The sequence below is a fragment of the Leclercia sp. M50 genome, from assembly GCF_037150775.1.
GTDB lineage: Bacteria > Pseudomonadota > Gammaproteobacteria > Enterobacterales > Enterobacteriaceae > Enterobacter.
This window is the reverse complement of the sequence record NZ_JBBCPK010000036.1, coordinates 1-42,742: the sequence shown is the minus strand read 5'-3', so window position 1 is coordinate 42,742 and position 42,742 is coordinate 1. Positions and strand designations below refer to the sequence as shown.

The 42,742-nt window shown below is 55.7% G+C and carries 48 protein-coding genes, 2 tRNA genes, 1 other RNA gene and 2 pseudogenes; 28 read left to right on the top strand and 25 right to left on the bottom strand.

Going from position 1 to position 42,742, the window contains the following annotated elements; all coding sequences use genetic code 11:
* Positions 1 to 92: 92 nt before the first annotated feature.
* From WFM46_RS11040 to WFM46_RS11025, 4 genes are all read right to left on the bottom strand, one after another.
* Positions 93 to 229, bottom strand: a non-coding RNA gene (locus WFM46_RS11040) — RtT sRNA.
* A gap of 43 nt (positions 230 to 272) precedes the next feature.
* Positions 273 to 360: transfer RNA gene (locus tag WFM46_RS11035), tRNA-Ser, on the bottom strand.
* A gap of 146 nt (positions 361 to 506) precedes the next feature.
* A complete protein-coding gene (locus tag WFM46_RS11030; protein WP_336997625.1) occupies positions 507 to 1,184 on the bottom strand; it encodes an isochorismatase family protein in 678 nt (225 codons plus the stop codon).
* A 20-nt stretch (positions 1,185 to 1,204) separates the two neighbouring features.
* Positions 1,205 to 2,065, bottom strand: a complete 861-nt coding sequence (locus WFM46_RS11025) for a pirin family protein (protein ID WP_336997624.1) — start codon at positions 2,063 to 2,065, stop codon at positions 1,205 to 1,207.
* A gap of 110 nt (positions 2,066 to 2,175) precedes the next feature.
* On the opposite strand from WFM46_RS11025, the gene WFM46_RS11020 reads away from it, so the two are divergent.
* On the top strand, positions 2,176 to 3,081 hold the full coding sequence (locus tag WFM46_RS11020) for a LysR family transcriptional regulator (RefSeq protein WP_336997623.1): 906 nt from the start codon (positions 2,176 to 2,178) through the stop codon (positions 3,079 to 3,081).
* 534 nt (positions 3,082 to 3,615) lie between these two features.
* Here the strand turns inward: WFM46_RS11020 and WFM46_RS11015 are convergent.
* Positions 3,616 to 3,703: transfer RNA gene (locus WFM46_RS11015), tRNA-Ser, on the bottom strand.
* A gap of 228 nt (positions 3,704 to 3,931) precedes the next feature.
* Here WFM46_RS11015 and ghrA point away from each other — a divergent pair.
* From ghrA to WFM46_RS10995, 4 genes are all read left to right on the top strand, one after another.
* Entirely contained in the window at positions 3,932 to 4,870 is a 939-nt protein-coding gene (gene ghrA / locus WFM46_RS11010; protein WP_336997622.1) for a glyoxylate/hydroxypyruvate reductase GhrA, read from the top strand.
* A gap of 83 nt (positions 4,871 to 4,953) precedes the next feature.
* Entirely contained in the window at positions 4,954 to 5,691 is a 738-nt protein-coding gene (locus WFM46_RS11005; protein ID WP_103823676.1) for a phosphatase, read from the top strand.
* A 20-nt stretch (positions 5,692 to 5,711) separates the two neighbouring features.
* Positions 5,712 to 6,266, top strand: coding sequence for a TorD/DmsD family molecular chaperone (locus WFM46_RS11000; protein WP_336997621.1), 555 nt, complete (start codon positions 5,712 to 5,714; stop codon positions 6,264 to 6,266).
* A gap of 96 nt (positions 6,267 to 6,362) precedes the next feature.
* On the top strand, positions 6,363 to 6,845 hold the full coding sequence (locus WFM46_RS10995) for a DUF1097 domain-containing protein (RefSeq protein WP_201304715.1): 483 nt from the start codon (positions 6,363 to 6,365) through the stop codon (positions 6,843 to 6,845).
* 42 nt (positions 6,846 to 6,887) lie between these two features.
* Here the strand turns inward: WFM46_RS10995 and csgG are convergent, their stop codons facing one another.
* The 4 genes and pseudogenes from csgG to csgD form a co-directional block, all read right to left on the bottom strand.
* The gene (csgG, locus tag WFM46_RS10990) at positions 6,888 to 7,721 is read right to left on the bottom strand and encodes a curli production assembly/transport protein CsgG (protein ID WP_039032323.1); all 834 of its coding nucleotides are present in this window, start codon (positions 7,719 to 7,721) and stop codon (positions 6,888 to 6,890) included.
* Between the two features lie 26 nt (positions 7,722 to 7,747).
* On the bottom strand, positions 7,748 to 8,161 hold the full coding sequence (gene csgF, locus WFM46_RS10985) for a curli production assembly/transport protein CsgF (RefSeq protein ID WP_103179044.1): 414 nt from the start codon (positions 8,159 to 8,161) through the stop codon (positions 7,748 to 7,750).
* Positions 8,162 to 8,174: 13 nt separating this feature from the next.
* On the bottom strand, positions 8,175 to 8,564 hold the full coding sequence (csgE, locus tag WFM46_RS10980) for a curli production assembly/transport protein CsgE (RefSeq protein ID WP_103179045.1): 390 nt from the start codon (positions 8,562 to 8,564) through the stop codon (positions 8,175 to 8,177).
* A 4-nt stretch (positions 8,565 to 8,568) separates the two neighbouring features.
* Positions 8,569 to 9,219 (bottom strand): annotated as a pseudogene (gene csgD / locus WFM46_RS10975) (biofilm master transcriptional regulator CsgD).
* A 746-nt stretch (positions 9,220 to 9,965) separates the two neighbouring features.
* Between csgD and csgB the strand changes: the two are divergent.
* From csgB to WFM46_RS10945, 6 genes are all read left to right on the top strand, one after another.
* Positions 9,966 to 10,415 carry a curli minor subunit CsgB gene (csgB, locus tag WFM46_RS10970; RefSeq protein ID WP_103179047.1) on the top strand — a complete coding sequence of 150 codons (450 nt, stop codon included), beginning with the start codon at positions 9,966 to 9,968 and terminating at the stop codon, positions 10,413 to 10,415.
* A gap of 40 nt (positions 10,416 to 10,455) precedes the next feature.
* Positions 10,456 to 10,905: a curli major subunit CsgA gene (gene csgA, locus WFM46_RS10965; RefSeq protein WP_103179048.1), complete on the top strand. Its 450-nt coding sequence runs from the start codon at positions 10,456 to 10,458 to the stop codon at positions 10,903 to 10,905.
* 61 nt (positions 10,906 to 10,966) lie between these two features.
* Positions 10,967 to 11,293, top strand: a complete 327-nt coding sequence (gene csgC / locus WFM46_RS10960; protein ID WP_103179049.1) for a curli assembly chaperone CsgC — start codon at positions 10,967 to 10,969, stop codon at positions 11,291 to 11,293.
* Between the two features lie 154 nt (positions 11,294 to 11,447).
* Positions 11,448 to 11,750: a type 1 fimbrial protein gene (locus WFM46_RS10955; RefSeq protein WP_336997620.1), complete on the top strand. Its 303-nt coding sequence runs from the start codon at positions 11,448 to 11,450 to the stop codon at positions 11,748 to 11,750.
* 83 nt (positions 11,751 to 11,833) lie between these two features.
* Complete coding sequence (ymdB, locus tag WFM46_RS10950; RefSeq protein WP_103823683.1) at positions 11,834 to 12,376, top strand: O-acetyl-ADP-ribose deacetylase; 543 nt, start codon at positions 11,834 to 11,836, stop codon at positions 12,374 to 12,376.
* On the top strand, positions 12,312 to 13,796 hold the full coding sequence (locus WFM46_RS10945) for a phospholipase D family protein (RefSeq protein WP_336997626.1): 1,485 nt from the start codon (positions 12,312 to 12,314) through the stop codon (positions 13,794 to 13,796). The genes ymdB and WFM46_RS10945 overlap by 65 nt, the downstream gene beginning before the upstream one ends.
* Positions 13,797 to 13,830: 34 nt before the next feature.
* Here WFM46_RS10945 and mdoC read toward each other — a convergent pair whose 3' ends face one another.
* Entirely contained in the window at positions 13,831 to 14,991 is a 1,161-nt protein-coding gene (gene mdoC / locus WFM46_RS10940) for a glucans biosynthesis protein MdoC (protein ID WP_336997619.1), read from the bottom strand.
* Positions 14,992 to 15,264: 273 nt separating this feature from the next.
* Here mdoC and mdoG point away from each other — a divergent pair, with 273 nt between their 5' ends.
* The 3 genes from mdoG (at position 15,265) to WFM46_RS10925 (ending at position 19,669) form a co-directional block, all read left to right on the top strand.
* The gene (gene mdoG, locus WFM46_RS10935; RefSeq protein ID WP_336997618.1) at positions 15,265 to 16,800 is read left to right on the top strand and encodes a glucans biosynthesis protein MdoG; all 1,536 of its coding nucleotides are present in this window, start codon (positions 15,265 to 15,267) and stop codon (positions 16,798 to 16,800) included.
* Positions 16,793 to 19,321, top strand: coding sequence for a glucans biosynthesis glucosyltransferase MdoH (mdoH, locus tag WFM46_RS10930; protein WP_103179055.1), 2,529 nt, complete (start codon positions 16,793 to 16,795; stop codon positions 19,319 to 19,321). Before mdoG ends, mdoH begins: the two co-directional genes overlap by 8 nt.
* Before the next feature lie 120 nt (positions 19,322 to 19,441).
* Positions 19,442 to 19,669 carry a YceK/YidQ family lipoprotein gene (locus tag WFM46_RS10925; RefSeq protein WP_103179056.1) on the top strand — a complete coding sequence of 76 codons (228 nt, stop codon included), beginning with the start codon at positions 19,442 to 19,444 and terminating at the stop codon, positions 19,667 to 19,669.
* Here the strand turns inward: WFM46_RS10925 and WFM46_RS10920 are convergent, their stop codons facing one another.
* The 3 genes from WFM46_RS10920 to WFM46_RS10910 form a co-directional block, all read right to left on the bottom strand.
* On the bottom strand, positions 19,670 to 20,044 hold the full coding sequence (locus tag WFM46_RS10920; protein ID WP_103179057.1) for a MysB family protein: 375 nt from the start codon (positions 20,042 to 20,044) through the stop codon (positions 19,670 to 19,672). It abuts the gene before it with no gap.
* A gap of 98 nt (positions 20,045 to 20,142) precedes the next feature.
* Entirely contained in the window at positions 20,143 to 21,393 is a 1,251-nt protein-coding gene (mdtG, locus tag WFM46_RS10915; RefSeq protein WP_103179058.1) for a multidrug efflux MFS transporter MdtG, read from the bottom strand.
* A gap of 146 nt (positions 21,394 to 21,539) precedes the next feature.
* Entirely contained in the window at positions 21,540 to 22,466 is a 927-nt protein-coding gene (locus WFM46_RS10910) for a Kdo(2)-lipid IV(A) acyltransferase (protein WP_336997617.1), read from the bottom strand.
* A 220-nt stretch (positions 22,467 to 22,686) separates the two neighbouring features.
* On the opposite strand from WFM46_RS10910, the gene trhO reads away from it, so the two are divergent.
* The gene (gene trhO, locus WFM46_RS10905; RefSeq protein ID WP_325940132.1) at positions 22,687 to 23,736 is read left to right on the top strand and encodes an oxygen-dependent tRNA uridine(34) hydroxylase TrhO; all 1,050 of its coding nucleotides are present in this window, start codon (positions 22,687 to 22,689) and stop codon (positions 23,734 to 23,736) included.
* Positions 23,737 to 23,775: 39 nt separating this feature from the next.
* Here trhO and WFM46_RS10900 read toward each other — a convergent pair whose 3' ends face one another.
* From WFM46_RS10900 to mdtH, 9 genes are all read right to left on the bottom strand, one after another.
* A complete protein-coding gene (locus WFM46_RS10900) occupies positions 23,776 to 24,351 on the bottom strand; it encodes a YceI family protein (RefSeq protein WP_103179061.1) in 576 nt (191 codons plus the stop codon).
* A gap of 1 nt (position 24,352) precedes the next feature.
* Positions 24,353 to 24,919 (bottom strand): cytochrome b/b6 domain-containing protein, encoded by a 567-nt coding sequence (locus WFM46_RS10895; RefSeq protein WP_180209139.1) that lies wholly within the window; start codon positions 24,917 to 24,919, stop codon positions 24,353 to 24,355.
* A 261-nt stretch (positions 24,920 to 25,180) separates the two neighbouring features.
* Positions 25,181 to 25,294, bottom strand: a complete 114-nt coding sequence (locus WFM46_RS10890) for a DUF2770 family protein (RefSeq protein WP_180209140.1) — start codon at positions 25,292 to 25,294, stop codon at positions 25,181 to 25,183.
* Positions 25,295 to 25,350: 56 nt separating this feature from the next.
* On the bottom strand, positions 25,351 to 26,469 hold the full coding sequence (gene solA / locus WFM46_RS10885) for an N-methyl-L-tryptophan oxidase (protein WP_336997616.1): 1,119 nt from the start codon (positions 26,467 to 26,469) through the stop codon (positions 25,351 to 25,353).
* A 116-nt stretch (positions 26,470 to 26,585) separates the two neighbouring features.
* Positions 26,586 to 26,840: a biofilm formation regulator BssS gene (gene bssS, locus WFM46_RS10880; RefSeq protein WP_103179063.1), complete on the bottom strand. Its 255-nt coding sequence runs from the start codon at positions 26,838 to 26,840 to the stop codon at positions 26,586 to 26,588.
* A 315-nt stretch (positions 26,841 to 27,155) separates the two neighbouring features.
* Positions 27,156 to 27,359: a DNA damage-inducible protein I gene (gene dinI, locus WFM46_RS10875; RefSeq protein ID WP_336997615.1), complete on the bottom strand. Its 204-nt coding sequence runs from the start codon at positions 27,357 to 27,359 to the stop codon at positions 27,156 to 27,158.
* A 74-nt stretch (positions 27,360 to 27,433) separates the two neighbouring features.
* Positions 27,434 to 28,480, bottom strand: a complete 1,047-nt coding sequence (gene pyrC / locus WFM46_RS10870; protein WP_180209142.1) for a dihydroorotase — start codon at positions 28,478 to 28,480, stop codon at positions 27,434 to 27,436.
* A 109-nt stretch (positions 28,481 to 28,589) separates the two neighbouring features.
* A complete protein-coding gene (locus WFM46_RS10865; RefSeq protein WP_103179066.1) occupies positions 28,590 to 29,150 on the bottom strand; it encodes a lipoprotein in 561 nt (186 codons plus the stop codon).
* A 119-nt stretch (positions 29,151 to 29,269) separates the two neighbouring features.
* The gene (gene mdtH / locus WFM46_RS10860) at positions 29,270 to 30,478 is read right to left on the bottom strand and encodes a multidrug efflux MFS transporter MdtH (protein ID WP_103179067.1); all 1,209 of its coding nucleotides are present in this window, start codon (positions 30,476 to 30,478) and stop codon (positions 29,270 to 29,272) included.
* A gap of 358 nt (positions 30,479 to 30,836) precedes the next feature.
* Between mdtH and rimJ the strand changes: the two genes are divergently transcribed.
* The 4 genes from rimJ to murJ all read left to right on the top strand — a co-directional run bounded on the left by rimJ (position 30,837) and on the right by murJ (position 34,690).
* Positions 30,837 to 31,421: a ribosomal protein S5-alanine N-acetyltransferase gene (gene rimJ / locus WFM46_RS10855; RefSeq protein ID WP_103179068.1), complete on the top strand. Its 585-nt coding sequence runs from the start codon at positions 30,837 to 30,839 to the stop codon at positions 31,419 to 31,421.
* 9 nt (positions 31,422 to 31,430) lie between these two features.
* The gene (locus WFM46_RS10850) at positions 31,431 to 32,078 is read left to right on the top strand and encodes a YceH family protein (protein ID WP_336997614.1); all 648 of its coding nucleotides are present in this window, start codon (positions 31,431 to 31,433) and stop codon (positions 32,076 to 32,078) included.
* A gap of 2 nt (positions 32,079 to 32,080) precedes the next feature.
* Positions 32,081 to 33,004 (top strand): Gfo/Idh/MocA family oxidoreductase, encoded by a 924-nt coding sequence (locus tag WFM46_RS10845; protein ID WP_180209144.1) that lies wholly within the window; start codon positions 32,081 to 32,083, stop codon positions 33,002 to 33,004.
* A gap of 150 nt (positions 33,005 to 33,154) precedes the next feature.
* On the top strand, positions 33,155 to 34,690 hold the full coding sequence (murJ, locus tag WFM46_RS10840; protein WP_336997613.1) for a murein biosynthesis integral membrane protein MurJ: 1,536 nt from the start codon (positions 33,155 to 33,157) through the stop codon (positions 34,688 to 34,690).
* A gap of 56 nt (positions 34,691 to 34,746) precedes the next feature.
* On the opposite strand, the gene flgN is transcribed toward murJ, so the two are convergent.
* The 3 genes from flgN to flgA form a co-directional block, all read right to left on the bottom strand.
* The gene (gene flgN / locus WFM46_RS10835; RefSeq protein ID WP_103179072.1) at positions 34,747 to 35,169 is read right to left on the bottom strand and encodes a flagella biosynthesis chaperone FlgN; all 423 of its coding nucleotides are present in this window, start codon (positions 35,167 to 35,169) and stop codon (positions 34,747 to 34,749) included.
* Positions 35,170 to 35,176: 7 nt separating this feature from the next.
* On the bottom strand, positions 35,177 to 35,464 hold the full coding sequence (gene flgM / locus WFM46_RS10830; RefSeq protein ID WP_103179073.1) for a flagellar biosynthesis anti-sigma factor FlgM: 288 nt from the start codon (positions 35,462 to 35,464) through the stop codon (positions 35,177 to 35,179).
* 94 nt (positions 35,465 to 35,558) lie between these two features.
* Positions 35,559 to 36,215, bottom strand: a complete 657-nt coding sequence (gene flgA, locus WFM46_RS10825; RefSeq protein WP_214421832.1) for a flagellar basal body P-ring formation chaperone FlgA — start codon at positions 36,213 to 36,215, stop codon at positions 35,559 to 35,561.
* 160 nt (positions 36,216 to 36,375) lie between these two features.
* Between flgA and flgB the strand changes: the two genes are divergently transcribed.
* The 9 genes and pseudogenes from flgB to flgJ all read left to right on the top strand — a co-directional run.
* Positions 36,376 to 36,795 (top strand): flagellar basal body rod protein FlgB, encoded by a 420-nt coding sequence (gene flgB, locus WFM46_RS10820; protein WP_103179075.1) that lies wholly within the window; start codon positions 36,376 to 36,378, stop codon positions 36,793 to 36,795.
* On the top strand, positions 36,795 to 37,199 hold the full coding sequence (flgC, locus tag WFM46_RS10815) for a flagellar basal body rod protein FlgC (protein WP_103179076.1): 405 nt from the start codon (positions 36,795 to 36,797) through the stop codon (positions 37,197 to 37,199). The genes flgB and flgC overlap by 1 nt, the downstream gene beginning before the upstream one ends.
* A gap of 11 nt (positions 37,200 to 37,210) precedes the next feature.
* Positions 37,211 to 37,915: a flagellar hook assembly protein FlgD gene (flgD, locus tag WFM46_RS10810; RefSeq protein ID WP_103179077.1), complete on the top strand. Its 705-nt coding sequence runs from the start codon at positions 37,211 to 37,213 to the stop codon at positions 37,913 to 37,915.
* Between the two features lie 26 nt (positions 37,916 to 37,941).
* A complete protein-coding gene (flgE, locus tag WFM46_RS10805; protein ID WP_156654275.1) occupies positions 37,942 to 39,204 on the top strand; it encodes a flagellar hook protein FlgE in 1,263 nt (420 codons plus the stop codon).
* Positions 39,205 to 39,224: 20 nt separating this feature from the next.
* Positions 39,225 to 39,980: a flagellar basal body rod protein FlgF gene (locus WFM46_RS10800; RefSeq protein ID WP_336997612.1), complete on the top strand. Its 756-nt coding sequence runs from the start codon at positions 39,225 to 39,227 to the stop codon at positions 39,978 to 39,980.
* An 11-nt stretch (positions 39,981 to 39,991) separates the two neighbouring features.
* Entirely contained in the window at positions 39,992 to 40,774 is a 783-nt protein-coding gene (gene flgG / locus WFM46_RS10795; RefSeq protein ID WP_032617536.1) for a flagellar basal-body rod protein FlgG, read from the top strand.
* A 57-nt stretch (positions 40,775 to 40,831) separates the two neighbouring features.
* Complete coding sequence (gene flgH / locus WFM46_RS10790) at positions 40,832 to 41,530, top strand: flagellar basal body L-ring protein FlgH (RefSeq protein WP_039028917.1); 699 nt, start codon at positions 40,832 to 40,834, stop codon at positions 41,528 to 41,530.
* Positions 41,531 to 41,542: 12 nt separating this feature from the next.
* Positions 41,543 to 42,640, top strand: coding sequence for a flagellar basal body P-ring protein FlgI (locus WFM46_RS10785; RefSeq protein WP_103179080.1), 1,098 nt, complete (start codon positions 41,543 to 41,545; stop codon positions 42,638 to 42,640).
* A pseudogene (gene flgJ / locus WFM46_RS10780) lies at positions 42,640 to 42,742 on the top strand (flagellar assembly peptidoglycan hydrolase FlgJ); the annotation flags it as partial. The gene WFM46_RS10785 and the pseudogene flgJ, both read left to right, overlap by 1 nt.

Sequence of the window (42,742 nt, the reverse complement as noted above, 5' to 3'; positions counted from 1 at the left end):
TGTCGAACCCCGGTCGGGGGTTCTCATCCCCCCACAGGCGAGCAACATGCGAAAAAAAAGCCCGCATTTGCATGCGAGCTCTTCTTTAAATATGGCGGTGAGGGGGGGATTGACTCGCTGCGCTCGCCCTACGGGCAGCCCACTCACTGCGTTCGCGGTCTGTCCAACTGGCTGCGCCAGTTGTCGAACCCCGGTCGGGGGTTCTCATCCCCCCCAGCGGAGAATATAAAAGAAAAAAGCCCGTACTTTCGTACGAGCTCTTATCTCGAATATGGCGGTGAGGGGGGGATTCGAACCCCCGATACGTTGCCGTATACACACTTTCCAGGCGTGCTCCTTCAGCCACTCGGACACCTCACCATATTGTTTTGCTGCCTTTCCTCTCGGGGGCAACGGGGCGCTACTATAGGGAGTCAGGCTAAAACGGTCAAGCAGATTTTCTGCTTTACTGCGCGTTCGGTTAAGCAATAAGCAGCTCCACGGTTTTCAGGCCGTGGAGCGGGCGATTAACGTTGTGAATCGAGCGCTTCCCCGTTCTTCACGACCTCTTGCGCTTTACCGTAGCTTTCAATCAGCAGCTGATAAGCCGGGAAGATATGGGTATAGACTTCTGCCCACTGCGATGCATCTTCACGATTCCAGGTGCGCTGGATCTCCGAGGCGACGGCGGCGGTATCCATCGGTACGACGCCAGCCTGGACGATACGCGCCAGGGTAATCTCCTGCGCCATTTTGCTGTAAGTGCCTGACGCATCGATCACCGCAAACACCTTATAGCCGTCGGCCACCGCGCTGATCGTCGGGAAGGCCATGCAGACGCTGGTAATGGTACCGGCGATAATCAGCGTCTTGCGCCCGGTCGCCTTCACAGCAGCGACGAAGTCCGGATTATCCCAGGCGTTAATCTCACCCTTACGCGCCACGTACTGCGCATGGGGTGCATTGGCGTGGATCTCCGGGATCAGCGGCCCGTTTGGCCCTTGCGGTACGGAGGCAGTGGTGATCACCGGGATATTCGCAAGAGTAGCGATTTTTGCCAGCGCCGCGGCGCGGGCACGCAGTTCCGGCATCGGCATATCACCCACGGTCTGGAACAGGCCGCTCTGGTGATCGATAAGCAACATCACCGCATCATCGACATCAATGGCCGGACGGGCGCCGTTAAAGTTAGCAGGGGTAGACATGATTCTCTCCTTTATTACCTTCAGATCTGGCCGAAGCGGCCGGAATTGAAATCGCGAACGGCTTCGGCGATTTCGCTTTTACTGTTCATCACAAACGGGCCGTAGCCGACGATCGGTTCATTCAGCGGCTCCCCGGCCATCAGCAGCACTTTGGCATCGCTGCTGGCTTCCAGATGCAGCTTCTCCCCTTGCTGGCTCAGCACCACCAGTTGGGCTTCACCTGCCTGTGCAGCGCCGTTCACCGTCACGCTGCCCTCCAGCACCACCAGCGCGGTGCTCCAGCCCTCAGGTTGGCTGAGCGTAAGATGGCTACCCTGATGCAGGGCGATGTCCCAGACGTTCAGCGGGGAGTAACTGTGCGCCGGACCGGTGGTCTCCTCGTAGCGTCCGGCGATCACCCGTAGCGATCCGCCGTCGTCAGGTAGCGTCACCACCGGGATCTGACGTTTTGTGATGCTCTGATAGCCCGGCGCCGTCATCTTGTCCTTCGCGGGCAGGTTGACCCACAGCTGCAACATTTTTAGTTCTCCTCCGTTTTGCGCAAAGGCCCTGGAGTGGAACTCCTCATGCAAAATGCCGGAGCCTGCGGTCATCCACTGCACGTCACCCGGGCCAATCACGCCGCCTTTACCGGTGGAATCGCGGTGTTCAACTTCGCCGGAATAGACGATGGTCACCGTTTCAAAACCGCGGTGGGGATGCTGGCCCACGCCGCGTTTCGCCCCATCCGCCGGGAAGGAGTAAGGCCCGGCGTAATCCAGCAGTAAAAATGGGCTCAGTGGCTCACCATGGGTCTGGTATGAAAACATCGAACGCACCGGGAAACCGTCGCCAACCCAGTGCGGCCGTGGTGCGGTATAAATGCCTGTTACGTTTTTCATCGTTTTCTCCTGATGTTCTGTTGATGTAATTAGCTTATATTCAGGGTTAATATCCCGGTAGATAGTGAAAATGACATGGACTGTTCCATTTATGGAACGATGAGGACGTTATGCAGGATCTCAATGATTTCGCGTGGTTTGTCAAAGTGGTCGAGTACGGCGGTTTCGCGGCAGCCGGGCGGGCGCTCGATCTGCCAAAATCCCGGCTCAGCCGACGGATTGCCCAACTGGAGGCACGGCTTGGGGTACGTCTGATCCAGCGGACAACGCGGCAGTTTACGGTTACTGAAGTGGGGCAGACCTTCTATCAACACTGCAAGGCGATGCTGATAGAAGCCGAGGCAGCGGAGGAGGCGGTCGCGGCCTTGCAGGCGGAACCGCGTGGCCTGGTGCGGATCACCTGTCCGGTCACGCTGCTGCACGTCCACGTCGGGCCGATGCTGGCTAAGTTTATGGCGCATTACCCCGGTATTAATCTGCAGCTTGAGGCGACCAACCGGCGGGTGGATCTGGTGGCGGAGGGTGTTGATATCGCCATCCGTGTGCGTCCTCGCCCATTTGATGACAGCGATCTGGTGTTGCGGGTGCTTGCCGACAGAGGGCACTGCCTGGTGGCGAGTCCGCAGTTGATCCAGCGTCTGGGTGTGCCGGCCACGCCATCGGAGCTCAGCGCCTGGCCGGGCCTGAGTCTGGGGGAGGGGAGACAGGTTCATAAGTGGGCGCTAAGCGGGCCGGAGGGGGCAAAAGCGGAGATCCATTTTCAGCCGCGCCTGATGACCACCGATATGCTGGCGCTGCGGGAGGCGGCGATAGCGGGCGTGGGGCTGGTGCAGTTACCTATTTTGATGGTCAAAGAGCAACTGGCGTCCGGGGCATTAATAAAAGTGCTGGAAGAGTGGGAGCCACGCCGGGAAGTGATCCATGCGGTCTATCCCTCCCGGCGCGGGCTGTTGCCGTCAGTCAGGACGCTGGTGGATTTTTTGACCGAGGAGTATGCGCGGATGGTGGAGGAGTGAGGCCGGGTTTGGGTTTCGTAGGTCGGGTAAGCCTGGTGCCACCCGACGCTTCCAGAACGCGCGGTATTGCATTAAGGCAAAATGCCTGATGGCGCTGCGCTTATCAGGCCTACGGAATCGAGGCTGGATTTGGGTTTCGTAGGTCGGGTAAGCGTAGCGCCACCCGACATGTACTGGCTGCGCCAGTTGTCGAACCCCGGTCGGGGGTTCTCATCCCCCCAGCGGAGAATCTAAAAGAAAAAAGCCCGTACTTGCGTACGAGCTCTTATCTCGAATATGGCGGTGAGGGGGGGATAGACTCGCTGCGCTCGCCGTTACTCGGCCCATCCATGGGCCTCGCCCCTTCGGGGCCAACGCAAGCGTTGTTCAAAAACGCTCCCGGCGTTTTTGTGCGGGCAGCCTGTTCGCTGCGCTCTCAGTCTGTCCAACTGGCTGCGCCAGTTGTCGAACCCCGGTCGGGGGTTCTCATCCCCCCACAGGCGAGCAACATGCGAAAAAAAAGCCCGCATTTGCATGCGAGCTCTTCTTTAAATATGGCGGTGAGGGGGGGATTCGAACCCCCGATACGTTGCCGTATACACACTTTCCAGGCGTGCTCCTTCAGCCACTCGGACACCTCACCATATTGTCATCCCGTTGTTGCTGGGACGGGCGCTAATGTAAGGAAAAGCCTGACTTACGTCAATCAACTTTTTCAGTAAATTAGCGCGTTCAGACAAACTTCAGCCAACATGATTTTTAATTGCGCTGAAAGTGCCTTTTTTATCAGCAACGACCGCACTCGCAAAATTTGTTATGCTGCAATCCAGTTGATAATGAACATAAAACAGCGCAACAGAAGGCAATCGCAATGGATATTATTTTTTATCACCCAACATTTGATAACGCTTACTGGATAAAAACACTTTCGGCGGCGCTGCCAGGCGCCCGGGTTCGGGAGTGGAAGCGCGGCGATAACGAACCCGCAGATTATGCGCTGGTGTGGCACCCTCCGGTTGAGATGCTGCAGGGGCGAAACCTGAAAGCGGTGTTTGCCCTTGGGGCAGGGGTGGACTCGATCCTCAGCAAGCTCAAGGCGCACCCGGAAATGCTGGCGGAGTCGATCCCCCTGTTTCGCCTGGAAGATACCGGCATGGGCCAGCAGATGCAGGAGTATGCGGTCAGCCAGGTGCTGCACTGGTTCCGCCGCTTTGACGATTATCAGGCGCTGAAACAGCAGGCCCGCTGGGAGCCGCTGGCCGACTATCAGCGCGAAGATTTTACTATCGGGATCCTCGGGGCCGGGGTGTTGGGATCGAAAGTGGCCGAAGCGCTGGCACCGTGGGGCTTCCCGCTGCGCTGCTGGAGCCGCACCCGCAAGCACTACCCTGGCGTCACCAGCTTTGCCGGGAAGGAAGAGTTACCGCAGTTTTTAGACGGCACGCGAGTGCTGATTAACCTGCTGCCGAATACGGCTGAGACGGTTGGGATCATTAATAAGGCGCTCATCAACCAGCTGGCGGACAACAGCTACCTGATGAACCTGGCGCGTGGCGTACACGTGGTGGAAGCCGATCTGCTGGCGGCGCTGGAGAGCGGCAAGCTGAAAGGCGCGATGCTGGATGTCTACAGCAAAGAACCGTTACCGGCGGACAATCCCCTGTGGGCGCACCCGCGCGTGGCCATGACGCCGCACATTGCGGCGGTGACGCTTCCGACAGAAGCCATCGACTATATCGCCCGCACCATCTCGCAGCTGGAGAAGGGCGAACAGGTTACCGGGCAGGTCGACAGACAGCGCGGTTACTGAGTTATACCCGGCGATTGCCGGGTTTTTGCTGATAAACGCCCGTGATAACTGCTATCCTTTGGGAAACACGAGAGGAGAGAACGATGTACCCCGTTGACCTGCATATGCACACCGTCGCCAGTACCCACGCCTACAGCAACCTTCATGACTACATCGCCCAGGCAAAACAAAAAAACATTAAGCTCTTTGCGATCACCGATCATGGTCCGGATATGGCGGATGCGCCGCACTACTGGCACTTTGTGAACATGCGCATCTGGCCGCGGGTGGTGGATGGCGTCGGGATCCTGCGCGGCATTGAGGCCAACATCAAAAATACCCAGGGCGACATTGACTGTACCGGCCCGATGCTCACCTCTCTGGATCTGATCCTCGCCGGTTTCCATGAGCCGGTTTTCGCACCTCAGGATCAAGCCACCCATACCGAGGCGATGATCGCCACTATCGCCAGCGGTAACGTACATATCATCAGCCATCCGGGGAACCCGAAATACCCGATTGATATCCAGGCGGTCGCGCAGGCGGCGGCGGAGCATCGCGTGGCGCTGGAGATCAACAACTCCTCCTTTATTCACTCCCGTAAAGGGAGTGAAGCAAACTGCCGGGCAGTGGCGGCTGCGGTGAAGGAGGCGGGTGGCTATGTGGCGCTGGGCTCCGATTCCCATACCGCCTTCACGCTGGGCGATTTTAGCGAATGCCGCAAAATCCTCGACGCGGTGGACTTCCCGGAAGATCGCATCCTGAACGTCTCCCCGCGCCGGCTACTCGATTTCCTGGAGTCGCGTGGCATGGCGCCAATCAATGAATTTGCTGATTTTTAACTGTGTAATGGACTAAATAAATGAATGAGTTTTCCATCCTCTGTCGCGTACTGGGTTCTCTCTATTATCGCCAGCCGCAGGATCCGCTGCTGGTGCCGCTGTTTACCTTGATCCGCGAAGGCAAGCTGGCCCAGAATTGGCCGCTTGAGCAGGATGAATTGTTGCTGCGTCTGCAAAACAGCTGCGACATGCAGCAGGTCGCCGCCGACTACAATGCGCTGTTTGTTGGCGAGGAGTGCCGCGTGTCGCCGTATCGCTCTGCCTGGGAAGAGGGCGCTACCGAAGCCGAAGTACGCGCATTTCTCACTGAACGCGGGATGCCGTTGACCGATACCCCAGCCGACCATCTCGGCACGCTGCTGCTGGCGGCGTCGTGGATTGAAGATCATGCGGCGGAAGATGAAAACGAGGCGCTGGAAACCCTCTTCGGGGAGTATATCCTGCCCTGGTGCGGGACGTTCCTCGGGAAGGTTGAAGCGCACGCCACCTCGTCCTTCTGGCGTACCATGGCCCCACTGACTCGCGATGCCATTGCCGCGATGTGGGATGAGCTACAGGAAGAGAATGAAGAGTGATTTAGATCACTATCTGTATGTAACAGCAAATCTCAATTTGCATATTATGTGTTCCTGATCTCATTTCATGGCCGCGTATCTGTTAAGATGCGCGCCATGAACATTCTACTTTCTATCGCAATCACGACAGGCATCCTCTCCGGTTTATGGGGCTGGGTTGCCGTCTCTCTCGGACTCCTCAGTTGGGCGGGCTTCCTTGGCTGCACGGCCTATTTCGCCTGCCCGCAGGGGGGCGTGAAGGGGCTGTTTATCTCGGCCTGTACGCTGATGAGCGGCGTGGCGTGGGCGATGATTATCATCCACGGCAGCGCGCTGGCACCCCATCTGGAAATCGTTGGCTACGTTATGACCGGCGTGGTGGCGTTTTTGATGTGTATCCAGGCGAAACATCTGCTGCTCTCGTTTGTGCCCGGCACCTTTATGGGCGCCTGCGCCACTTTTGCAGGGCAGGGGGAGTGGCGGCTGGTGGTGCCTTCGCTGGCGCTGGGACTGGTGTTTGGCTACGCCATGAAAAACAGCGGCCTTTGGCTGGCGGCGCGCAGGGAGAAAACGCGAAACGTCACGGCGTTGAGCGAATAAAAAAGGCGAGACCAGGGTCTCGCCTTTTTAATGCGCTTTCTGTCAGGATTCTGGCGGCGTCGACATCTCGCGGTATTTCACCAGAATATCGTTTTTCACTTCATTTTTGTTTTGCAGGTCCCACAATCCGCGATCGATACCGTCGTTAATCAGGAAGATCACCCCGGTTTCGATAGCAGACATCAGGCAGAGCATGACCGGCTCGTTAGAGGTATAACCGATTTCTCCCTCCAGCAGACGCTGGTAGTCGATGAAACGGAACACCCCGGCCTGCACTTCATACGAGAGAATGGTTTTGCTGGTGGTCACGGACGACAAAATTTCGCCGGTACTGACGTTGACCACACGCAGGTTCACCGCAATCTGGTCAAGCTGGTACTGCGTATCGCCGCCAATACCGAAATACCGGGCCCCCACACCGCCCGATTTCACGTTACTTTCGTAGCCGATAATCGAACCTTCAACCATCACGTTCGCCGCCGTGAGCGAATGCAACGGAATACGGTTGTTCATTGCCACGGTACCGTTATCCTGCGCAGCACGAATGATCTTACGTTCGTTGAGCAGGTTTTGCAGCCCCTGACGTTCCAGAGGAATAAACCAGCGAGAATCTTTTAACGCAGTGACCAGCATGGCGGTGGCGCTTTGCGGTACAGCCGTTGAGAAGTTACTTGCCGGATACGGTTTAAACTGCCCGGTTTCATCCTGAATATTATAAACCGACACGTAGATCTTACCCGTTGGCAATGGCAATTTGGTTAAATCACGATAGCTCTGGGCGCGAGGCATTAATGTCGGTTTCGCTGCTTCTTTCGGAGGAGCAGTTAAACAGCCGCTCAATAAGCACACTGCAACAAGGAGGAGAAAGCGCTGCATGATTATTATCCTTATCTCGACATTATTTAAAAGTCGGTAGAACCGCTTTGCAAGCCAGCAACCTGAATGGTGGACGTTTTCCCCGTTTTGCGGTCTGTCACGTTCAGCTGCATTTGTCCGTCCGCATTAGCGATGTCGACTATAAAGTCGCTGGTCACCATACGGCCGGGTTTGCCGGTGTTAATATTGGTCAGCAGCCCGCCCAGAACCTGGGCCTGGATTGCCTGGGTAAAGTTATCCAGCGCGCTCGGGGTTTCAAACCCGAAGTCGTCAGAATTTGGATCCGTATAAGAGTTTTGTGCCTGGGCCGAGTTTAAAAGAAAAGAACCGTTATTAGGGTTTCCACCAAAGTTCGGGTTGCGGAACTGGAAGGTCATATTTCCGGCCCAACTCAGAGATGGAATAAGCATTAAAGCTACAACTGCATGGACAACACGCATGGATGCCTCCGAATTAAAATTCGTCTGGTGCTAAATCGCCCGTACCCAGCAGAGCTTTATCGATCTGCAGGCGATTTAATGCCTCTTCGGTTTGAGCCAGAGCAAAGACCACATTTTTATCCAGGTCAGTTTTCGTGGGGTATAAAAAGGTCTGGAAAATAACGTCCTGATTAACCGTTATGGTGATCCAGCTTCCCCAACGTGCGCTGGGCCGTTCACTGATAGTTAAGTTACCGGGATAATCACTTTCCCATTTGTCGCTGAAGCCGCGATAAAAAGCATGGCCGACTGCGGAGACGGTGTGGTCAGTTAACAATCCCGGGATCTCTACTTCAACCGCATGAAGATTCCCGGCAGCAAGCCATAAGCCTGCTGCGGCAATCCAACTCACTGTGCGTTTCATAGGGTTAACGCCTGAGGTTATCATTTGCCCATGAAACCGCCTGAGTCCGGTTTTTGACAGCTATCTTCTTGAAAAGATTGTAAAGATGAGTCTTAACCGTATTTTCGCTGATAAATAACGAACGGGCGATTTCATTATTTGAAGCACCGATACGTAATTTATTCAGAATCTCTTTTTCGCGGTGGGTCAGCAAAGCGGACTCTGAACTGTTATAGCGATAATTTCCGGAGTGCGTTATGAGGTAGCTGGCAAGTTTCTGTGAAAAGTAACATTCACCACGCAGAACCCCCTGCAAGCCTTCAACCACGCGGGTTTCATCCTCATTGACGTGAAAGACGCCATTGATATGTGGCCAACTTTCAATATCCCTGAAGGGGTATTCTTCGGGCGTATTTAACAACTACACACGGATATTGTTGTTTTTCCTGCTTAAAATATCTTGCCAGTATTGGATAAGTTTTTTATCCGCTTCCATCATATCGAAAAGAATAATGCTGCCAGGCGCAATGTCATCGAAAGAGCGTTGAATGCTATGCAATTTTCCGCTCAACGTTAAACTATGCTTTAAATGCTGTAGTAAAGCTGTCGCTTGTAAAGAAGGTTTGGTCACTAACAATAAACTCTGACCATGCAAGCTATGGACTTCATTAAACATGATGAAACCCCTTTTTATGAAACACCTGGCAGTTGCCCCCAATATATTATTGGGGGCACCAGAAGTACTGACAGATGTTGCACTGCTGTGTGTAGAAGAAAGACCATATCCCTTAGAGAGAAGGGAAAATTAATTCGCAATGCCGAACTTCTGTTTTCAATCTAGCTTTAACGTTTTTTAAAGCAAGTGTTAAACGTGTAACAGGATGTAAAAATCAATATTACTTTGTAAAAAATGAGTTCATGAATTGATTAGAAATCATCAAAAAGTTGTACATTAAGATATTGGTGCACACATTTTAAAAGTCATACAAATTGGATTAAGTTATTGATTTTTATAGGTCATATAAATTTTTGGCTATTAGCGATAAGGTATGAGCCAGGGCAAAACGCTAAGCCTATTTTTACAATGTGTAAACGCCTTAAGAAATCACGGACTTTGTCACGCAATCATGGATATATTCCGTTTTCTCTCTTCTGGACCAGCGAAACGGCAAATCCACGCATTTGCGGTTTTCCATTTCTGCAAAGTGAAAATGGTCCTTGCTGACCCTCTGTAAAATCGTTGTATCGCCACGGTATTTAATTTTAATTAATACTTTGGGGTGAACGAAAGAATAAAAATACAACTGGCGGGTGAGATATTAAAATTGTTTCGGCAGACATACTCTTCATCGTAACGCCGGGTTAACAAAATATTTGCTCTTGTTAACGCAGTTATTATACCACCAGGTCCAGGGTGATAACATGAAGAACAAGTTGTTATTGATGTTGACATTACTGGGTGCACCTGGATTTGTTTTCGCAGCGACTGATTTAGCTTCGGCAGAATACAATTTCGCGGTTAATGAGCTGAGTAAATCCTCATATAACCAGGCTGCAATCATTGGACAAGCTGGCGTAAATAATAACGCTAACGTTCAACAACACGGCCAGAAATTGTTGTCTGTCGTTTCTCAGGAGGGCGGAAATAATCGGGCGAACATTGATCAATCAGGGAGTTATAACCTTGCCTATATTGATCAAAAAGGGAACTCGAACAATGCGAGTATTAATCAAGGTGCATATGGTAATACCGCAGTGATTATTCAGAAAGGTTCTGGTAATAAAGCGAATATTACGCAGTACGGTACGCAAAAAACGGCAGTTGTAGTACAGAGACAGTCGCAAATGGCAATTCGCGTAATCCAACGCTAGCTATTGAGCGATAATTAATCAATCCGATGGGGGCTTTACAATGAAACTTTTAAAAGTGGCAGTAATTGCAGCAATCGTGGTTTCTGGCAGTGCTATGGCTGGTTCTGTTCCACAGTGGGGTAATAACCATGGTGGTAATGGAAATAACAACGTCAGCCCAGAATCGCTGACCGTTTATCAATATGGTGGCCGTAACAATGTGGACGCTTTGCAAAGCGATGCCCGTGGCTCTGAAATCACCGTTCGTCAGAATGGCTTCGGTAACGATGCCGATCTGTCTCAGGGTGCTGACAGCAGCGAAATCAGCCTGACCCAGCGTGGCCAGGGTAACGACGCAACCATCAGCCAGTGGAGTGGCCGTAACCTCTCTGCAACTGTAAGCCAGTCTGGTGGTCGTAACGAAGTCGATCTTCGTCAAACTATGAACGGCGCGTCTGCTAACATCACTCAGGTTGGCTTCGGCAACACCGTGACTGCTGGTCAGCACTAATACTGCCGCTGTACGTCGAAAAAACAGGGCTGAGGCCCTGTTTTTTTTTGGGGAGAAGATGATGAATACACTTTTATTACTTGCCGCGCTGACCAGTCAGATTACCTTTCAGACCACCACCGAAGGTGAGAACGTGACCATTATTCCTCAGGTGACCGTCACAGAACCGTGTTTATGCCAGGTGCAAATCCTCACCTCGCGCAGTGGCCCAGGCGGTCAGAGCACCTCGCGTCAACAAAACACCGTCTCATTACCGGCAAATAAAACGGTCAACCTTTCCCGTATGACCCTGAACTCCGGACCCAATGACAAGATAAACGTCATTGTGACGGTCTCGGATGGTAAGTCGTTGCATCTGTCGCAACAATGGCCTCCGTCGAAAGCCTGATGTTCAAAACATTCATGAAATCAATACATTGATTAAAGTAGCGCGGATGTTATTCCATTGTTATTCTCATGTTGCTGGTGTCGCCGATGCCAGTCGACAGCCCTCCATGAGGGGCGTTGTTTAAGCGTCAGGGACGATATCAATGAGGATTACAATGATGGTTTCGTCCCATATCACCCTGGCCGCAGCCTTTGTTGCTGCGGTTACGCTTACGCCAGTCTGCACGGCCAATGTTATCCATTTTATCGGCCGGATTGTCGAAGATCCTTGTAACATCACGCCTGATGCGCGCGCCTTAACCGTCTCCTGTCCGCAAAATAATAGAATGTCTGTTCAACAGGTCAGTTATAAAGAGGCGCTCGACGGCAGGGTGAATGCCGCAGATCTCGCCACTGTCAGCATGAAGTACATCAACCCGGAAAAATCGCTCGCCATCGTGCAGGTTGATTACCGCTGAGGCAGGGCCGTTTTCTGTCAACCGGACTTCCACAACCCAACCTCTGCGATACACTTAAGAAAAACGGTATGCAGAGGTTGATTATGTACTCCCGAATTGAAGTCTTTCATGGTGATATCACCACGCTGCATGTGGATGTGGTCGTTAACGCAGCCAATCCTTCATTAATGGGCGGTGGTGGCGTGGACGGGGCTATTCATCGGGCGGCAGGACCCGCCCTGCTGGAGGCGTGTAAGCTGGTTCGCCAGCAGCAGGGCGAGTGCGCCCCGGGGCAGGCGGTGATTACGCTTGCCGGAAACCTGCCCGCCAAAGCGGTGATCCACACCGTTGGCCCCGTCTGGCATGGGGGCGAGCATCATGAAGCGCGGATCCTGGAAGAGGCCTACCGCAACAGCCTGAACCTGGCGGCGGCCAACGGTTATCAGACTCTCGCCTTCCCGGCAATCAGTACTGGCGTTTATGGCTATCCCCGCGCGGCGGCGGCTGAAATCGCCGTTAACACGGTTTCGGATTATCTCACCCTCAAGCCTCTGCCGGAGCGGGTATACTTTGTCTGCTATGATGAAGAAAATGCCCGACTATACAAGCGACTGCTTACCCAACGAGGACAGGAAACCGACGCATAACACGCGACTGGGACGCGCGATTGCACCGGTCAGCTCTTCACATCCTGGCCTTTGTGGGCTTCTCCCTCTTGATAACAGTCTTGACGCCTTCGCCTGCCGCTACCGGCTGGCGGAGATGGCGGAAAAGACGCTGGATGTGCAGTACTACATCTGGGAAGACGACATGTCTGGACGCCTATTGTTTTCCGTCTTATTGTCCGCCGCCATGCGCGGCGTCCGCGTGCGCCTGTTGCTCGACGACAACAATACCCAGGGGCTGGACAGCATCCTGCGCCTGCTGGACGCGCATCCCAACTTTGATGTCCGGCTGTTCAATCCCTTTTCGTTCCGCTCCCTGCGCGCGCTGGGCTATCTCACCGATTTCGCCCGTCTCAATCGCCGGATGCACAACAAGAGTTTCACCGTGGACGGCGAGGTCACCATTATCGGTGGGCGAAACGTCGGTGATGCCTATTTTGGCGCAGGTGAAGAGCCGCTCTTTTCCGATCTGGACGTGATGGCGACTGGCCCGGTGGTGCAGGATGTGGCCAACGATTTTGAGCGCTACTGGAACTGCGCCTCGGTCTCCACGCTCCAGCAGGTGCTGGAGCTTTCCGAGGCGGAAATTGAAGATAAAATTCATCCCCCCGAAGAGTGGTATCGCGACGACATTACCCGCCGATATCTGGATAAATTACAGTCCAGCGACTTTATTACCAATCTGGAAGCGGGCAGTCTGCCGCTGATTTGGGCCAAAACCCGGCTACTCAGTGACGATCCGCGTAAAGGGCAGGGGCGGGCAAAACGGCACTCGCTGCTGCCGCAGCGCCTGATGGGGGTGATGGGCTCACCAGTGCAGCAAATCGATATCATCTCCGCTTATTTTGTTCCGACCCGTGCGGGGGTGGCGCTACTGCTACAGATGGTGCGCAAAGGGGTGAAAGTCGCCATCCTCACCAATTCGCTGGCAGCAAACGACGTCTCCGTTGTGCATGCCGGTTATGCCCGCTGGCGAAAAAAGCTGTTGCGCCACGGCATCGAGCTTTATGAACTAAAGCCCATTCAGGATGGCGTACCGCCGGCGCACGATCGCGGGATCACCGGGAACTCCGGCTCCAGCCTGCATGCCAAGACGTTCAGCGTCGACGGCGAGAAAGTGTTTATCGGTTCACTTAATTTTGATCCCCGTTCAACCATGCTCAATACCGAGATGGGCTTTGTCATTGAAAGCGAGAAGCTGGCAAGGATGATCCATACCCGGTTCGTGCGCAGCCAGCGCCATGAAGCCTGGCAACTCCGGCTGGATAAAATGGGCCGTCTGAACTGGATTGAGCGTAAGGACGGGCAGGAGATCGTGCATAAAAAGGAGCCCAAAACCCGCTTCTGGCAGCGGATGCTGGTGCGTCTGGCCTACTGGCTGCCGGTAGAGTGGCTGCTGTAATGACGCGCCGGTTCAGCGACCGGCGCGCAACGGCTTAGCTGGTAACCTGCGGTGCTTTTTCCGCCTTGGCGGCCGGTTTGCCGGAAAAGAGAAAGCGCAGCAGCGGAATACGCAGATGAATTTCGTATAGCGCAATGGCAATGCCTACCACAAACACCAGCCCACAGATAAAGCCAAGCAGATTTGAGCTGATATGCGGCGTAATGTAGGCGCCAAAGAAGAGCGTTAACGGATGGTGCACCAGATAAATGAACAGCGAGGCGTTGACGAAATAGGTGACGCGCGCCGATTTAAAGTTCAGCAGGCGGTGTCCCAGCGCAAAGACCACATTCACCATCCACAGCCCCAGCAGCATGGTGATCACGCTTTCGGTTTCATACATCCAGGCATCGCCGCTGCCATAACGCTGGTTGAGCAGATACGCGATAAATGCCAACAACGCCCCGAGGGCGCAGCCGCGTGACGGCGTGGTAAACAGCGCTTTCAGCTTCGGATGCACAAACGCCAGGGCGCCAATCAGGAAGAAGGGCAGGTAGAAGAGCGTCTGCATTACCACAAAATTAAACAGGCCGTCGCTGAGGATCGGTGACCAGACGAGTAAAAGCGTGCGGCGCAGCGCGGCATAGACGATACCCAGGATAAAAAACAGCACCGACAGCTTGCCCCAGGTGATATCGCCAAAAAAGGCGTCCGACCGGGCGCTGAGATGCTGGCGCATGCGGCTGAAGAGCCACAGGCTGACCGTGGTCATCACCACCAGCACCAGCAGGAACCACAGATGAGAGACCAGTTCCCAGGCGAGGGTGTTGTATTTATCGTACAGCGACAGGGTGTGCCAGCTCTCCGCTTTGCCTTTGACATGTTGCAGCATGATGAATTGCGGCAGCGTCAGCAGGGGGATGGCGGTAAGCATCGGAATACCGACGCGCTCCACGCGCACTTTCCACCAGCGTTTAAGCGGGTAGCGCAAAAAAAGCATGTAAGAGAAGTAGCCCGAAATAACGAAAAAGACCTGCATCCGGAAGGAGTGGATAAAATCGTTAAACAGCGTCAGCCACCACGACGACTCCGCACTATTGACGTGCCAGACGTGGCTCGAATAAATCAAGGAAATGTGAAAAGGGATCCCCAGCAGCATGAGCCATGCCCGGATGGAATCAAGGAAATATTCGCGTTGTGCGGGTACGGTACTCATATAACGTTGCGCATTCTCAGACTTTTCGTCTTATCCCTAAGACCAATAGTGTTTACATTCGGTGCCAACCCTACACGAAGTCTGACACACTGTCTCCAGGATAAGCACGCAAAGTGAAAACGGGTTACTTTCACTTGCTTAAACCATGAGCCAGCGCGCTGAACAAAGCGGTGATTATGTTGTCGGAATGCCTGATTTTCCATTAAAATGGATCGGATCGATATAAGCACACAAAGGGGGAAGTGCTTACTTATTATGAAACATAAACCACAAATGATGAAAATGCGTTGGTTAGGAGCGGCAGTCCTGTTGTCTCTGTATACCTCATCGGCCCTGGCCTTTACCATCGACGATGTCGCAAAACAGGCAAAATCGATGGCCAGTAAAGGGTACGAAGCGCCAAAAGGTAACTTACCCTCCGTTTTCCGCGACATGAAATATGCGGACTATCAGCAGATCCAGTTTAATCACGATAAAGCTTACTGGAATAAAATTAAAACCCCGTTCAAGCTCGAGTTTTATCATCAGGGGATGTACTTCGACACGCCTGTCACCATTAATGAAGTGACCGCTAACGCGGTACGCAAAATCAAGTACAGCCCGGACTACTTTAATTTCGGCAATGTGCAACACGATAAAGACACCGTGAAAGATTTAGGCTTCGCGGGCTTCAAAGTGCTTTATCCCATCAACAGTAAAGATAAAAACGACGAAATTGTCAGCATGTTGGGGGCAAGCTATTTCCGTGTGATTGGCGGCGGCCAGGTTTATGGCCTCTCTGCACGCGGTCTGGCGATTGATACCGCGCTGCCTTCCGGGGAGGAGTTCCCACGCTTTCGCGAGTTCTGGATCGAACGTCCAAAACCAACCGACAAACGCCTGACCATCTATGCGCTGCTGGATTCCCCGCGCGCAACGGGCGCCTATCGCTTTGTCATTATTCCTGGCCGCGATACGGTGGTCGACGTGCAGTCTAAAGTCTATCTGCGCGATAAAGTCGGCAAACTGGGCGTTGCTCCGCTGACCAGTATGTTCCTGTTCGGGCCAAACCAGCCTTCTCCTGCCACCAACTTCCGCCCGGAACTACACGACTCTAACGGTCTGTCGATTCTTGCTGGCAACGGGGAGTGGATCTGGCGTCCGCTGAACAACCCGAAACACCTGGCGGTAAGCAGCTTCAGCATGGAGAACCCACAGGGGTTTGGCTTGCTCCAGCGTGGCCGTCAGTTCTCCCGCTTTGAAGATCTGGACGATCGTTACGATCTGCGCCCAAGCGCCTGGATCACTCCGAAAGGCGAGTGGGGCAAAGGCAAAGTGGAGCTGGTAGAGATCCCAACCAACGACGAAACCAACGACAACATCGTCGCGTACTGGACGCCGGACCAGCTGCCGGAAGCCGGTAAAGAGATGAACTTCAACTACAGCATCACCATGAGCCGCGATGAAGACAAGCTGCATGCGCCGGACAACGCGTATGTTCTGCAAACCCGCCGCTCAACAGGGGATGTGAAACAGTCCAATCTGATTCGCCAGCCTGATGGCACCATCGCGTTTGTCGTTGATTTCACCGGCCAGGATATGAAGAGCCTGGCACCGGAAACCCCGGTCACCGCTCAGGCGAGCATTGGTGACAATGGTGAGATCGTTGAGAATAGCGTGCGGTATAACCCGGTCACCAAAGGCTGGCGTTTAACCCTCCGCATTAAAGTGAAAGACGCGAAACAGCCGACTGAGATGCGTGCCGCCCTGGTCAACGCCGATCAGCCGTTGAGTGAAACCTGGAGCTATCAGCTACCTGCCAATGAATAAGATAACTGAGTATATCGATGCCATGCCGCTGACCGATATCGAGAAGGCGGCACTGCCGAAGGGTGACATCAGCGCGGTTCACACCGCGCTGGATGCCGATCATCATCCGTTCACGCGTGAAGATGATACCCCGCTGGGCTCGGTTAAAAGCCGTCTCGAACAGGCCTGGCCCGATTCACTGGCTGAAGGCCAGCTGATCCGCGATGACGAAGGGCGCACCCAGCTTGAGGCGATGCCGAAAGCGACGCGCTCCTCCATGTTCCCGGATCCCTGGCGCACCAACCCGGTGGGCCGTTTCTGGGATCGCCTGCGCGGCCGCGACACCAATCCGCGCTATCTCTCTCGCCTCTCTAAAGAGCAGCAGGCCAGCGAGGAAAAATGGCGTACCGTTGGCAGTATTCGCCGCTACATCCTGCTGCTGTTAACCATTGCGCAGACCGTCGTCGCTACCTGGTATATGAAGACGATTCTTCCTTACCAGGGCTGGGCGCTGATCAATCCGGCCGATATGTTCGACCAGGATCTGCTGGTCTCGTTTATGCAGCTGCTGCCTTATATTCTGCAAAGCGGCATCCTGCTGCTGTTCGCCATCCTATTCTGCTGGGTATCGGCCGGTTTCTGGACCGCGCTGATGGGCTTCCTGCAGCTGCTGATAGGCCGGGATAAGTACAGCATTTCGCACTCTACGGTGGGGGATGAACCCCTCAATCCTGAACACCGTACCGCGCTTATCATGCCTATCTGTAACGAAGATGTGGATCGCGTTTTTGCCGGCCTGCGCGCCACCTGGGAGTCGGTGAAAGCTACCGGTAACGCCGAACACTTCGACGTTTACATCCTGAGTGACAGCTACAACCCGGACATCTGCGTGGCAGAACAGAAAGCGTGGATGGAGCTTATTGCCGAAGTGCAGGGCGAAGGGCAGATCTTCTACCGCCGTCGTCGTCGTCGCGTGAAGCGTAAAAGCGGTAACATCGATGACTTCTGCCGTCGCTGGGGCAGTCAGTACAGCTATATGGTGGTGCTGGATGCCGACTCGGTGATGACCGGTGAGTGTCTGACGGGCCTTGTGCGCCTGATGGAAGCGAACCCGAATGCCGGGATCATTCAGTCTTCGCCGAAAGCGTCGGGCATGGATACGCTCTACGCACGTTGCCAGCAGTTTGCGACCCGCGTCTACGGGCCGCTGTTTACTGCCGGACTGCACTTCTGGCAGCTGGGTGAGTCGCACTACTGGGGGCATAACGCCATCATCCGCGTGAAGCCGTTCATTGAGCACTGTGCGCTGGCGCCGCTGCCGGGTGAAGGCTCGTTCGCGGGCTCGATCCTGTCCCATGACTTCGTGGAAGCTGCGCTGATGCGCCGTGCCGGTTGGGGGGTATGGATCGCCTATGACCTGCCGGGCTCCTATGAAGAGCTGCCGCCAAACCTGCTGGATGAACTGAAGCGTGACCGCCGCTGGTGTCACGGGAACCTGATGAACTTCCGTCTGTTCCTCGTGAAAGGGATGCACCCGGTACACCGCGCCGTCTTCCTGACCGGCGTAATGTCCTACCTCTCCGCGCCGCTGTGGTTTATGTTCCTGGCCCTGTCGACTGCCCTGCAGGTGGTACACGCCCTGACCGAGCCGCAGTACTTCCTGCAGCCGCGCCAGCTGTTCCCGGTCTGGCCGCAGTGGCGCCCTGAGCTGGCGATAGCGCTCTTTGCCTCGACGATGGTGCTGCTCTTCCTGCCGAAGCTGCTGAGTATTGTGCTCATCTGGTGCAAGGGCTCGAAGGAGTACGGTGGTTTCTTCCGCGTGACGCTCTCCCTGCTGCTGGAGGTCTTATTCTCCGTGCTGCTGGCGCCGGTGCGTATGTTGTTCCACACCGTCTTCGTGGTCAGCGCCTTCCTCGGCTGGGAAGTGGTCTGGAACTCGCCGCAGCGTGACGATGACTCTACGCCGTGGAGCGAAGCGTTTATGCGTCACGGTTCGCAGATGCTGCTCGGTCTGGTCTGGGCGGTGGGCATGGCGTGGCTGGACTTGCGCTTCCTGTTCTGGCTGGCGCCGATTGTCTTCTCGCTGATCCTCTCCCCGTTTGTGTCGGTGATTTCAAGCCGTTCGACGGTGGGTCTGCGCACCAAACGCTGGAAGCTGTTCCTGATCCCGGAAGAGTATTCACCGCCGCAGGTGCTGGTGGATACAGACAAGTATCTGGAGCTCAACCGCAGTCGTTCGCTGGAAGATGGGTTTATGCATGCGGTGTTTAACCCGTCATTCAACGCCCTGGCCATCGCTATGGCGACTGCCCGTCACCGTGCCAGCCGTGTGCTGGAGATCGCCCGCGATCGTCACGTTGAGCAGGCGTTGAACGAGACGCCAGAGAAGCTGAATCGCGACCGTCGTCTGGTGCTGCTAAGCGATCCTGTCACCATGGCGCGGATGCATCATCGTGTCTGGGCCGCCCCGGAGAAATACTCTTCGTGGGTGAACTATTACCAGACGCTGAAGCTGAATCCGCAGGCATTGAAAGCGAAGTGATGCGTCGGAAGGCGCTACGCTTACCCGGCCTACAAAATCTGTAGGCCCGTGCAAGCGCAGCGCCGCCAGGCAAATAAATACCGGCCCTGGAGCCGGTATTTTTATCTTTTGAGGTACTGGATGAGATTTTTCATCGTCATCACAATGGCGCTATTACTGAGCGGCTGCGGCAGTATCATTAGCCGGACGATCCCAGGTCAAGGACACGGCAATCAATATTACCCGGGCGTGCAATGGGATGTCCGTGACTCCGCATGGCGCTACCTGACGATACTCGATCTGCCGTTCTCCCTGGTCTTCGATACGCTACTGCTGCCCATCGACGCTCAGCACGGGCCCTATGAATAATTAACGTTCGTCCCACTCATCCGCTGCGGTTTGTCCCTCTTCGGTATCCAGCGGCGGCTCAAGCTGGAATTCACCCTCATCCCATTCATGCAGGGTGTTCTCTTCCAGCCACTCCTGACGCAGCTCAATCTCGTCATAATCGCCATCAAACACCGCCTGAGCCGCTTCGCCGCTCAGTACGGGCAGGCACTCGCCGTCTTCGCCGTCATCGGCAAAAAATTCGGCCTGCCACATAATGTCCCCATCCTGCATGACATATTTCTGGATATTGAGTTGCTCAATATTCGCGTCTTCTTCCTCAATGCCGGGATTATCGGCGAGAAACTCTTCGCGCGCGGCATCAATCGCTTCCTCTAAAGTGGCAAACATAGTCATCGGCGTCTCCCTGTGAATTGACGTGGTGTTCAGGGAAAGAATAGCTGATTCTCCATAATTGCAAGTATGAAAGCGGCAAAAGCCTTCACGCAGCGGTCTTAATCGGCGGCAGAGACCTTATCTGATTCCGGGATAGCCCTGGGTCGGCGCACGGCACGGGACAGACTGAACCACGAATAGATCGCGTTGAATAGCACCACGCAGGCGGTGACGATAAATACCGCGCGAAAACCGTAGCTGGCGGCAATACCGGCCCCCAAAAGAGGGCCGGTGACGTTGCCGATATCGCGGAACGACTGGTTGTAGCTGAAGATTCGTCCGGCAATCTGATTGGTAGAGTTATAGACCAGCAGGGTCTGCACCGCAGGCAGCAGGGCACCATCGGCCGCCCCGAGTAAAAAGCGCAGAACACCCAGCTGCCACGGGGATTGCACAAATGACATCGGGATGAGGAGCAGCACAGAGATCACCAGCGCGACGATCAGGATCCTTTCCGGACCAATCCGATCGCCCAGTTTCCCTAGTCGCGGGGCGCTGATCAGGGCGGCCACGCCGGGCACCGAGGCAATCATGCCGCTGATAAAGGCGATATTGCCCACATGCCCGGCCAGGTCGCGCACGTAGAGCGTCAGGATCGGCGCAATGGAGCCGGTAGCGACCTGAATAATCATGGTGGTGACAAACAGGCTGATGACCAGGCGAGGATTTTTAAGGGAGGCAAAGACCTCGCGGGCATGCAACATCTCTTTTTTCGGCACCGGGGTAAAATTTTCCCGGATGCAGAATAAGGTCACCAGGAAGCAGGCAAACAGTACCCCCGCGGTGATAAAAAATACTGGCCGCAAACCGTAGCTGTCCGCCATTAATCCCCCGGCCAGTGGGCCAAGCAGAGCGCCGCTTACCGCACCAGTAGAGAGTGTTCCCAGCGCCCAGCCGCTTTTATGGCGGGGGATCTGCGTGGCGATAAGCGCGTTGGCATTAGGCACAAAGCCGCCCAGCAGCCCCAGAAGCGCGCGCAACACCAGAAACTGCCAGATGTTTTGCGCCAGCCCCATCAGCAGCATGATGATGGCCATCCCCAACGCCGAACGCAGCAGCATAATTTTGCGCCCTTTGCGGTCGGCCAGCCCGCCCCAGAAAGGGGAGGCGATAGCGGAGAAGAGAAACGTGATGCTGAATACCAGCCCGGACCACATATTGAGCGCGCTGTGGCCGCTGACGCCGAGTTGTTCTACGTAGAGCGGCAGAAAAGGCATCACCAGGCTAAAAGCGGCGCCCGTGAGAAAGCAGCCCAGCCAGGCAACCATAAGGTTCCGCTTCCAGTTTATTGGCGTTTCTGAGGGAGACATAGCTATCCGCGTTATGATGCGCGACGGCATCATTTATAAAAGAAGGTAATAAGCCTGCTAATTATGCGCCTGGGTGATGGTTGCTGCAATGACGGAGAGCATTATAAGCTTAAAGAGCAGTGCGGCCCGGAGGCCGCAGGGGAGGATTAATAGCGGGAAGGGACACCTTCCGGACGGGTTTTAAAGCGGCGATGCAGCCACATGTACTGTTCGGGCGCCAGCAGAATGCACTTTTCCACCACCTCATTCATCCACGCGGCTGTGGTTCTGGCATCATCCAACGGCGGGGAGCACTCCGGTTCCAGCATCATCAGCTCGTAGCCCTTGCCGTCAGGTTTGCGACGCGGCACAAAAGGAACAATCGCCGCGTTCGACAGACGGGCCAGCGTCCATGTGCCGGTGGTGGTAGCTGCCTCGTCGACCGCAAAGAAGGGCACAAAGACGCTGGCGGTTGGGCCGTAGTCATGATCCGGCGCGTACCAGATCACCTCCCCGGATTTCAGGGCGCGGATCATCCCCTTGAGATCTTTACGGTCGATCATGCTCTTGTTGGAGCGCATCCGCCCCCATGTCTGCAGCCAGTCGATCACCGGGTTGTCGTTCGGGCGATAGACGCCAATACCGGGCGCCTGCATGCCAAACATCCGCGCGCCGATCTCCAGCGTCAGAAAATGGACGCCGATCAGCAGAACGCCAGTTTTATTGGCCTGCAGATTGTGCACCGGATCCATGCCGGTGCCGGTCACTTCCGTCCAGCGCGCCATACGCTTATTGGACCAGAACCAGGCCATTCCGGTCTCCATCAGCCCCATGCCAACGGATTCAAAATTTTTCACTACCATGGTGTCGCGCTCGTGCTCGCTCATCTCCGGGAAACAGAGTTCCAGATTACGGCGGGCAATGCGGGCGCGGCGGGACATAAAGCGCATCGCCAGCCGACCCAGGCCGCAGCCAATACGGTAGATCAGCGGGTAGGGCAGCTGCACCAGTAACCATAATAAACCGATGCCAGCCCAGGTCAGCCAGTAACGAGGATGTAGAAGCGCAATGGAAAATTTAGGGAGTTGAGTCATGTCGTTCCTGTTTGTGATACGTCCTGTTGGCGTAGTGTCGCATTTTTCCATTGATAACCAAAATGCATCGCTATGGAATGGTCATGAATAGAGCAAATGTTATACCCTCGGCATTTTAACGTGAGAAATGTAGCGCAAAATGAAGGGATGTAAATTCCCAATGTTTGCTATATGATGCCGACCGATTTTCATTCTCATACGATTGCAGGAACCGTACACCATGCCAGTGTTACACAACCTCATTTCGAACGAAGAGCTGAAAGCGCGCATGTTGGCTGAAACCGAGCCGCGCACGACGATCTCGTTCTATAAATATTTCACCATCGTTAACCCGCAGGCTACCCGCGACGCGCTGTACAAGGCGTTAACCGCGCTGAACGTCTTTGGCCGTATCTATCTGGCCCATGAGGGCATCAATGCTCAGATCAGCGTGCCTGAAAGCAAGCTCGATGAGCTGCGCAGCTTCCTCTATGGCTTCGATCCGGCCCTGGACGGCCTGCGCCTGAATATTGCGCTGGACGATGATGGTAAATCCTTCTGGGTGCTGCGCATGAAGGTGCGGGAGCGCATTGTGGCGGACGGCATTGATGACCCGACCTTTGATGCCAGCGACGTGGGCGATTACCTGAAAGCGTCAGAAGTGAACGCCATGCTGGACGATCCTGACGCCGTGTTTATCGATATGCGTAACCACTATGAATATGAAGTGGGCCATTTCGAAAACGCACTGGAAATCCCGGCAGATACTTTCCGTGAGCAGCTGCCAAAAGCCGTTGAGATGATGCAGGAGCATAAGGACAAAAAAATTGTCATGTACTGCACCGGCGGGATCCGCTGCGAAAAAGCCAGCGCCTGGATGAAGCACAACGGCTTTAACAAGGTGTGGCATATCGAAGGCGGGATCATCGAGTATGCCCGTCGCGCCCGCGAGCAGGGGCTACCAGTGCGCTTTATCGGCAAGAACTTCGTCTTTGACGAGCGCATGGGTGAGCGCATCTCTGATGATGTGATTGCCCACTGTCATCAGTGCGGCACCGCCTGCGACACCCATACCAACTGCAAAAATGACGGTTGTCATCTGCTGTTTATTCAGTGTCCGGCCTGCGCTGAGAAGTTTAACGGCTGCTGCAGCGAGCTGTGTAGCGAAGAGAGCATGTTGCCTGAAGAGGAGCAGCGCCGCCGCCGTGCCGGGCGCGAAAATGGCAATAAGATCTTTAATAAGTCGCGGGGGCGTCTGAATACCCGCCTGGGCATTCCTGACCCGGAGTGACCCTGAAACCTTGCCCGGTCGCGTGACCGGGCGAGGGCATTATTTCTGCTGAACCCCTTCTACCGAAATGATCAGCTCTACGTCCTGCGACGCCGGGCCCAGATCGGTAGTGATGTTGAAGTCTTTCAGGTGAATTTTACCTGATGCCTCAAACCCGGCGCGTTTCCCGCCCCACGGATCGTCACCCTGACCAATCAGTTTTGCATCCAGCTTAACCGGTTTCGTTACGCCGTTTAGCGTCAGGTTGCCGGTAATATCCAGCCCGTCACCATCCTTTTTCACCTCGGTCGAGGTAAAGGTCGCCTGCGGGTATTTCGCCACGTTGAGGAAGTCTGCGCTGCGCAGATGCTTGTCGCGCTCGGCGTGGTTAGTATCGAGGCTGTTGGTGTTCAGGGTGACATTGACTTTATCATTCGCCGGATTGCTCTCATCAAAGGTAAATGAGCCATCGAAATCCTTGAATGTGCCGTACAGCCAGCTGTACCCCAGATGCTGAATACGGAAGTTCACAAAGGCGTGCTGGCCTTGTTTATCAATTTTGTAGTCCGCTGCCACGGCGGCGCCGGTGGTGAACAGCAGAGACGCTAAGGTTAATCCCAGCAGGCTTTTCTTCATTTTATGCTCCAGAGTCAGGGGACGCTTTGCCCAACATACGTTTCAGGGTGGCGTCTTTGTCGATAAAGTGATGTTTCATGGCGGCAAGTCCATGTAATACGGAGAGAATGACTACGCCCCAGGCCAGCCATAAATGCACGGTTCCAGCCAGATCGGCCTGGGGGCCGGCATCGGCCAGCAGGGCGGGGACGTCAAACAGGCCGAAGACACTGATAGGTTTTCCGTCAGCGGTGGAGATCAAATAGCCGCTGATCAGGATGGCGAAAAGCAAGGCATACAGGGCGATATGGGCGGCGGCAGCGCTAATGCGCGTAAAGCGAGTCTGGCTTTTCAACGCCGGCGGAACAGGGGAGACATGGCGCCACAGCAGCCGCACCACCAGCGCCAGCATCAGCATAAAGCCGATGCTTTTGTGCAGCTCCGGTGCCTGGTGATACCAGCCATCATAATAGCTCAGGGTCACCATCCAGAGGCCAAGACCAAACATGCCGTAAACCGCAATCGCCATCAGCCAGTGCAGACTCATGGAAATAACGCCATAGCGTGTGGGGGAATTTCGCACCTGCATTTTGAGCACCATTATTAATTCGCAAGCGCTAAAAATGGCGTGGAGAAAACATTAATGCAAATGATATTTACACATATTCAATATTAATTTTATTTGTTCGATTATTTTGAATGAATATTGGAAATGATAGTCAATGGCGCTGTTAATGATTTGCTGGAGCGGCTGATTTTTGGCGGGTTGTGACAATTTTATGATGTTCAAATAATTTATGGCGAAATTATAGTTATTTTAAGAAATGTCAATTTTTGTCAATGAATCTCATCAGAAAAATACAATGTAAAGAATATCGAGGATTGCTAACAGCGACCACAGCAAAATATAGAGCATCAGGTGCTCGCGAATATTATTGACCAGATAGTTAACGATACGACGCATGAGAAGACCGGTAAAAAGATGCATGAAAGGCTTCGGAAACCCGAAGCCTGACACCATTATCGGCTAAAGCGAGACAGGGAGAAAGGCGTGAGATCAAACGGCGGCGCGATATTCTGAGAGAATTGCGCGGCAATTTCACCCAGCACGCTGGCAAACTTGAACCCGTGCCCGCTCAGGCCGGTGATCAGCAGCGTATTATCATGACCCGGCAGGCTATCGATGATGAAATCTTCGTCCGGCGTGTTGTCATAGGTACAGGCTGCTCCGTGTAACAGGCCGCCGATACCCGGCAGCACATTGCGCAGGAATTTGAATGCTTCAGAGCCATCTCCAGGATACGCGCCAAACGGCTTACGCTCTTCCGGCGAGTTAATCACCTGCCCGCCGTTGTGTTTACCGATCTTCAGGGCATCTTTTTCGGACGGGAAGCCGTAAAACTGGTCGCCGTCAGGCAGTTCGCCGGTAAAGGCAGGGAAGTGATTCTGATGGCTGTAGCGCCCGTCAGCCTGGAACCAGGAGAAAACTTTGCGTACCGGCTGCACCGGCAGGCCGGGAACCAGACGTGAAACCCAGGTGCCGGCGCTTACCAGCAGGCGGCTTGCGCTGTAGGGGCCTTCCGGGGTATCAACGGTGACGCCGTCCTCATGATGGGTAATGGCGCTCACCGGGCAGTTAAACAATTGGGCGCAACCGGCCTCTTTGGCCAACGCAATCCAGGTTTTAATCGCCAGTTCGCTGCGCAGTACGCCCGACCCGGATTCATACAGGCCGATATAGTCCGCCGGGACGTTGATCTCAGGCCAGCGCTTCATGATCGCTGCCGCGTCCAGTCTTTCAAGATTGAGGCTGAACTGGCGGGCGCTCTGTTCAACGGTCGCCAGAAATGGCGAGTCGGAGGGTCCAAGATTGACTACCCCCGTGCGTTCAAAGACCTGCTCACCGCTGATTTGCGCCAGTTCATCCCACAGCGCCTGCGCCCGTAACACCAGCGGCACATAGCGTTCACCTTCGCCGTAAGCGTGGCGCATCAGACGGGTATCACCGTGGTGGCTCCCTTCGGTGTGGGGTGGCATATGGGCATCGATCATCAGTACGTTCTGACCGGCTCGCGTTGCGTAATAGCCTGCCGCCGCACCGACAGATCCGCTGCCAATAATAATAAGATCGTATTTCATGAGGCTCTCTTTACGCGTTTCGTTGGTTAGCAGGGTAATTAAGAAGGCAGGGTTATACAAGGGAGAAATAAACGAGGCACCGTGAGGTGCCTGTTGGGTGAAAAAGTGTCGTGACGCTAGTGTCGCCGGTACTCATTTTCCTGGTAGTCACTGGATTCTATTTTTGCAATACCGGCTTCTAAAATAGAAATAAACTGGCGTGCGACATCTGTGGTTAACCACAACGTCTGCCCAACTTCCGCTTCTTCAGTGTCAGGATGATTTGGAGTCTGGTAGTGCAAACGCAGCATCAGTGCGTCGTAGCTATCTACAGTGCTGATATCCCAGCCTACAAGCGGATGGGTCTGGATGACTTCATTATTCTTTTCCATCATAACCCCCTGAATACGTGTTAAAAAGACAACGACTGTGAGGTTCAATGCGTGTTTTTCTGAAGCAATTTCAGTATATCAATAAATAAGGCTTCTGAAGGGAAAAAGAAACAGGCAGTCCAAAATATTTATGCGTTTTAGGATTGTTTGAACATTAAAACGTCATCTTGCTGATGATTTTTGACGAAGTCAGTCAGATTATTCGTGCTTTCACATAAAAAGAGGAAAAAAAGCCGGGGCGACCCGGCAAAAAAACACAATGAAGGAGAAAATTTAATCGGTAATAAACCAGTCGTCAGCGCTCTCCCAGGTTTCCTATAAAATTTCGCTGATACGCTCTTTATCATCTTTTGCGCCACCGATGACCGAGAGATTGTTTGACCCCGCATAACGCACGGTGACGGCACCTTCGCGTTCGGGAAAGGAGTTGTTTATACGGCGGGATAATTCACCCGCCAGTGCATCCAGCGCACCAGCAGGCAAAGGCGTTGTTCTGGCAATGGTCACTTCAATACGCATAATTGCCCCCTGTGTTATATACTGTGTATTTATACAGTTATATTGTTGAACTTACAACAGGGGGCAAACAATTTTTAACGCTTCACCGTCCACTGAACGGTTTCACCCGCGAGGAAGGGGATCAGGGTGTCGTCAGTCAGGGGGATGGACTCCACGACGCTGCTCTCTTCGCGCACCAGCTCAACAACGCCCTCATTCACCGGCAGACCGTAGAAACGCGGCCCGTTCAGGGAGCAGAACGCCTCGAAATGTTGCAGGGCATTCATCTCGTCAAAAACCTGCGCGTAGCTGGCAAGGGCGGTCGGTGCGTTAAAGCAGCCTGCACAGCCACAGCTGGCCTCTTTACGATGACGGGCATGGGGCGCGGAGTCGGTGCCGAGGAAGGCGCGCGCAAAGCCGCTGGCAACCAGCTCGCGCAGCGCTTGCTGGTGGACATTGCGTTTGAGGATCGGCAGGCAGTAGAGGTGCGGACGCACGCCACCTACCAGCATATGGTTGCGGTTGAACATCAGGTGCTGCGGGGTGATGGTGGCCGCCAGGAGCTCGTTGCCATCGCGCACGTACTCCGCGGCATCTTTGGTGGTGATGTGTTCAAACACCACTTTCAGACCCGGCAGGCGCTGGCGCAGCGGCTCCATCACGGTTTCGATGAAACGCGCTTCACGGTCGAAAATGTCGATGTCGGCATGAGTCACTTCGCCGTGCACCAGCAGGGGCATCCCCAGTTTTTCCATGCGCTCGAGCACCGGCATAATCGCGTCAATGCTGGTGACACCGTGGCTGGAGTTGGTGGTGGCGTTGGCCGGATAGAGTTTGGCGGCGGTAAAGACCCCTTCGCTAAAGCCGCGCTCAATCTCATTCGCATCGAGCGTGTCGGTCAGATAACAGGTCATCAGCGGGGTAAAATCGTGACCGGCAGGCACGGCATCAAGAATGCGCTGGCGATAGGCGATCGCCGCATCGACCGTGGTGACCGGCGGCACCAGGTTTGGCATGACAATCGCGCGGCCATAAATTTCACTGGTATACGGCACGACGGTTTTCAGCATATCGCCATCGCGAAGATGGATATGCCAGTCGTCTGGGCGGCGGATTTTCAAAACCTGGGATTGTGCAGTCATGGATAGGCTCCGGCTGAGTGAGATGATTTTTGCCGGACACAAAGAATAGGGGGAAACGTTTTCGTTTGCACTCTTTTCTGTAAAAAAAGGCGCCGAAGCGCCTCACGGGTTAATCGACGAAGGGGATGACAATCTCACCCGGCTTCACTTCGATACCTTTTGCATATTTTTTCGCCAGCGCTTCGCCCTTGCTGTTGTCTTCGCTCAGGATATAAGCCGGCTGGTGATTAAAGTAGTTTTGCAGGGACTGATTCAGGTATGGCATCAGCGTCTGCAGAACCGGTTTCATCTTCTCCGGCGAGACCACGGCGTCGGTGATCTCCATCTGTTGCAGGTAGATGGCGCCCTGATCCTTATTGAAGACCGGCAGCGCTTTTAACTTCAGCTTAATATTGGCTTTCTGGCTGCCGAACAGCGAATTCATGTCCAGACTGGCGTCGCCGGAGAGCATCACTTTGTTCGGCTCTTCGCGGCCAATCTGGCTGGCAAGATTGCTCAGGACGATATGCGCATCGGCGACGCCGGGCACACCGATATCTTTCGCAAAGTTATTGCGCTTCTGCAGGGCCTGGTTAATCTCCTGTTCACTGACCGTGTACTGGGTGAGCTGATTACAACCAACCAGCAGACCGCTGATGATCAACGCAGTGGCAATAACAATCTTTTTCATGGTTTTCCTCGACATACTGGCGCTTCAATCCTGACGCGCCAGTATGTCAGGGGAGTGTCCCTCAGACCAGCAGAATAAACTGATAACGGCGAAGAACAGGAATAGTGCCTGAGTCCCGGTCAGGCTCCGGGCTCCAGCACGCCGGGTGCAGCGCGCTTGTGGCTGAACTGCCAGCCCAGCGCGAAGAAGGTGGTTACCCCAATCAAAGTCAGCATCACCCACGGCAGTTCAGGCTGGTTAAAAGCTTTCCCGGCATCGAACAGCCAGCCGCCCCCGGCATAGCCCAGCGCGCCACCAATCGCCAGACCGAGACGGCTGAAGCCCATATAGCTGCCCCGCGCGCGCGGATCGGCCAGCTCGGCGCTCAGCGTTTCACGGGCGGGTTCGGCGATGATGGAGCCGATATAGAAGGTGCAAATCAGCATAAACAGCTGTTGCAGGGAGCTCACCATCCCAATGGGCAGCATGCTCAGGGACATCAGCAGCAGGCCCGCCATCAAGCGATGCTCGAGGCGGAAGCGTTTTTCGCTCCAGCGAGCAATAGGGTAGAGGAGGGTGAGGGAGAGGCAGGCCTCAATGGCGTACATCCACTTCACCGCCGCCGGCGATCCGGCGATATCGTTAACCATGATCGGCAGCATCAGCATCACCTGTACGCCCAACATGTAATAGCCCGCCAGCGTCAGCACGTAGGTAATGAAACGTTTATCGCGCCAGACGCGGTCGAGCCCCTCCCGTACCGGCGCTTTGACGGTGGAGAGCTTCCAGGCGGGCAGCAGCCAGGCGTTAAAGGCCGCACACAGAATAAACAGCACCGCCCCAGTGGCGCAGACCAGCCGAAAATCGTACTGCAACAGCCAGCTTCCCAGCAGCGCACCCACCACCGCGCCCGCGCTGTCCTGCATCATCAGCAGCGAGAAAAAACGCCCGCGATGCCGGGGACGGATCAGCTTCACGACGAGCGCCGTGCGCGGCGGATCGAACAGCGTGCCGCCAAGCCCGGAAACAATACAGGAGACCCATAGCAGCCAGGGTTCATGGGCTATCGCCATGGTGGCAAAACCCGCCGCCCGCAGCAGCATGCCGGTGACAATCATCGGTTTCGCGCCAAAGCGGTCGGCAATCGCGCCGCCAAACACCCCCAGCCCCTGCTGGACAAACTGGCGCAGCCCCAGCGCAATGCCGACCATCAACGCCGCCCAGCCCATCTGATCGACAAAGCGAATAGAGATGAGGGGGAAAACGACAAAAAAGCCGAGTACAACCAGCATGTTATCAACAAGCAGGAAATATTTACCGAGGCTCCGGGCCTGTGAGATATGGGACATTTCCCCTCCAGGGAAATATACCCGTCATACTTCAGGTTGCCGGTGCGTTGGCCTCCTCGCTCACCCCTGTCACTTACCGGAGTTAGCTCCAGGGGATTCGCTGCGTCGCCGCCTTCCTGCAACTCGAATTATTTAGGGTATCAAGATAATGAGCGCGCTAATATTCTGCGGTGTCGGCAGGTTTTTTCCCACTACGCAGGCGACAATATTTTTTTATCAAAAAGGGGTTTTGATTGAGGGTTTTAATCGAAAAATGTGAAAAGTCTTCAAAATGGTATGTCACTGTTTTCCCAGAAGGCAGCGGCGCAGGTATAGTAAAGCTAACGGGTCAAAGTTGTAACATGAAGGAGTAGTATCCATGTTTGGCTATCGCAGTAATGTGCCGAAAGTACGCCTGACGACCGACCGGCTGGTGGTTCGCCTCGTGCATGAGCGTGATGCCTGGCGTCTGGCGGACTACTACGCTGAGAATCGTCAGTTTTTAAAACCCTGGGAACCCGTGCGGGATGAGAGCCACTGCTATCCTTCCGGCTGGCAGGCCCGGCTGAGCATGATCGCCGAGTTTCACAAGCAGGGCTCGGCGTTCTACTTTGCCCTGCTGGACCCCGATGAAAAAGAGATCATTGGCATCGCCAACTTCTCTAACGTGGTGCGGGGCTCGTTTCATGCCTGCTATCTGGGGTACTCCATCGGGCAAAAATGGCAGGGGCAGGGGCTGATGTTTGAAGCGCTGACCTCGGCAATCCGCTATATGCAACGTACCCAGCATATGCACCGCATTATGGCCAACTATATGCCGCACAATCAGCGCAGCGGCGGTCTGCTGGCGCGCCTCGGATTTGAAAAGGAGGGCTACGCCAAAGATTACCTGCTGATTGACGGCGAATGGCGCGATCATGTCCTGACGGCGCTGACAACCAAAGAGTGGAGCGCGGGGCGCTAAGGAACAGAGATGAAATATCAGTTAAGCGCCACTGAAGCGCGCGTCATTGGCTGCCTGCTGGAGAAGCAGGTCACGACGCCGGAGCAGTATCCGCTCTCGGTAAATGCGGTCACCCTGGCCTGCAACCAAAAAACCAACCGTGAACCGGTGATGAACCTTGCCGAACATGAGGTACAGGATCTGCTGGATGCGCTGGTGAAACGCCACTACCTGCGCACCGTCAGCGGCTTTGGCAATCGCGTCACCAAATATGAGCAGCGTTTTTGCAACTCCGAGTTTGGCGCCCTGAAGCTAAACTCCGCCGAAGTGGCGCTGATCGCCACCCTGCTGCTGCGCGGGGCGCAGACCCCGGGCGAGCTGCGCACCCGGGCGGCGCGCATGCATGAATTCGCCGATATGCAGGAGGTGGAACAGACCCTCGAAGGCCTGGCGGCAAGAGAGGATGGCCCGTTTGTCCTGCGCCTGGCGCGGGAGCCGGGCAAGCGTGAAAGCCGCTATATGCATCTCTTCAGCGGAGAGGTTGAAACTGCCGCCGCCGTTGAGACAGTGGCTCCCGCCACGGAAGAAACCTTACTGGCCCGCGTTGAAGCGCTGGAAAACGAAGTCGAAGAACTGAAGCAGCGCCTCGATTCGCTGCTGGCACATCTGGGAGATTAACGGTGACAAAATTACGAGTGGGCGTGGTAGGGCTGGGGGGGATCGCCCAGAAAGCCTGGCTGCCGGTGCTGAGCGCCGCGTCAGACTGGACATTGCAGGGGGCCTGGTCACCCTCTCGGGATAAGGCGATCAGGATCTGTGAATCGCTGCGTATGCCTTACTATGAGTCGTTGCAGGAGCTGGCCCGCGCCTGTGATGCAGTCTTTGTCCATACCTCCACCGCCACCCATTACCAGGTGGTTAGCGAGCTACTGCATGCCGGGGTGCATGTCTGTGTTGATAAACCGCTGGCGGACAATCTGGCCGACGCCGAGCGCCTGATTGAGCTCGCTGCACAGAAAAAACGCACCCTGATGGTCGGTTTCAACCGTCGCTTTGCGCCGCTCTATCAGCAGCTGAAAAATGGGCTTCAGGGGGCGGCATCCCTGCGTATGGATAAGCATCGCGCCGACAGCGTCGGCCCCAACGATCTGCGTTTTACCCTGCTGGATGATTATCTGCACGTGGTGGACACCGCGCTGTGGCTGGCGGGAGATAATGCGCGTCTCACCGGCGGCACGCTGCAAACCAACGAGCAGGGGGCGATGATCTATGCTGAGCACCATTTCAGCACGGGCAATATGCAGATCACCACCTCCATGCACCGCCGGGCAGGCAGCCAGCGGGAGTGGGTCCAGGCGGTAACGGACGGCGCGCTGCTGGACGTGACCGATATGCGCGAGTGGCGCGAAGAGCGGGGCGCTGGAGTGGTTACGCCGGCTATTCCTGGCTGGCAGAGCACCCTGGAGCAGCGTGGTTTTGCGGGCTGCGCGCGCCACTTTATTGAATGCGTGCAAAATCAGACGGTTCCTGAAACCTCGGGTGAACAGGCGATCCGCGCCCAGCGCATCGTGGAGAAGCTCTGGCGCGATGCCATGAGCGAATAACCCTCTGTAACATCTGCCCATAGCAATTCCTGTTTTTACGAGTAGACTAGGCGCGTTTTGCGTTTTCCAGGCCGGGTACGCATGGCGATACCCGGCGAAATGACGCCTGCTTTGCAGGCGTTTTGTTTCAGGTAGTGGAAGCTCACGTTAATGAACCTATTAAAATCGCTGGCCGCCGTCAGCTCGATGACCATGTTTTCGCGCGTGCTGGGTTTTGCGCGCGACGCCATTGTGGCGCGGGTCTTTGGCGCAGGGATGGCCACTGACGCCTTTTTTGTCGCGTTCAAACTGCCCAACCTGCTGCGTCGAATTTTTGCCGAAGGCGCCTTTTCCCAGGCGTTTGTGCCTATCCTCGCGGAATATAAAAGTAAGGAGGGTGAAGACGCCACCAGGGTCTTTGTCGCGTATGTGTCGGGGCTGTTGACCCTCGCGCTGGCCATCGTCACCGTGATTGGGATGCTGGCGGCACCCTGGGTGATTATGGTGACCGCCCCCGGCTTTGCCGATACCGCCGACAAGTTTGCCCTGACTACGCAGCTGCTGCGCATCACCTTTCCTTATATACTGCTGATCTCCCTGGCGTCGCTGGTCGGAGCCATCCTCAACACCTGGAACCGCTTCTCGGTACCGGCCTTTGCGCCGACCTTCCTTAACGTCAGCATGATCGGCTTTGCGCTGTTTGCCGCACCGTATTTCCATCCGCCAGTACTGGCGCTGGCCTGGGCGGTGACGGTAGGGGGGGTACTCCAGCTGGCGTATCAGCTGCCGCACCTGAAGAAAATCGGCATGCTGGTCCTGCCGCGCATTAACCTGCGCGATGCCGGCGCGATGCGCGTGGTGAAGCAGATGGGGCCGGCGATCCTTGGCGTGTCGGTGAGCCAGATTTCACTCATCATCAACACCATCTTCGCCTCCTTCCTCGTCTCCGGGTCGGTTTCCTGGATGTACTACGCCGATCGCCTGATGGAGTTTCCCTCCGGGGTGCTGGGGGTGGCGCTGGGCACCATTTTACTGCCTTCACTCTCCCGCAGTTTCGCCAGCGGCAACCATGACGAATATTGCCGCCTGATGGACTGGGGGTTACGCCTCTGCTTCCTGCTGGCGCTGCCAAGCGCCGTAGCGCTGGGGATCCTGGCGAAACCGCTCACCGTCTCCCTGTTCCAGTACGGTAAATTTACCGCCTTTGATGCTGCCATGACCCAGCGGGCGCTGATCGCCTATTCCGTGGGACTGATGGGCCTTATCGTGGTGAAAGTGCTGGCCCCGGGCTTCTATTCGCGCCAGGACATCAAAACCCCGGTGAAGATAGCCATTGTGACGCTGATTATGACCCAGGTGATGAACCTCGCGTTTATCGGTCCGCTGAAGCATGCCGGTCTGTCGTTATCCATCGGTCTGGCGGCCTGTCTCAACGCCGGGCTGCTCTACTGGCAGCTGCGTAAACAGCAGATCTTTACCCCGCAGCCGGGCTGGTCGCGCTTCCTGCTGCGTCTGGTGATTGCGGTGCTGGTAATGGCGGCCGCGCTGGTGGGGATGCTCTACGTAATGCCGGACTGGTCGCTGGGCACCATGCCGTATCGTCTGCTGCGCCTGATGGCGGTCGTGCTGGTGGGGGTAGTGGCCTACTTCGCCACCCTCGCGGTGCTGGGCTTTAAGGTGAAAGAGTTTGCCCGCCGCACGGCGTAACGCAAAAAAAGGGGAGCGCCTGTCGGTGCTCCCCCATTCCTGTGGCTATCGCCTGATTAAATCGAAATTTTCTTTCCGCCGCTGCGTGAGCTGGCTGTCTGGCCATCGGCGCCATACAGTCCTGTCTCCTGATGCGGCTTAAGCACGGCAAGCGCCTGCTGGTTACGGAGGATCTGCCCTTCCAGTAACCACCCGTTGTGCTGATTCAGATCGCGCAGATGCTGCGTTTTTTCAGTAATAGTTTGCCAGCGTTCGACGACATCATCATTTGCACTATGGCGCGCGGATTGCTCGCTGCGTCGCTGCTGTTCAAGGTAGTCCAGCGTGGCCAGCAGTGAGCTTTTATCTTCTGTAATGCGCTGCAGCGCGCTGCCATGAACATTTCCGGCAGAGAGCTGCTGCTGTTCGGCGTCCATGACCGTTTTCAGGTCGTTCAACACGACCGTCATTTGATCCATTATTTCCGTCAGACGACTCATACAGTGGTTACTCTAAGAAACTTTGCGCATCCTGGATCAGCGCATCAGCGATTTTACTGGTATCCATTTTCAGCTCGCCATTGCGGATGGCGGTTTTCAGCGCTTCAACACGCTCCATGTTGATATCGTTGCTACCAGGCTGCATCAGTTTCGCCTGGGCATCGCTCAGCGTGACGCTGGTGCTGTTGGCGGTCGCCGATTTTTGCGGGCGAGTCTTTGCAGTGGCAGTGTCATTCATTTCGCGCGGTTGAACTGGGCTAACCGGCTTCAGGGGCGATGTACGATCAATGCTCATTATATTGTCCTCATCGAGGGTTCGCGGCGTTGGCGCCTGACATCATCATTAAGTTACTTCTATATCGGCAGCCGCCGCATAATCTTTAAAAAGATTATAGGTTAATCAGAATATTCCCATCAGAATCCACCGTTCCGCTCACCACCTGGCCCGAAGACATTCTCACCCGGGCGTTTTGCGCAACCGCCGCATTGTTTAGCGCCTGACCTTCACCGTTAACGCTAAAGCCGTCGCCGCTGGCGATAACCATCACCCGCTGCCCCGCTTTGATCCGCCAGGACTGACGCAGCATCGATAGCTGCAAAGGCTGCCCTGGCACCAGATCGCGCAGGCTGACGGCATTCTGCACCTGGTTAATGTCCAGGATGGCCCGGGGCGGAAGCTGATCCAGCCTGCCGCGCTTCAGCGTAACGCTGTCCGGCTGCAGGGCGGCACCCCGGGGGATACTCCGGGACGCGACAACATAATCGCCCGTGGCCTGAACTGCAACCTGTATAAATCGTTTTTCATTGCCACATCGGGCGGTAACGCTGACGTTGCCCCACAGCTTCGTATTGCCGAGAACGCTGAATGCAGGCGTCTCGCACGAAGGACGCATGCTGGCTGGCGTGCGAACCTGCACCGAAACCTCATCGCTGAACCCCGCCAGCCGCTGGGCAAAAAATGTTGTCAGCTGGGCATCAAGATCCTGCGCCTGCGTGAGGGCGCTCCAGAGGAGCAGGGTTGCGGTGAAACCACGTTTGAGTGCCATATCGCCCGTTACCGTCGGTTTAATGATGAGCAGAATTCTACCTGTAGGGGTTTGCCATCAACGCAATAAATAGCGACGCATTTTGTGCTTATTCCGTCGATGAAGTAGACGGGGTGAGATTTAAGCTATCCACTGAAATTTTGCCATCAGCGGAGGAGACATGCTCGATAAACTCGACGCCGCGCTACGTTTTCAGCAGGAAGCGCTCAACTTACGCGCCCAGCGTCAGGAGATTCTGGCCGCCAATATCGCTAACGCCGACACCCCCGGGTTTCAGGCGCGCGATATCGATTTTTCCAGTGAATTAAAGAAAGTGATGGAGCGCGGTCGGGCCGAAAATAGCGGTGTCGCCCTTGCGCTGACGTCTGCACGCCACATTCCCGCACAGACCGTAACCACCCCGAGTATCGATTTACTTTATCGCATTCCCGATCAGCCATCCCTGGACGGTAACACCGTCGATATGGACCGGGAGCGTACGCAGTTCGCCGATAACAGCCTGCAGTACCAGATGGGGCTGACCGTTCTCGGCGGGCAGATTAAAGGCATGATGAATGTTCTGCAGGGAGGCAATGGTTAATGGCCTTACTCAATATCTTTGATATCGCGGGTTCAGCCCTGACCGCGCAATCGCAACGACTGAACGTCGCCGCCAGTAACCTGGCGAACGCCGACAGCGTGGCGGGTCCGGACGGGCAACCTTATCGCGCCAAACAGGTGGTATTCCAGGTCGATGCGGCACCGGGCGCCGCAACCGGCGGGGTAAAAGTCGCCAGCGTAATTGAGAGCCAGGCACCGGACAAACTGGTCTACGAGCCGGGCAACCCGCTGGCCGACGCCAACGGCTACGTCAAAATGCCGAACGTGGATGTAGTGGGCGAGATGGTGAACACCATGTCAGCGTCCCGCAGCTACCAGGCCAACGTTGAAGTACTGAACACCGTGAAGAGCATGATGCTTAAAACGCTCACTCTGGGCCAGTAAAGGAGAGATCAATGTCCATTGCAGTCAATGTCAATGACAGGTCGAGTGCCACAGGCGTCAGCGGCACCACCGGCAACAGTTCGCTTACCGGCAGCAACGCGTCCGATCTGCAAAGCAGCTTCCTGACGCTGCTGGTCGCACAGCTGAAAAACCAGGATCCAACCAACCCGATGCAGAACAACGAACTGACCACGCAGCTTGCGCAGATCAGTACGGTGAGCGGCATCGAGAAACTGAACACTACGTTGGGTTCTATTTCCGGGCAGCTCGACAGCAGCCAGTCGATGCAGGCCAGCACGCTGATTGGGCATGGCGTGATGATCCCGGGCTCCACCATTCTGGCAGGCAGTAGCAGCACCGACGGCACCAGCACCACCTCCACCACGCCGTTTGGTGTTGAGCTGCAGCAGAGCGCCGATAAAGTGACCGCCACCATCACCGACAGGAACGGTGCGGTGGTTCGTACCATTGATATCGGCGAACTGAAAGCGGGAGTACACACCTTTACCTGGGACGGCACGATGACCGACGGCAGCAGTGCGCCAAATGGTTCCTATAACGTTGCCATCTCCGCCAGCAGCGGCAGTACGCAGCTGGTGGCCCAGCCACTGCAGTTCGCGATGGTGCAGGGTGTGATCCGCAGCAGCAACGGTAACACGCTGGATCTGGGGACTTACGGTACAACTACGCTCGACGAAGTTCGGCAGATTATATAAGCCTTAACCTTTATCAGGAGTAACAAATGGCCTTTTCACAAGCGGTCAGCGGCCTGAATGCTGCAGCCACTAACCTCGACGTCATTGGTAACAACATTGCCAACTCCGCGACCTATGGCTTTAAGTCTGGTAGCGCGTCGTTCGCAGATATGTTCGCCGGTTCCAAAGTCGGTCTGGGCGTAAAAGTCGCCGGGATCACTCAGGACTTCAGCGACGGTACCACCACTAATACCGGTCGTGGTCTGGACGTGGCGATCAGCCAGAACGGTTTCTTCCGTATGCTCGACAGCAACGGTTCCGTCTATTACAGCCGTAACGGCCAGTTCAGCCTGGACGAAAACCGCAACCTGGTAAACATGCAGGGTCTGCAGGTGACCGGCTATCCGGCAGCGGGTAGCCCGCCAACGGTACAGACCGGCGCGAACCCGCAGCCGATCACCATTCCTAACAATCTGATGGCCGCTAAAGCGACCAGCACCGCAGCCCAGCAGATCAACCTGAACTCCACGGACAGCGTGCCTAACATCCCGTTTGACGTGACCAGTGCCAACCCGGATTCAGACAGCTTCAACAAGAAAGGCACCATCACCGTCTATGACAACCAGGGTAACGCCCACAACATGTATGTCTACTACGTGAAAACGGCGGACAACAAGTGGGATCTCTACACCCAGGACGGTAGCGCCGCGAACGGCCAGATCACCAAATCTGCCCAGATGAGCTTCGACCCCAACGGCAACCTGGAAGGGATCTATAACTACAGCCCAGCCGGTGTTTTGAGTGCGACGCCAAACGCCAATCCGGCCATTAACGTGACCACCGATCCGCTGAGCGGCGCGCTGCCGGTGACCTTCTCCCTGAGCTTCCTGAACTCCATGCAGCAGAACACCGGGGCGAACAACATCGTGGCGACCAACCAGAACGGCTACAAGCCGGGTGACCTGGTGAGCTATCAGATCAACGACGACGGTACCGTGGTAGGTAACTACTCCAACGAACAGAACCAGGTGCTGGGTCAGATCGTACTGGCAAACTTCGCCAACAACGAAGGTCTGCAGTCTGAGGGGAACAACGTCTGGTCTGCCACGCAGTCTTCAGGCGTGGCGCTGCTGGGCACCGCCGGTTCCGGTAACTTCGGTACCCTGACCAACGGCGCGCTGGAAGCCTCCAACGTCGACCTGAGTAAAGAGCTGGTCAATATGATCGTCGCGCAGCGTAACTATCAGTCGAACGCGCAGACCATCAAAACCCAGGATCAGATCCTCAACACGCTGGTTAACCTCCGCTAAGTGGCTGACGGGATAGCTTAATGGATCACGCAATATATACCGCGATGGGCGCCGCCGGTCAGACGCTAAATCAGCAGGCCGTCACCGCCAGCAACCTGGCGAACGCTTCGACGCCGGGCTTTCGCGCGCAGCTCAATGCGATGCGCGCCGTCCCGGTGGAAGGGCTCTCCCTGCCGACGCGTACGCTGGTGACCGCCTCCACCCCGGGAGCCGATATGACGCCCGGGCAGATGGATTACACCTCGCGCCCGCTTGATGTGGCGCTGCAGCAGGACGGCTGGCTGGCGGTTCAGACCGCAGACGGCGGCGAAGGCTACACCCGTAACGGGAACATCCAGGTGGATGCGGTCGGGCAACTGACCATCCAGGGACGTCCGGTTATTGGTGAAGGTGGCCCGATCACCGTGCCGGAAGGCTCGGAGATCACCATCGCGGCCGACGGCACCATCTCCGCCCTGAACCCGGGCGATCCGCCAAACACCGTCGCGCCGGTTGGCCGCCTGAAGCTGGTAAAAGCCGAAGGTTTTGAAGTGCAGCGTGGCGACGACGGCATGTTCCGTCTGACCCAGGCGGCGCAGGCTACCCGTGGCGCGACGTTACAGGCTGACCCGACCATTCGCGTCATGTCTGGCGTGCTGGAAGGCAGTAACGTTAAGCTGGTGACCGCGATGACCGACATGATCGCCAGCGCCCGCCGTTTTGAAATGCAGATGAAGGTAATTTCCAGCGTTGATGAAAACGCCGGTCGCGCCAACCAACTGCTGTCAATGAGTTAACAGGACTACTTATGATCAGTTCTTTATGGATCGCGAAAACGGGCCTCGACGCGCAGCAAACCAATATGGATGTCATCGCCAACAACCTGGCGAACGTCAGCACCAATGGGTTTAAGCGTCAGCGTGCGGTTTTCGAAGATTTGCTTTATCAAACCATTCGCCAGCCAGGGGCGCAGTCGTCTGAACAGACTACGCTGCCTTCCGGTCTGCAGATTGGTACCGGTGTTCGCCCGGTAGCGACTGAACGTCTGCACAGCCAGGGCAACCTCTCCCAGACCAACAACAGCAAAGACGTGGCGATCAAGGGCCAGGGTTTCTTCCAGGTTCAGCTCCCGGACGGGACCTCTGCCTATACCCGTGACGGTTCGTTCCAGGTGGATCAGAACGGCCAGCTGGTGACCGCGGGCGGTTTCCAGGTGCAGCCGGCGATCACCATTCCGGCGAACGCCCTGAGCATTACCATCGGGCGTGACGGGATCGTGAGCGTGACCCAGCAGGGCCAGGCTGCGCCGGTGCAGGTTGGCCAGCTCAACCTGACCACCTTCATGAACGACACCGGTCTGGAAAGCATCGGTGAGAACCTGTACATCGAAACCCAGTCCTCCGGCGCGCCGAACGAGAGCACACCGGGTCTGAACGGTTCAGGTCTGCTGTATCAGGGGTATGTGGAAACCTCAAACGTCAACGTCGCGGAAGAACTGGTGAATATGATCCAGGTTCAACGCGCGTACGAAATTAACAGTAAAGCAGTGTCGACGACCGACCAGATGCTGCAGAAACTGACGCAACTCTAAGGTGTAGCCCGGTGCGGTTCACGCCGCACCGGCTCCCTGTTTTCGAAGATGAAGGCAATGCAAAAACACGCGGCGATTCGTTATCCCATAGTGACTCTCCTGGCCGTTACCCTCAGCGGTTGCGCCTGGGTTCCGTCTCAACCTTTGGTGCAGGGTGCGACTTCCGCCCAACCCATTCCTGGCCCGACGCCGGTAGTGAATGGCTCAATTTTCCAGACCGCGCAGCCGATTAACTACGGTTATCAGCCGCTGTTTGAAGACCGTCGCCCACGTAATATCGGCGATACGCTGACCATCCAGCTACAGGAAAACGTCAGCGCCAGTAAGAGCTCGTCGGCGAATGCCAGCCGCGACGGGAAAACCAATTTTGGCTTCGACACTGTGCCACGCTATCTCGAAGGACTCTTCGGTAATGCGCGTGCCGATGCCGAGGCGTCTGGCGGCAACTCCTTTAACGGTAAAGGCGGCGCCAATGCCAGCAACACCTTTAGCGGCACGTTGACGGTAACCGTCGACCAGGTGCTGGCGAACGGCAATTTACATGTAGTGGGTGAAAAACAGATCGCCATCAACCAGGGCACGGAATTCATTCGCTTCTCCGGTGTGGTTAACCCTCGCACCATCAGCGGCTCCAACACCGTACCGTCCACTCAGGTGGCCGATGCGCGCATTGAGTATGTCGGCAACGGCTACATCAATGAGGCGCAGAATATGGGCTGGTTGCAGCGTTTCTTCCTTAACTTATCACCGATGTAATCGAGGTGACCTATGTTTAAATCCCTCTTCGGGTTCCTGCTGGTGCTGGTGGCGACATGTGCCCAGGCCGACCGTATTCGCGATCTCACAAGCGTACAGGGTGTGCGGGAAAACTCACTGATCGGTTACGGTCTGGTTGTGGGGCTTGACGGGACGGGTGACCAGACCACCCAGACGCCGTTCACGACCCAGAGTCTGAACAACATGCTCTCCCAGCTCGGCATCACGGTGCCCGCCGGGACCAACATGCAGCTGAAAAACGTGGCGGCGGTAATGGTCACCGCCTCTTTCCCGGCCTTTGCGCGCCAGGGGCAAACCATCGACGTGGTGGTCTCCTCCATGGGGAATGCGAAAAGCCTGCGCGGCGGGACTCTGCTGATGACCCCCCTGAAAGGGGTAGATAGCCAGGTGTATGCCCTGGCGCAGGGTAATATCCTTGTCGGCGGGGCGGGTGCCTCCGCAGGCGGCAGCAGCGTGCAGGTCAACCAGCTTAACGGCGGCCGTATTACTAACGGGGCGGTTATTGAGCGTGAACTGCCGACCCAGTTCGGCAGCGGCAACACCATTAACCTGCAGCTGAATAATGACGACTTCACTATGGCGCAGCAGATTGCGGACACCATCAACCGCAACCGCGGCTACGGCAGCGCCACCGCGCTGGATGCCCGCACCGTGCAGATCCGCGTCTCCAGCGGCGGCAGTAACCAGGTGCGTCTGCTGGCGGATATCCAGAATATGGAAGTGAACGTCACGCCGCAGGATGCCAAAGTGATCATCAACTCCCGCACCGGCTCGGTGGTGATGAACCGTGAGGTGACGCTGGACAGCTGCGCCGTGGCGCAGGGCAACCTGTCGGTGACCGTCAACCGCTCGGCTAACGTCAGCCAGCCAGATACGCCGTTTGGCGGCGGTGAAACGGTGGTGACGCCGCAGACCCAGATCGATTTGCGTCAGAGCGGCGGCTCGCTGCAGAGCGTGCGCTCCAGCGCCAACCTGAACAACGTGGTACGTGCCCTGAATGCGCTGGGTGCCACCCCAATGGATCTGATGTCGATTCTGCAATCCATGCAGAGCGCGGGCTGCCTGCGCGCCAAACTGGAAATTATCTGATGCTGACCGATAGCAAACTGCTGAGCAGCGCAGCCTGGGATACCCAGTCGCTCAACGAACTGAAGTCTAATGCGGGCAAAGATCCGGCGGGCAATATCCGCC

Excerpts from the sequence above, each read along its gene's own strand:
- csgG (WP_039032323.1), bottom strand. The coding sequence starts at position 7,721 with ATGCAGCGCTTTCTCCTCCTTGTTGCAGTGTGCTTATTGAGCGGCTGT.
- flgM (WP_103179073.1), bottom strand. The coding sequence starts at position 35,464 with ATGAGCATTGATCGTACATCGCCCCTGAAGCCGGTTAGCCCAGTTCAA.
- flgE (WP_156654275.1), top strand. The coding sequence starts at position 37,942 with ATGGCCTTTTCACAAGCGGTCAGCGGCCTGAATGCTGCAGCCACTAAC.
- flgD (WP_103179077.1), top strand. The coding sequence starts at position 37,211 with ATGTCCATTGCAGTCAATGTCAATGACAGGTCGAGTGCCACAGGCGTC.
- dinI (WP_336997615.1), bottom strand. The coding sequence starts at position 27,359 with ATGCGTATTGAAGTGACCATTGCCAGAACAACGCCTTTGCCTGCTGGT.
- WFM46_RS11025 (WP_336997624.1), bottom strand. The coding sequence starts at position 2,065 with ATGAAAAACGTAACAGGCATTTATACCGCACCACGGCCGCACTGGGTT.
- csgA (WP_103179048.1), top strand. The coding sequence starts at position 10,456 with ATGAAACTTTTAAAAGTGGCAGTAATTGCAGCAATCGTGGTTTCTGGC.
- WFM46_RS11005 (WP_103823676.1), top strand. The coding sequence starts at position 4,954 with ATGTACCCCGTTGACCTGCATATGCACACCGTCGCCAGTACCCACGCC.
- WFM46_RS11020 (WP_336997623.1), top strand. The coding sequence starts at position 2,176 with ATGCAGGATCTCAATGATTTCGCGTGGTTTGTCAAAGTGGTCGAGTAC.
- flgN (WP_103179072.1), bottom strand. The coding sequence starts at position 35,169 with ATGAGTCGTCTGACGGAAATAATGGATCAAATGACGGTCGTGTTGAAC.
- WFM46_RS10995 (WP_201304715.1), top strand. The coding sequence starts at position 6,363 with ATGAACATTCTACTTTCTATCGCAATCACGACAGGCATCCTCTCCGGT.
- mdoH (WP_103179055.1), top strand. The coding sequence starts at position 16,793 with ATGAATAAGATAACTGAGTATATCGATGCCATGCCGCTGACCGATATC.
- mdoG (WP_336997618.1), top strand. The coding sequence starts at position 15,265 with ATGATGAAAATGCGTTGGTTAGGAGCGGCAGTCCTGTTGTCTCTGTAT.
- WFM46_RS10920 (WP_103179057.1), bottom strand. The coding sequence starts at position 20,044 with ATGACTATGTTTGCCACTTTAGAGGAAGCGATTGATGCCGCGCGCGAA.
- csgC (WP_103179049.1), top strand. The coding sequence starts at position 10,967 with ATGAATACACTTTTATTACTTGCCGCGCTGACCAGTCAGATTACCTTT.
- csgE (WP_103179045.1), bottom strand. The coding sequence starts at position 8,564 with ATGAAACGCACAGTGAGTTGGATTGCCGCAGCAGGCTTATGGCTTGCT.
- csgF (WP_103179044.1), bottom strand. The coding sequence starts at position 8,161 with ATGCGTGTTGTCCATGCAGTTGTAGCTTTAATGCTTATTCCATCTCTG.
- WFM46_RS11000 (WP_336997621.1), top strand. The coding sequence starts at position 5,712 with ATGAATGAGTTTTCCATCCTCTGTCGCGTACTGGGTTCTCTCTATTAT.
- ymdB (WP_103823683.1), top strand. The coding sequence starts at position 11,834 with ATGTACTCCCGAATTGAAGTCTTTCATGGTGATATCACCACGCTGCAT.
- mdtH (WP_103179067.1), bottom strand. The coding sequence starts at position 30,478 with ATGTCCCATATCTCACAGGCCCGGAGCCTCGGTAAATATTTCCTGCTT.
- WFM46_RS10900 (WP_103179061.1), bottom strand. The coding sequence starts at position 24,351 with ATGAAGAAAAGCCTGCTGGGATTAACCTTAGCGTCTCTGCTGTTCACC.
- WFM46_RS10800 (WP_336997612.1), top strand. The coding sequence starts at position 39,225 with ATGGATCACGCAATATATACCGCGATGGGCGCCGCCGGTCAGACGCTA.
- mdoC (WP_336997619.1), bottom strand. The coding sequence starts at position 14,991 with ATGAGTACCGTACCCGCACAACGCGAATATTTCCTTGATTCCATCCGG.
- WFM46_RS11030 (WP_336997625.1), bottom strand. The coding sequence starts at position 1,184 with ATGTCTACCCCTGCTAACTTTAACGGCGCCCGTCCGGCCATTGATGTC.
- WFM46_RS10910 (WP_336997617.1), bottom strand. The coding sequence starts at position 22,466 with ATGACTCAACTCCCTAAATTTTCCATTGCGCTTCTACATCCTCGTTAC.
- trhO (WP_325940132.1), top strand. The coding sequence starts at position 22,687 with ATGCCAGTGTTACACAACCTCATTTCGAACGAAGAGCTGAAAGCGCGC.
- WFM46_RS10945 (WP_336997626.1), top strand. The coding sequence starts at position 12,312 with ATGAAGAAAATGCCCGACTATACAAGCGACTGCTTACCCAACGAGGAC.
- flgC (WP_103179076.1), top strand. The coding sequence starts at position 36,795 with ATGGCCTTACTCAATATCTTTGATATCGCGGGTTCAGCCCTGACCGCG.
- flgB (WP_103179075.1), top strand. The coding sequence starts at position 36,376 with ATGCTCGATAAACTCGACGCCGCGCTACGTTTTCAGCAGGAAGCGCTC.
- solA (WP_336997616.1), bottom strand. The coding sequence starts at position 26,469 with ATGAAATACGATCTTATTATTATTGGCAGCGGATCTGTCGGTGCGGCG.
- csgB (WP_103179047.1), top strand. The coding sequence starts at position 9,966 with ATGAAGAACAAGTTGTTATTGATGTTGACATTACTGGGTGCACCTGGA.
- WFM46_RS10925 (WP_103179056.1), top strand. The coding sequence starts at position 19,442 with ATGAGATTTTTCATCGTCATCACAATGGCGCTATTACTGAGCGGCTGC.
- mdtG (WP_103179058.1), bottom strand. The coding sequence starts at position 21,393 with ATGTCTCCCTCAGAAACGCCAATAAACTGGAAGCGGAACCTTATGGTT.
- flgA (WP_214421832.1), bottom strand. The coding sequence starts at position 36,215 with ATGGCACTCAAACGTGGTTTCACCGCAACCCTGCTCCTCTGGAGCGCC.
- WFM46_RS10850 (WP_336997614.1), top strand. The coding sequence starts at position 31,431 with ATGAAATATCAGTTAAGCGCCACTGAAGCGCGCGTCATTGGCTGCCTG.
- WFM46_RS10785 (WP_103179080.1), top strand. The coding sequence starts at position 41,543 with ATGTTTAAATCCCTCTTCGGGTTCCTGCTGGTGCTGGTGGCGACATGT.
- WFM46_RS10955 (WP_336997620.1), top strand. The coding sequence starts at position 11,448 with ATGATGGTTTCGTCCCATATCACCCTGGCCGCAGCCTTTGTTGCTGCG.
- WFM46_RS10865 (WP_103179066.1), bottom strand. The coding sequence starts at position 29,150 with ATGAAAAAGATTGTTATTGCCACTGCGTTGATCATCAGCGGTCTGCTG.
- rimJ (WP_103179068.1), top strand. The coding sequence starts at position 30,837 with ATGTTTGGCTATCGCAGTAATGTGCCGAAAGTACGCCTGACGACCGAC.
- bssS (WP_103179063.1), bottom strand. The coding sequence starts at position 26,840 with ATGGAAAAGAATAATGAAGTCATCCAGACCCATCCGCTTGTAGGCTGG.
- ghrA (WP_336997622.1), top strand. The coding sequence starts at position 3,932 with ATGGATATTATTTTTTATCACCCAACATTTGATAACGCTTACTGGATA.
- murJ (WP_336997613.1), top strand. The coding sequence starts at position 33,155 with ATGAACCTATTAAAATCGCTGGCCGCCGTCAGCTCGATGACCATGTTT.
- WFM46_RS10895 (WP_180209139.1), bottom strand. The coding sequence starts at position 24,919 with ATGCAGGTGCGAAATTCCCCCACACGCTATGGCGTTATTTCCATGAGT.
- flgG (WP_032617536.1), top strand. The coding sequence starts at position 39,992 with ATGATCAGTTCTTTATGGATCGCGAAAACGGGCCTCGACGCGCAGCAA.
- flgH (WP_039028917.1), top strand. The coding sequence starts at position 40,832 with ATGCAAAAACACGCGGCGATTCGTTATCCCATAGTGACTCTCCTGGCC.
- pyrC (WP_180209142.1), bottom strand. The coding sequence starts at position 28,480 with ATGACTGCACAATCCCAGGTTTTGAAAATCCGCCGCCCAGACGACTGG.
- WFM46_RS10890 (WP_180209140.1), bottom strand. The coding sequence starts at position 25,294 with ATGCGTCGTATCGTTAACTATCTGGTCAATAATATTCGCGAGCACCTG.